Genomic DNA, 57,671 nt, shown 5'->3' with positions numbered 1-57,671 from the left:
GTTAAGGCATAAGAAGAACCAACAAAGAGTAGAACCATGGGGTCAAAGAGGCTATCATATTTCATGGTTTGCAGATTCTTTTGGAAGGTCAAATCATTGACTTCCTGGAAAGATGCCAATTCATCAGACTGATAGCCAAAGGACTTGGTTACCTTGATACCTGATACAGATTCTTGAACCTTATTATTAAGTTCAGAAAAGGCTGCTTGGGATTCGCCAAAAGCCTTATGGGTCTTTCTCCCCAGACGACTAGTCCCATAGGCCATAAATGGCAAGGGCAGAATGGCAACCAAGGTCATCTGCCAAGAAATGCTAAAGAGCATAGTCAAGAGAGTCACCAAGGCTGTGATAGAGGCATCCACTGCCATCATGACACCACCACCTGCTAAACGAGTCAGAGCATTGATATCATTGGTTGCGTGAGCCATCAAATCCCCAGTCCGATAACTCTGATAAAAAGCGGGAGACATCCTTGTAAAATGTTCAAATAGTCTTGAACGCATGATTTGTCCAAGTCGGTAGGAGGTCCCTAGGATATACATACGCCAAACGTAACGCAGATAATACATCCCGAAAGCTGCCAGCAGGAGATAAAAGAGATGGAGCAGGAGGTCATCTTGTGTTAATCGTCCCGAAGTAATGGCATCGATTACGCGCCCCATGACCATAGGTGGGATGAGGTTTAGTACAGAAACCAAAACCAAAGCTACAATTCCAACTAGGTAACGGCGTTTTTCTAATTTAAAAAACCACCAGAGTTTTTGGATGATGGACATAAAATTCCTTTCTAATAACAAATGGAAACCTGAGGCGACTGCCTCAGGTTTTTCCTATTCATAGGTGATGATACTAACTTAAACTTTGTCATATTTAGCGATAAAGATACTCAAAGGAGTAACATTTCATTTATTTTCAATCCTTTACATAAATCATTCTTTATTATAAAGGATTGACCTGGATTTTTCAAACTATACGCTGGGGAATTGCTTCTTTTTCTGGTATAATATTGTCTATAATCTGAATGAAAAGGTACACACTATGAAACTAATCTCATGGAATATTGATTCCCTCAATGCAGCGTTGACGAGTGACTCTGCGCGTGCGAAATTATCACAAGATGTCCTCCAAACCTTGGTAGCCGAAGATGCCGATATTATCGCTATCCAAGAAACCAAGCTTTCAGCTACAGGGCCTACTAAAAAACACCTCGAGGTGTTAGAAGAACTCTTCCCTGGATATGAAAATACTTGGCGTTCCTCTCAAGAACCTGCTCGTAAAGGCTATGCTGGAACTATGTTCCTCTACAAGAAAGAACTAACTCCAAGCATCAGCTTTCCAGAAATCGGTGCACCTTCTACCATGGACTCTGAAGGACGTATCATTACTTTAGAATTTGATACATTTTTCGTGACTCAAGTTTACACACCAAACGCTGGAGATGGGCTCAAACGTTTGGAAGAACGTCAAGTCTGGGATGTCAAATATGCAGAGTACTTGGCTCAACTAGACAAGCAAAAACCTGTCCTAGCAACCGGAGACTACAACGTTGCCCACAAGGAAATTGACCTTGCTAACCCCGCCAGCAACCGCCGTTCACCAGGATTTACAGACGAAGAACGTGAAGGATTTACAAACCTTTTAGCCAAAGGATTTACAGATACCTTCCGCCATATCCATGGCGATGTGCCAGAACGCTATACTTGGTGGGCACAACGCAGCAAGACTTCAAAAATCAACAACACAGGCTGGAGAATCGACTACTGGCTCACAAGTAACCGTGTAGCAGACAAGATTACCAAGTCAGACATGATTGACTCCGGTGCCCGTCAAGACCATACACCGATTGTCATGGAGATTGATTTCTAAGGAGAAAACGAATGGACTATCAAGCTGTCATCCCTGAATTTGTCGTATCGGATATCGAGAAATCGCGTCACTTCTACTGCGACTTATTGGGATTCTCTGTCGAATACGAGCGTCCAGAGGAAAAATTTCTCTTCCTTTCGCTTGAAGACTGCCAACTTATGCTAGAAGAAGGCAACGCAGAAGAATTATCCCAACTGACTTATCCTTTCGGGCGTGGTGTCAATATCTCCTTTGGCATCAAGGATGTCCCTAGACTCCATCAGAAAGTAATCGAGTCTAACTATCCTATTCATCGTCCATTGACCAAAAGAGAATTTCGTGTTGATGAACAATATATCTATCCCCATGAATTTGCAGTTTTAGATCCAGATGGCTATTTTTTAAGATTTAGTGAATAGTATAACACAGCACTAGAGTGGAAAAGTAATAAAAAAAGAGGCATATGCCTCTTTTTTTGTTTCCTATATCCTCACCTGTCTATCTTCAGATCGTTGTCCTGTGACAAACATGGTGAAGGTTGCCTTGCAGACATTTCGGCCATCTTGGTTAATGATGTCAACATCGACGACACAAGTGGTCCGTCCTTGGTGGACACATTCTCCTTTGATAGTGAGAACATCCCCTAGATTTCCAGCTTTCAGATAGTTGATGGAAGACTGGAGTGTCACCCCGTCTAATCCTAGCGAAATCACCACAAGACCACTGATTTGGTCACAAAGGGTAAATAGATAGCCTCCATGGGCATTCCCATAGTAGTTGAGTGAGGAGTCCACTACTTTTGTTGTCACCACCACGTGACCGTCTCTCATTTTTTCAATTTCGTAATTTTCAAAGGCAGATATAGCGTCAAAGTGAAAATCTTTCATACGTTCCTCCTGATATTTCAAACGACACTATGATACTACTTTTCAAGACTCTACGCAAGAGACAAGCACTTATTCGGGCAAAATACCAACCAGCTCCACAAAGCGCATAAAGGCAGCTTGTCCTTCTTCTGTTTGCTTGTAAACTCCTGCATCTTCCAAAACTCGAGCAAAGATTTTTCCAACAGATTCTTGGACGATATTAAGAGCTTGGTCTTTGTCAGTCAATCCAGGATGGGATTCTTTCAACTCATTTGCCCATTCTTGGTGATAATCTGCTACGGAAACATCCTTTCCTACTAGGTAAGCCGCTACCTGCTCCACTTCTTCCTTCAAGCGTGGTGGCAAGATTGCCAAGCCCATAACCTCTATCAAGCCGATATTTTCCTTCTTGATATGTTGAACATCCTTATGGGGATGATAGATACCATCTGGATGCTCTGGAGATGTTTGATTGTCCCGCAAGACCAAATCTAACTCAAACTGCCCATCTCGCTTACGGGCTATCGGTGTGATAGTGTGATGTGGTGTTCTATTACTTTCTGCCAAGACCTGTACACTTGGGTCAGAATATTGACGCCAAGCCAGTAAGATTTTATCCGCTAGTTCTGTCAAATCCTCTTTAGAATCTGAAGTTAGTCGAATGACGGACATAGGCCATTGAACAATCCCTGCTTTAACAGTTTTAAAACCTGCAAAGGTAAAGCTTTTCTGAATAGGAGCCACTTCCATTGGGAAAACATGACGACCACCTTGATAATGATCGTGGGTCAGGATGGAACCACCCACGATTGGTAAATCAGCATTCGAACCAGCAAAGTAGCCTGGAAATTGCTCCACAATTGCTAACAAACGTTCAAAACTTAGGCGACTAATAGCCATAGGACGATGCTTGCTGTCTAGGAAAATACAGTGCTCATTAAAGTAAGCGTAAGGCGAATACTGGAAGCCCCACTCCTGCCCAGAAATATCAAAACGAATAATGCGATGGTTGCTTCTAGCTGGATGGTTGACACGACCATGGTAACCTTCATTTTCCATACAGAGCTGACATTGAGGATAGTTACTCGACTTGACCAACTTAGCTGCCGCTATCTCTTTTGGATCCTTTTCAGGCTTAGAGAGATTGATGGTAATCTCTAATTCACCGTAGTCAGACGGAACACGATAAGCAATATTCTTTGCGATAGCCTTTAGTTTGATGTAGTCATTCTTCTGACTGAGTTGGTAGAAGTTCGCAATCGCCTGCTCTGGTGACTGGGCATAGGTATCCCAAAAGTCACGATTAAGCTGACTTGGACAAGGGGTTACCAAGTCTATGAGGTCAGCGCCTAGTATCTCACGCGCAGCCTGACTATCTTCAATTGTTTCCAATCGAACGGCTTCCTCGACAAGATGGTCTTTGAGATCAATCAAGTTGTCCTGATCAGTCTCAACGTCAAAAATTCCTTCACCAACCAAAGCCAAGACACGATTAGTCAGATAAATCCGATCCAACTCTTCAAAGGTACTTTCTGCAATGACTTTGGTAACAAATGTTTCTACTAAGGTCACTAGAAAACCTCCTTTTGACTAATCAAGAACGCGAGTTCCACCTGCAACTTCAGCGATATAGAAGCTTGGAGCGTATCCAACGACTTCCTCGTAGTGCTTGCCAACAGCTTCCTTAAAGGCCTCAACAGCATCCTTTTGAACCAAGGCAATGGCACAACCACCAAAACCTGCTCCTGTCATACGAGCACCGAGAACACCTTCTTGAGCCCAAGCTGTATGAACAAGGGTATCTAATTCCAAGCCAGTTACTTCGTAGTCATGCTCAAGTGAAACATGAGAAGCATTCATCAAACGACCAAACTTGTCTAAATCTCCTGCTTGAAGAGCCGCTTGCGCTTTAAGCGTACGTTGGTTTTCAAGAACTGCATGACGCGCACGTTTCAAACGATTTTCGTCTTTGATGAGGTAACTATATTCATCAAAAGCCCACTCATCCAATTCACCCAAGGTTTGAATGTCCAAGGCCACTTGGAGTTCTTCTACTGCTTTTTCACATTCAGCACGACGTTCATTGTACTTAGAATCCGCAAGTTCACGTCGTTTGTTAGTGTTCATGATAACAACAACATTGTCCTTCAAATCAAGGGGAACCAAGTCATATTCTAAACTATTTGTATCCAGATAAATGGCACGTTGGTCTGCCCCCATACCGATAGCAAATTGGTCCATGATACCAGAATTAACCCCAATAAAGTTGTTCTCTGTCAATTTTCCGATTTTTACTAAATCTAAACGGTCCAATTTTAGGTCAAAGAGGTATTCTGCCACGACACCAGTCAAAAGCTCCAAAGATGCAGAAGAAGACAAACCTGCACCATTTGGGATATTTCCAAATACATAGAAATCAAAACCTTTATCAATCACATGGCCAGCTTCTTGCAAGAAATGAAGAACACCTTTTGGATAGTTAGTCCAGTTGTGCTCTTTCTCAAATTTAAGGTCAGCTAGAGGAACTTCGATAATTCCTTTATCCTCAAAGTTTGCTGAGTAAAAACGCAACACTTGGTCATCTCGCTTGCGTGCAGCTCCGTAAGTTCCTAATGAAATAGCTGCTGGGAAAACATGCCCACCGTTGTAGTCAGTATGCTCCCCAATCAAGTTGATACGGCCTGGTGAAAAGAAGGTTTGATCAGCTTCTTGACCAAAAACAGCAAGAAAGTCCTTGCGAAGTGCATCAGCAGTAAGATGTTGTGTCATATGAATTCTCCTTTGACGAATTGTTAGGTAAAAAAACTTAACCTGTAATCGTTTTCTTCTATTGTACCCAAGGGTTTTACTTTGGTCAACATTTTTACCTATATTTTACTAAACTATAGGTAAAAAGCAACAAAAATATGCTATAATAACCTAAAAAGGAGGGGAATTATGGCTACACTCAAAGATATCGCTCAGCTAGCCTCTGTCTCGATCGCAACTGTATCCCGCGTTCTCAATCGCGATCAGAGCCTATCTGTTACAGAAGAAACTCGACATCGTATCTTAACCGTCGCAGAAGAACTAGGGTATACAAAACATCTCAAAACATGCGAAAGTCATAAACTCAAACAAAAAATTGCTATCATCCAGTGGGTGAGCGAACAAGGAGAATTAGAGGATCTCTACTACTACCAGATCCGTCTTGGAATTGAAAAAAGAGCTCAAGAATTAGATTACGACATCTTGCGCTATTTTAATGACCAGCCTTTTACGCTTAGCGAAGAAGTCATTGGGATTCTTTGTATCGGGAAATTTAGCCAAGCACAGATTGCCTCGTTTGAAGAATATCACAAACCTCTAGTTTTCCTTGACAGTGATACGATTGCCCTTGGTCATACCTGTGTCATTACGGATTTCTATAATGCGGTTAGACAGGTGGTTGATTACTTTACAGATCATGGGCTTAAAAAGATTGGTATCCTATCCGGTCTTGAAACTACTACTGACCATGAAGAAGTTATCTCAGATAAACGCTTAGATTACTTTAAATCCTATACACAAGAAAAGGGAATTTATAACGAGAAATTCATTTTCCAAGGGCTATTTACTGCCCAATCTGGATACGACTTGATGAAAGAGGCTATCGAAAAATTAGGAGATAACCTTCCACAAGCCTTTTTTGCAGCTAGTGATAGTTTGGCAATCGGTGCTCTTCGCGCTCTTCAAGAAGCCAGCATAAGCATACCAGAGCGCGTCAGCATTATTTCCTTTAACGATACTATTCTAACCAAGCAAGTGTTCCCTCCACTTTCCAGTATTACCGTCTACACCGAAGAAATGGGACGCACAGGAATGGATATTTTGAACAGAGAAGTCCTTCACGGCCGTAAAATTCCAAGTCTGACCATGCTAGGAACCAAACTAACTCTCAGAGAAAGTACCTTGCATTAAGCACAACAACTGAACATAAAAAAAACCTAATAGAGATTCTCAAATCTCTATTAGGTTTTTCTTTTTATACTCAATGAAAATCAAAGAGCAAACTAGGAAGCTAGCCGCAGGTTGCTCAAAGCACTGCTTTGAGGTTGTAGATAAGACTGACGAAGTCAGCTCAAAACACTGTTTTGAGGTTGCAGATAGAGCTGACGTGGTTTGAAGAGATTTTCGAAGAGTATTAATCCATCACAATCATAGACTTAATGGTCTTACGTTCATCCATAGCCTTATATGCTTTGTCAATATCTTTCAGTTTATAGCTTGAAGTAAAGACACGGCCTGGATTGATCTCACCATCAAGGACAGCTTTAAGCAAGAATTGCTTATCGTATGTTGTCGCAGAAGCTGCTCCACCTGCAACAGAGATATTTTGCATAAAGGTTGAACCAAGAGCACGATTCTTATAATGTGGAACTCCTACAAATCCCATGCGACCGCCATTATGAAGGACACCCAGTGCTTGCTCAACAGCCGCTTCAGTACCGACGCACTCAAGAGCGGCGTCTGCTCCACCACCGAGAATTTCTCGCACCTTGGCAATGCCTTCTTCTCCTCGTTCAGCTACAACAGCTGTCGCTCCTGATTCCAAGGCCATTTTTTGACGATCTTCGTGACGACTCATGAGGATAATTTGTGAAGCGCCACGCATTTTAGCTGCGATGACAGCACATTGCCCAACAGCCCCATCGCCAATAACGACAACTTTATCCCCTGGTTTCACATCTGCCACACGCGCTGCATGATAGCCTGTCGGCATGACATCAGCTAGAGTCAAGAGAGATTTAAGCATCCCTTCTGTGTAGTCAGACGGTTGTCCAGGGATTTTAACAAGTGCCCAATTGGCATAGTGGAAGCGGAGGTATTCAGCTTGGAAATTCCCTCCTAGGTTATTTCCGATATGATTGTCACAAGAACCATCAAATCCTGCACGACAGGCATCACACTCCCCACAACCATGAGTAAATGGTACAATCACAAAATCACCGGGCTTGACCGTTGTAATGGCTTCTCCAGTTTCTTCAACGATTCCAATCGCTTCGTGTCCACTATTTTTATGACCCGCTTTGATATCTGGATTACGATAGCTCCAAAGGTCTGAACCACAAACGCAAGCACGAACTACACGGATAATAACATCATCTGATTCTTGAATACTTGGACGCTTGACTTCTTCAATACCAATCTGACCTGCCTTAGTATAAACTGCTGATTTCATAAAATTTCCTCTCTGTATCTAACTACCTTTAGTATACACTTTTTAGCAAACTTTCGCTCATTTATACTACGTCTCATTAATGATGATGATGTTCATGACTTTTATCTACTTCCAACTCTTCGACCTTTCGCTTATGGGCTTGGTGAGTTTCTAGGTCTGCATCAACCTCAATGGTGATATTTTGGAAACCACAATCTTTGAGTAGGGTTCGAATCGATTCCTTGCAAAGCTCCATCTGTTCAATTTCTTTTAGACAAACATGGACAATAGCATTTTTCTCCAAACCATCCATGGTCCAGAGATTGAGCTGATTGATACTAGCTATGTGGTCCAGTTGCTCCAAATCACTCTTTACTTGATGGATATCCACTCCTTCTGGCACAGCATCCAAGAAAATCTTGAGAGTAGACCAAAAACGTGGAATAGCCTTTAACAGAATGAAGAAGGAAATGACAAGAGATAAGAGCGGATCCAGAATATACCAGTCGGTAAATCGCAGAACAATGGCCATTAGGATGACGGCCACCCAACCCAAAGTATCTTCCAGAAAATGAAGACTCAGAATAGACTCATTCTTGGTTTTTCCTTTACGAACTACTAGACTTGCCAGCACATTAATGCTAACAGCAATGATTCCTAACCATAAGATTCCCTCATCGTTGACCGGTTGTGGATTAAAGAGTTTCGTTATATTTTCTAAAATAACGAGAACAGACCCTGTTATTAGAATCACAGCCGTTACCATGGCCCCCAAGAGGCTAAAGCGCTTATAGCCCAAGGTATAGTGGCTGTCTTCTTCACGATTAGAGACTGTTTCTAGAAAGGCTGATACCCCAATTGCGATTGCATCTCCCAAGTCATGAACGGAGTCAGCAAGCACAGCACTAGAACCAAAAATCCCTCCTGCGATAAACTCAATAATGGCATAACTCAAATTTAAGAAAAAAGCTAACCAAACAGCACCTTTCGTTGACATTTTCCCATCCTCCTTTGGTATAATTGTAGTATAATTATTTCCTTTACTAGTATTATCTCTTACTCCGAAAAGAAAGGATAGGGGCAAACTGTTTACTTTGTAAGTTAATGAACAGTTTGTTCAAAGTGTCCATATGACTGCTCAAGATCGTCGCATTACCAAGACTCGAAAAGCTATTTATACTGCTTTTTTACAATTACTAAATCAAAAAAATTTTGAATCCATCACTGTTCAGGAGATTATTGACCTAGCAGATGTCGGTCGTTCCACCTTCTACAGTCACTATGAGAGCAAGGAATTACTCCTAGACGAGCTCTGCCGTTATCTCTTTCATCATCTTTTTGAACGTGAGGAAAATATAACTACAAATGCTTACTTGACACATATCTTTTCACATTTTAAGAAAAATCAGGACCACGTCACCAGTCTTCTTTTCTCTAAAAACGACTACTTCCTCCGTCAATTGCAGAAAGAATTGGAACACCATGTTTATCCTATGGTCGCAGAGGACTTGCAAGTTTCCTATCCTAATATTCCTGCTTCTTATCTCAAACACTATGTTGTAACTAACTTTATCGAAACATTGACCTGGTGGCTGAAAAAGGGGAAATCTTACACGGAGGATCAAGTAGTGAGATTTTACTTAGACGTCATGGGGATGAAGTAGCAAACACAACTATAGATTTCATATCCACTCAAAAGAAAAATACCTGTCAACATTCTATCATTCAAATATTCCATTCACCATGAATATTTTGCCTCTACTTTCTATTTAGTAATCTGATCAAATTATGATTTTTTAAGCAAGTACATTAACTAAAAAAATTCTAAGACAAGGAGCCTTAGAATTTTTTTATCGTAACCAACTTTCGTCTAACTGGCCTTTACTTTTGCTAAAAGCTTTCCCATGTTCATCAATAACAGCATGAATCTCTTGGCATTGTTTGAGAGTGAGTCCTTCCAATACATTACAATAAACAGCATGCATTTCATTATAGGTATCAAAATTTCCAAATCCTAATCGTCGAAAAAGTCTTCTAGCATATTCGTCCGAAATAAAAACTGAACGATCAAAAAGATATAGTAAAAGTGCATCTGCAGTCTCTGGTCCAATCCCTTTTAACTCCAAAAGTTGCTTCCGTAAATCTTCTGTTCCAATCCTAGCAAGAACCTCAAAACCACCATTTTCTCTTAGCCAGATTAGAAGTCCCCTAATCGTTTGAGACTTTTGCTTAAAAAATCCAGCAGGTCGAATACGTTCCTGTAAATCTTCTAGTGATAACCCTAGGATACCCTCTACTGTCATGACATCCATAAGACCAGCTAAAGCCAACTTAGCATTTTTCTCAGATGTTCGCTGGATAAGAATAGTCGATACCAGATCTTCAAGCTTGTTATCCGATTGCCACCAATTTTGTTCTCCATAGTGCTTACAGAGTCGCAAAAGAGTCTCTTGTATTTCTTCTTGCCTCATCATTTCTTCAATAATCCCTGTTCCACCAAGAAATCATGTGCAACAGTATAAGCATCCTTACCATCAATACCAACCTGATAGTTCATCTGACTCATCTGGCTCTCGGTGATTTTACCAGCTAGTTTATTGAGGACTGCTTCCAACTCAGGATGTTTTTCGAGTAATTTAGCTTTCATCAGTGGAGCGCCTTGGTATGGAGGGAAGAGTTGTTTATCATCCTCCAAAACCACTAAATCATAACGAGCAATTTCAGCATCTGTCGAGTAAGCATCTGTAATTTGAATGTCCCCTGACTGGATGGCTTGGTAGCGAAGGGCTGGCTCCATGGTTGCCACATTGAGATTCAATCCATAAACAGACTGCAAGCCCTTGTTTCCATCCTCACGATCGTTAAACTCTAGAGTGAATCCTGCCTTGAGCTGTCCTTCCACTTTTTTCAAGTCTGAAATCGTCTTAAGTCCATATTCTTGCGCAATTTTTTTGGGAACTGCTATAGCATAAGTGTTTTGATAAGCCATGGGTTTAAGAAAGGCTAGTTGATCCTGTTTGGCAATGCCATCACGAGCCACCTCGTAAACCTTTTCTGGGTCATGCCCAATTTGTGGAGATGGTTGGAGGAGACTCTCTGTCACTGTTCCAGAAAATTCTGGATAGATATCGATATCACCCTTTTTCAGCGCTTGATAAAGGAAATCTGTCTTCCCAAAGTTAGGCTTGACCGTCACCGTCATATCCGTATTTTCCTCAATGAGAAGCTTGTACATATTCATGAGAATTTCAGGCTCAGGCCCCAATTTCCCAGCTATGACTAGATTTTCTTTTTCTGTCTGAGGAATCATGCTTGGAGCATAACTAACTCCCAAACCAAGGAGCATCACCGCAAAGGCTGCAACAATCGTACGCAACTTTGCCTTTTCCAACCATTTGAGAATGACATTGAAAAGAATGGCCAAGATAGCCGATGAAATAGCCCCGATTAAAATCAGACTAGCATTCCGACGATCAATTCCCAAAAGGATAAAGGATCCCAATCCTCCAGCTCCAACAAGAGCGGCTAAAGTCGCTGTCCCAATGATCATAACGGTTGCTGTACGAACCCCCGATACAATGACGGGCATGGCCAGTGGAATTTCAAACTTCTTAAGTCGCTCCCACTTGGTCATCCCAAAAGCAATCCCTGCCTCCTCAAGACTAGGATCAATACCATTCAGGGCTGTGATTGTATTTTCTAAAATCGGGAAAATAGCGTAAATGACAAGGGCTGTGAGAGCTGGTAAGGTTCCAATCCCCATGAAAGGAATAAAGAGCCCCAACAAGGCCATTGAAGGAATGGTCTGAAAAATACCCGCAACTTGCAGCACCCAGGTCGCTGCTTTTTTATGACCATTTAGATAAACCGCAAGTGGGATGGTCAGAAAAATAGCAACCAATAAGGTCAAAAGCGATAATTGTAAGTGTTGACCCAGAGCTGTTACCCATTCACTAAATCGCTCCTGAAAGGTTGAAATGAAATTAGACATGAAGGCTACCTCCAAACAAGTTCGCTACAAAGTCTGTCGCAGGCGCTTGTAAAATTGTTTCAGGTTCTGCGACCTGGCGAATTTCTCCATCTTGTAAAACTGCAATTCGATCCCCTAATTTTAAAGCCTCATCCGTATCATGAGTAACGAAGATGGTAGTCATGCCGAATTCTTTGTGCAAATCTTTGGTAAGAGCCTGCAACTGCTTGCGAGAAATGGCATCGAGAGCAGAGAAAGGCTCATCCATCAGCAAGATTTTTGGTTCCCCAATGATAGCCCGCACAATCCCAATCCGCTGTTGCTCCCCACCAGATAACTCACTAGGTATGCGCTTTGCATACTCTGCAGCAGGCAGACCCACCTTGTCCAAGAGTTCTTCTGTTTTAGAGGAGATTTGTTCCTTGCTCCAACCCTTCATCTCAGGAATCAATGCTATATTTTCAGCAACTGTTAAATTTGGAAATAGGGCAATAGCTTGAAGGACATAGCCGGTACTGAGACGTAACTCCCGTTCGTCATAGTCTTTGATGCGTTTCCCATCCATATAGATATTACCATCCGTTGGCTCCAAGAGACGGTTAATCATCTTGATCATGGTGGTCTTACCAGATCCTGAAGGACCCACTAGCACCATGAATTCTCCATTTTCAATGCGGAGATTGACATCTTTTAAAATGTTTTTATCCGTGTAGCGCAAGGCTACATGTTTGTATTCAATCATGTTCTTCCTCAATAAGTTTTCTGTCTCTAATAATATCCAATAGGCTGCTTGCTGGATGCCCTAAGACTTTTTCGATATCTGTTGAAACCCCAGCCTGTTCGCCAGCTTTAATCGCTGTATAGGTGCTGACCCAGGCATCGTACTCCCAAGTTTGTGCTGGCCATTTTTCCCGTGACTCATAGGCTTCTTCTACTGATTCATCTACATACATGATGGCCTTACCGGTCTCCTTTGAGAGAAGCGCTACGATTTTTTTCATAGAAAGATTCTCAGGCCCTGTCAGATTCAAGCTTTGATTTTCCCACTCCTTAGGATTTAAAAGAATCTTTGCTGCAACCCTAGATGTATCCTTACGGGCAACAGCTGACACAAGGCCACTGCTAGCCGGACCACGAATCTCTCCATTTTCAAGCGCCATATCAATCAGAAAGTCCAAGTAAAAATTATCTCTCAAAAAAGTGTAGGTGAACCCTAACTCCTTGATATAGGCTTCCGTCTGGGCATGATCTCGAGACAAGGTAAAAGTTGCCTTCTCATCTGCCCCATAAAAGGAGGTATAAACAATATGCTGCACCCCTGCTAGTTTTGCAGCATCTAAAAACTCCTTGTGCTCCTTGACACGCTCTGGATTTTCCCGAGCAGATACCATCAACAAGGTATCGATACCCTTTAAGGCCTCAACCACCTCTGGAGTATTGGCATACACCATCTTACGAATTTCCGCTGACGCGTAGACTTTTGCACGTTCTGGGCTTCTTGCCAGATGGATAGAAGCAATTCTTTGCTGATCGACAAGATCAGCCACATAAGAGCCTAATTTCCCTGTTACACCTGTTATTCCAATCATAACTGTTACTTCCTTTCCCTACATATCATTTTCTTTAGCTTTTAGATTGGAGATAATTCGCTCTTGATAAGCTTCAAATTCTTGGATTTCTTGATCCGAAAAGCTTTGGTAGAAAATTTCACCCAATTCTTTACTAACACGGTCTCCAATTTCTTTTTGCGCCCAACCGAGGTCTGTCAAAGAGATATATTTTTTCCTTTTATCTTGTGTGCAAGGTTGAATCGTGACCAAGCCTTGTTCTTCCAATTTCTTAACCATACTGGTCAATGTATTATTGGCTAGACCCGTCGCAAGAGCGATATCGGTCGCTGTAGCGCACCCTGACTCTTGCTTCCACAAAATCGTTAAAATTTTTCCCTGTTCACTTCTGTATTGAGCATCTGGTTCATTGCTCAAGAGTTTTTGAAAGATACGCCCGTTTAACAATCGAATCTGTAGAGCTTGGTAGCCTCCTAACATCTTGTCCATTTTGTCTCCTTTTTTGTTCTATATCGAACTTTTTAATTATTGTAACACCCTAAATTACATCTGTCAACTATTTCGATATGGAAATAATAAAAAACTTCCTACCAAAAAGTAGAAAGTCAGCATTTTTATAAAATTAAACATACATCACATATGAAGCATTCCTCTTAAAGAAATTACTATGGACTAGATAAGGATCATACTTAGAATTTTGACTAGAAACCAAACATAAAGGAATGATAAAAATTTTTATAAAATATAGTAAACAAAAGAATAAGAAAAGACTAAAACTAAGAGTTTTTAACTCAGGAAAGTAAAGATAACAGACAATTGATGTATTCAATAGAATATTAAATCCCCTAGCAAAACTAGCTGATAAGATATTCGTCTTGATCTGAGGATTAAAAAGTTTGACAAGAAACAAGGCTAATAAAGAAGTATTATAGATACAAATTGGCTTGTAATCATGACGATAGAGAACTAAAAACAAGAACAAAGAATGCTATAGCGGATTGAACTTAGAGTAATACAATATAGATTCTAAAACATTTTTAGCAGCCTTGGTGTACTGTTCTAGATTCATTCTACTATATTTTCCGTATAAAAGCAGACGAATGTCTACTAGGAATGTTGAGGTTTAGCAGACTATTGGGAATGATGATGCTATAGATTCCTTATCTCAAATACTGCCGTATGAATCCACTCGTTATTCATTTGAAAGTCATTTTCTATGATTTTACTAAAGGTGAAACCATTTTTTAAAAGCACTATCTGAGAGGCCTGATTGTCCCTTGCCGTCCCTGCGATAATCTTATGTAAACCATAAGTAGTAAAGGCCTTTTCTAAAACGAGTTTAACTGCTTCGCTTGCATAACCTAAATTGGTAACATTTTCTCCAATCCTATATCCAAGTTCTGCTATTTTTTATCCTTCCCTAAAACACTTAAATTGATTCTTCCAACCATAATGCCTTGTGCGTCTCTAATAAGATGCATGTAGACATCATGATTCTCTTGTTCCCTTAACAATTCCCTTGTAATTTCTTTAAAACCTTCTAAGTCAAAATAGTGAGCTGGTCTAGGAGGTAAACTTCGCTCAAAATACTCCCGATTTTCTTTTTCAAAAGAATAGATATCTATACTATTGTCTTCAGACATCAGCTCTAAACTTATCATTGTAAACCATCTCCTATCATTCTCTAAACTCAAATTTACTCATGTTCACACAAAGTGACATTTACAAAATTTAAAGAGATATCTTTATTTTTTTCATATCGTATCTACATTGTAACACAAGATACTATGAAGAAAAATAATATCCATCAAGGTCCTCATAAATTCCAACATCTTACTAAACAGGCTGGAAGGCCTATGGAAGCTATTTCGGAGGCACTAACACGCAGCGATTCAAGTACAACTCGAATTTATGTCAATGCTCCTGGCAGAACAAATGCATCGCTTATCCTACCATTTAGTCACCGCTCAAACTTTAACTTGACATCTAGAAATTCCAATCGTGGTTTAGCATATTTCAAAGTAAGATGAAGTTTTCAAGGGTGCGACCAGTTATCTTTGTAAAACCATTTAATAAAAGTCACTCGTCCAGAAGGGCACTGGCTTATAGTCTTTTAAAGACTGAGAAAGTTCTCTATTCCCAAATTCAATCTCAAAATAATCGTATAAGTCTTTGCCATAATAAATAATATCTAAATCCACTACTGATAAAATCGGCATCTCCTGATTCTCATAACTAGGGAGAAAACGATGCCCATATAAGGGGATTAGTCGAGGTGCTGCTTCTAACATTTTCCTGATTTGAATATTTCTGTCCAAGAGTGTAGTTGGCTCGCTCCCCCAAGAGGCATCCCACACCAGTTCATCCAAACTTTCCAAAATTCCATCATAGGGAGCAACTAGGCTCCGTTTTATATGTTCTATATTTTCAGCTGAGAAATTTCTCCAGTTATAAAAACCTTCTGAAATAGGCAACAATTGTTGATAAACTGCCAGCCACTGCTCAGGAAATTCAATTCCATAGATTGTCTCGACTTTTTGTATTTCTTCATCACTTAGACCTGGTTCCAAAGAAATGCCATTCTCGAGCAATAGCGTCTTAATCCTATCGATTTTCAAAAGATCTCCAACCATTTCCTCTCCTCCTATTCACTCCCTATTTTATGGAGATTAGAGCACATGTCACTTCTTAGCTAAACTAAAATGACTTCAAAAAATCAACCAACCCATCATGTAATTGTATATTCTCATTTAAAACTTCCTTGCTCTCTTTATCAGATAGCTCCAAGTTCATATTACGATAGCCATCCAACAATTCCATCGTCAAAACCAAAGTATCATAACTGACATTAAAGAGCAGTTCTTCTTTAGTTAAATCACTTTGATGGAGATTCATATTTACAGCTTGTTCCTGGATGATTTTTAGTTCTTGTAAAAATATTGCTTGCTGATCTGTCATACTTCATCTAGTCTTTCTATTTTTATTAGGGGTATATTGAACTTCCTTATCGCATAAGCTGGAGATTCAAGTTATCAAATTTTTCTCTTTGACAAATGAAGATTGTTTCTTTATAAGATAAATTTCCTGAATAATTCTGGAATTCCACTTACTTGTGTAAATAGAGTCTTTACAGCAAAATTATTATCGTAAAAAACGACTTCTTGAAAGACATTATCCATTCTCCACTCGATATCTGTATAGAGAATATCATTATTTTCGACACTAACTATTTCAAACCAACCTATTGTCACTCCATAAAAAATAATCTCTTCCAATATCTGAGTTGAATATCCTTTATTTTTAATAAAAAACGAAAATAAAGTCGAAATAATAGCATCTTCTTCAGCTATCGAGAGTAAGAATTCTCTTAAATCTTCAAAAGTCATTTTATTTACCTCCAGTCGAAGGAATTCTGCCTTCACTTGCAGATAATCTTGTTTTAAATAAACTCAACTACAAGGTTCATCCTAGCACCAAGTCACTATCGCTCAACTACTAACAATCTCCTTTGAGGATTCAAACAAGGTATTGATTTCAAAACTGAGTCCCTATCTAATCAGATGTACTTACTGGATAAATGAAATAAGGTACGAATTGCTATCGTTTATCATTAGATATTCTAAAATAGCCATTATACTACTCTTCAAAATTCACCTTTAGCCAAAAAGCTTCTATATCACCCTTCTCATTTAACGCTGCAATACAATCTGGATAAAACTCAACATACTCTACTGAATCTGATAATTTTTCCTTACCAAAATAAGTATATCCTTTACTTGGTGAATAATAACTTACCCAACTATCTGATTGCACAAATCGAATACTATCCCCTAAATCTAAATGACATTCATCCAATAATAGAATAATACTCCCTTTATTCGAGTTAGGAATGAGAACATCTCTTTCTTCTGCTTTTAATACCTGAGGAAAAAATCCAAAAATTTGTACGCACGCATTGCTTTCTGAATCAAAGCCAAGTTGGAGTGTGTCAAATAATATGTAGTAATCAGAATTTTTTATAGGTATGGAATCAAAACTATATTCTTCTGGTCTATAAACTAATCGTCTATAGTCCATATCATATTCTTTTGTAATTTTAAACATATATAATCGCCTTCTAAAGTTAAAATGGACAATAGGTTTTGTAGCCATATCAAACACTAACTTAAAATTTCTAGCACTTCATCCAGTATGAGCATCTGAAGTAGCCAACAATCATCCCTTGACCAAGTATTATCTTTTGAATCATCACCAGCGCTCGTAGGTTTAGTTCCCCTAGATTACTATCCTTGATTCCAACTCCTAAAATCCCACTCCGCCTGTAATCTGGGTAATGAGTTCTAAATGTTCTTTTATGCCAACCTTGTCAATATTGGTTAGTTCCCTTTTTCCTCCCAGTACAAGAAGAGGAACAAAACCAAAGCATTGATTGTAATCCAAGTTCCCATACTCCTTAACCGCTTCTTCATAGAGAGGAATATCAAAAAAATCTTCTAAAAAACTATCATCATCTAAAAATTTGATAAAATGATCCATCCGTTGTGTCATCACATCAAAATCATTGTTCGCATAATAAATGATATCAATAAAGCCGTTCTGAGTGTAGATAATTATATCCCCAAAACAAGTAACAAATAATGGAACTCCATTTGTTCCTCTGAAATATGTAGCTTCTACAAATTCTACATATTCTTCTGGATTGATAATTTTTAGATAACCATCAAGTAAAAATCCCAGTCCATATTGTTGCCACAATTCCACTAATTCGTCTGGAACTTTTGAGGCATACTTTTCAATGACTTCTTCTGGCATCGCTGCAAATTTGGTAAATTGTAAGTTCATTTTTTCTCCTAGTATTGTAATTTAACATTTAAGTAAATTTTATTTAAGTCTTCAAAAGGTGTGGTTCTAACGATTTCATCCACAACATTATCTTTAATAGTAATTGCTGTAATATTTTTAGACTATAGCGAAATTATCGTAGAATCTATCCCAAACTCTAGAAAATTTTATTTTTAACCGAAGTAAAAAAATAAATCTTTACAAAAATCAATCTCCTCTTGAGTTAAATCTCCGTTTTTTTCTTTGTCTAAACTATATAGCACACCTCTCACAGTATTAACAGACTTTGCTTGCTCTAACATTTGTAAACGTATTTCAGGATTATCAATGTATTTAATAATAATATTACATAATTTTTCTTTAACATCATCATAATTCATATTAGTCACCTATAAGATCCACTTTTTAAAATTCAATTACCGAATTAGTTTTCAATTGTGGATAGTCTCCTTTCCCATATTCGGGATAATAAGATGTGATTGGCTCCAAAACTTTTCCTGTATCTCCGGCTTCCTTAGGAACATACACATTATCCATTATCTGAAGTATATCGAACTCTCCACGAAGTTTCACATTACTCCAAGCAGGAGATATTTGATAAGCATCTTGCATCTTACTAGCTAAATCAAATTTAGATAAACCGATGTAACTTCTAGGGGCTTCCATGGTCCTCATTGTCTGTTCAGCATACTTAGAATCCATATGATGATAAAACGTTGATGCAAAGTTCTATACATAAAAATCTGATTTAGATGTAATTTTAGACACTGGTAAAGCTAACACAAGTTATCGTACCAGCAAGGCAAGTAGTTTACTAGTCGCCCCAGGCAATTCTAGTTGTTGAACAGGAATCATATCCTTGCGTGGCCTCGTGACTAGTAAATCCCCTGCCATCGGCTTCGTCATAAGCAAATCAACCGTAGAAACTCAAACTATTTGGCTACTTCGGCCTTCAGTCACTGCCTTAATCAACTACCGTCCTGACTATCATAATATCTTTCTCATACATAGTCAAGTCCTCCCCTAAAAAGACACCAAGTGAAAATCCTTAAATATCCGTAAACACTGATCGTATCGTATCGATTAATTTTTTGTTACCACTGACTTCGTCAGTTTGCAGCCACATTTGTAAGCGACTAAAGTCGCAACAACTGCGTCAATTGCGCTAATTTAGTAAGAACGTACAAAAAAGAACACCCCGAAAGGTGCTCTTTGTAAGTATAGTCATTCTTTCGAAGAACGTTTACTAAATTGTGATGCTTTACGAGCTTTTTTCAATCCTGGTTTGAAAAGTCTGGCTTTTAGGAAAGCTCAAAAGCGCTTGATAGGAAACGTCCTAAGAGTTTCTTCTGATTTCAATTTCAATAAATAAGAATTTATATATCTATAATAGTGAAATTTCTTAACGCAAAACTTTCAATCCTATCCTCTTCCTTCTTATCCTAATAAAGTTTGTAATATTGGAATAACAACGATAAATAGAACCGTACTTAGAGTCACCACATTCGTAGAGAACTCCACATCTCCTTTTCCTTGATTAGCAAGGATTGGGAGAACAGCTAGAGCTGGTGTAGCGGACTGAATCATAAAGGTCTTAAATTCTACTGTCGCCATATTTGGAGCAAAGAATTTCAATACAAGAAGCATGATTAGAGGAGCTAGGATAAAGCGTCCAACTAAAGTGACAATTGTATCTTTATCAAAAGTAATAGTTTTCAAACCTGCCTTTGCAAGAACGATACCAATATAAATCAGAGATAGGGGAGTGACGATATTTCCAACATAGGTTAAGGTATTCGTTGCGAAATCTGGAATAGAGATTCGGAGAATCAAAAATAGCAGAGCCACAAGAAAACCTACAAGCGGGGCTGGTAGTAATTTCTTCCAATCAAATTTAGTTTCCTTCTTGCTTTGACCCGATTTACTATCGCTCGTCATCAAATACACGCCCAATGTCCAAGTGGAAATCGTGTTGGTGATATAGTAAATTAAGAAATAAGGAAGAGCCTGATCCCCAAAAAGAGCAACGTTTAAAGGTAAACCAATAAAAATAGTGTTGGCATTCACAAAGGTATTAATCATGGTTCCTCGCCGTCCTGGACGAACCTTGAAAACCATAACTACAATATAAGCTACGATATAGCCCAAGATAAAGGCCACAAATGTATAAAGGAGACCTCCAGAAAGACTGATTAGTTTATCTAGTGTTAGGTATTTCATTACTGACACAAAGATTGACGCTGGCAAAGCTACATTCATGATCAAACGAGATAGGTTAGGTCCAAAGGCATCTCCAAACCATCCCTTCACCTGAAGAATATACCCCAAAACAATGATAGCGATAATCGGAATGATACTCGTAATCGAGGTTAAAAAGAGTGACATAGGTATCCTTTCTAAATTACTTAAGTCCACAGCCCATACAAATCTGTCGCTAGCGAAGGATAGACAGCAGCAGTGAATTATTTATACTCTGGATACCACTTCAAATCACGAACTGCTTTGGCCATATCTGTTTCCTTAGCACGCGCAAGACCTTGCTCTTGTGCTTTTTTAGCGACTGCTTCTGCTACTTTAATAGAAACATCTGCTACATACTTGAACGGTGGCAAGACAGGAGCTCCTGGTTGGCCTGGATTGACAATACCACTCAATGAATGAGCTGCTGCTCCAATCATTTCATCAGTCAAAAGACTTGCTTCAGAAGCCAGCATACCTAGACCAAGACCTGGGTAAATCAAGGCATTATTGGCTTGACCAATCACATAGTCGACACCTTTATAAGAAACTGTATCAGCAGGAATTCCTGTTGCGACAAAAGCTTTGCCATCTGACCATTCAATCAAATCTTTGGCACTAGCTTCTGCTAGTTTGGTTGGATTTGACAAAGGGAAGATCATCGGACGTTCTGTATTTTCACACATAGCTTCTACTATTTCTTTAGTGAAGGTATTAGGTTGAGTTGAAGTTCCTACAAGAATGGTTGGCTTCACAGTCTTCACTACTTCAAGCAGGTCAGTCAACTTGTCTGCGTTACTAAAGTCGGCACGTTTCTTAGCAAACGGTTTTTGTTCAGGGGTCAGGTCATCCATGTCATCAAAGAGAAGACCTTGTTTATCAACCATAAAGAAATGTTTATAGGCTTCTTCTTCAGAAAGACCTTCACTCACCATTTCACGAAGAACACGAGCGGCAATTCCTGCGCCCGCAGTACCACCACCATAGCAGAGATAAACTTGATCTGTTAATTTTTCACCACTAATATCTAGTGAACCAAAGATACCACCCAAGGTAACGATTCCTGTACCTTGAATATCATCATTAAAAGTTGGAATTTGTTTCCGGTATTTTTCAAGAATATTGGCAGCATTCGAGCGGCCGAAGTCTTCCCAGTGAAGGTAGAGTTTAGGAAAGAGACGTTCTGCTGTTTGAACAAATTGGTCAATGAAGTCGTAGTAACGATCTCCGCGAACCCGTTCGTGACGATTTCCTAAGTAATTAGGGTTGTTACGAAGTTCTTCACGGTTAGTCCCTGCATCAATAACTAAAGGAAGGACCATAGAAGGATCGATTCCAGCAGCACCCGTGTAGACCATCAATTTCCCAACAGAAATATCGACACCATTTGTTCCCCAGTCACCGATTCCAAGGATTCCTTCTGCATCTGTTACAACAATGAGACGAATCTCGCGATCCCCAGCAGCATTTTTCAAAGTGGCTTCAATATTTTCAGGATGATTGATATCAAGATATCCCGCATATTGGGGATCTACAAAGAGGTCACTATAGCCTTCAATGGTATCTGCAATGGTTGGATCGTATACAATTGGATTGAATTCCTCCAAATGTTGAGAAAAGAGGTAATAGAAAAGAGTCCGGTTGGTATTAAAAATTTCCATTAGGAAAAGACGTTTTTCCAAATCATTGGCTTTTGTTTGCATTTGTGCATAAGTTTGCGCCGCTTGCTCTTCAATCGTTTGAACATACGGTGGCAGTAAACCAATAAGACCTAGTTCCTTTCGCTCCTCTAAGGTAAAGGCAGTACCTTTATTGAGGAAAGGGTTGTTTAAAATATCATGTGCAGTCATAGTGCAACCTCCTTTTTACTTCTATTATACCACTTAAAATGAATTGTTTGGAAAACTTTGTTGTTTTAAAAATACTATTGTGTACGCATATGTTATAATGAGTCTACGAAGGCAATTTTCTAATAAGCTCTTTATACTTAAAACACTATTGTTAATGGCACTTTAAGTTGTTATATTTTATAAAGTTCTGAACTCATAAAACTCTCGATGATCACTCTTTACTAAAAGTTTCGAGTAAAAGAAACTAATCATACAAATTGGCAATCCGAATTAAAATAAATATTATATAAGTTTGTTATACAATACTTTGTATTTTTTAAGATGTTTTTTTGTCATGCAAAACTTGTATTCTATTTATATGACGAATAAAAACTATTTACAACAATATATTTCCCAAAAAGTGAAATATTTTCGAACACAGAAAAAAATGAGCCAGGAAGAACTTTCGGAACAAGCAGGACTCGGGCTTAAGTATATCAATCAACTTGAAAACCAAAATGTGAATCTGACCATTCACAGTCTTGAAAAAGTGATTGTCGCCCTAAAGATGACCCCAGAGGAATTTTTCAATTTTGATAGCCTTGAATCAACCTCTGATAAGACTGACAATCTTTCACTCAAAAGAATCAACATGAAGGTTAAACAGCTCCCTATTGATAAACGAGAAAAGATGTTGGTCATTTTTGAAAGTATCTTAGATAACCTTTGATATCCCTGACTCACTTACATTTTAACCGGTGAATACTCGTATAGTCAAATTGTAGGATACGGATAAAATTTATTTATCTGGTGATTTCCACTTATTTTCCTTCTCCAACTAATGAAAGTGAGCCCCTATGAATTTAAAAGATCTACAATATTTTTATGACCTCTGCCAGCTTCAATCCTATACGGAAGTTGCAAAACAACACAAAGTCAGCCAACCATCTATTTCTTATGCCATCAAGCGCTTAGAAGAATCTTTTAATTGCAAATTGATTCACCACGATCCCTCGCATCGTTCCTTCAAACTCACTCCTCAAGGACAAATCCTTCTAAAGCATACAGAAAAGATCTTACCTGAGGTCATTTCTACTCGCAAAGAAATCAATCGTTCCTTGGCCCAATACTCTACTGTAGGATTCCCTCCTATTATCATTCAGTATCTCTTTGCTGCCTTAAGCGAAAAAGATCAATTCGATTTTTTAAAAAAGGTACGCCCGATCCGCGGTGGCTCCGTAGAATTATTAAATCTTCTCCTCAAAGGAGACCTTGATGCAAGTCTACTCGGCTTGATTGAACCACTCAATCATCCTTCAATAGAGACACATGAACTCTTTCATAAAGAACTGTATGTCGTTTTGTCTAAGAACCATCCTCTTGCTACCGCTCCTTCCCTCACTTTTGAAGATTTAGTAGATCAATCCTTTATACTTTTAGACGAACACTTTGTTCACTTGAAAGCTTTTGAACTGCTTAATCAAAAGTATCAAAACAAGGCAGAAATATTCTTTAAGAGTGACGACATTGTCATCATTAAAGAACTTTTAAAGAAAGGGATTGGCCTTAGTTTACTGGCTGATATCGCACTTTCTGATGAAGATGATGATTTAATAAAAATTCCTCTAGTACCGGAGGACCAGATAACATTTACAGTTTATTACGCTTATCTCAAATCAGCTACACTGTCATCAGAAGTAGAAGCCTTATTTAATCTCATTAAATCATATGAATAGAAAAAACTCTAACTATCAACTACCTGATAGCTAGAGTTTTTTACATTATAGGTATTAGACTAAAGTACGAAGAAATAGGATATGATCGCCAAATTTTTCATTTACCTGATACCCTTCAAGGAGATTTCTAATTATAAATCCACAAGGTGTCAATAAAAAAAGAACACCCCGAAGTCTGACCTGACATCCAGCAGTTTAGTTAAATGGGTTAATATTAGCGAGCCAAGTTGTTTGGCTCGCTTTTTTCGTTGTTTAGTTTTCCGATGAAATTATAGTAAATATCAATCTGAATAATACGATTGCGTTTCGTGCCAGTTGGCTTGTGAATCACAATCTTGTCAATCAGTTCATTCACTATCTCAACGGTTAGTTCTGGTAGCTCTGTATATTTGGAAATTCTCGCCATAAACTTGGAGATATTAAGGCTGTCTTCTTGTTGTTTGGTGAGTTTTTCGGTTAAGTCAGAAATGGAAGTTTGAAGTTGTTTCTGTTCTTCTTCATAGCTCTGACTTAGTTTCACAAAGCGTTCATCTGAAATTTTACCAAGTAGATTATATTCATAAAGCTTCTGAATAATATTGTCAATCTCTTTAGAGCGGTATTCGTCCTTTTGAAGTTGCAGTTGCTGGCGTTTGCTATCCTTGCAGAATTGCGCTTGGCTTTGCTGTTCTATCTTCTTCAAAAAGGTTTCTTGGTCTAATTGGCACTCGTGGATAGTTTGACGAAGTTTGCCACTTATAATCTCAATCAGGGCGGATTTTTGAATGTAGTGGGGATTTTCACAACCATCAATCGGCTTACGGTAGGCAGAACATTTATAGTGGTCGTGATTAAGTCCGTTTTTCTCTTGTGGGCAAAAATAATGCTTTCGCCCACAAGTTCCACAAAAAACTAATCCTGCAAACAAATTCTCGTGACCAGCCCGATTTTTATACCGTTTATTAGACCGCTTATGACTCCTCATCTTCTGAACAATGTCGAATGTTTCTTGGTTGATTATTGCTTCATGGGTATTCTTGAAAACCAACCAACCTTCCTTTGGATTATCCACCTTACGCTTATCTTTGTAAGATTTTGTCCGTGTTCGAAGATTGACAGTGTGCCCAAGATACTCTTCACGCCCTAAGATAGCGCTTAGGGTTTCCCGCGTCCAAAAATAAGGCAAAGTTTCCACATTTGGACTGGAAGAAATAGGTTTCAAACCAATTTCGATTCGGTGGCGATCTGGTTTAAAAATTTTGTCATTTTCTAACCCTTTTGCAATCTCCGAAAGGCTTTTCCCGCTTTTTGCTTCTTGAAAAATCCGTTTCACAACTTCACTGGCAACTGAGTCAATAATCCAATTTTTAGGGTTATTTGAATCTTTGAGATAGCCGTAAGGTGGGTTAGTAGTCACTCGCTCACCAGCTTTGGCTTTAGCTTGAACCACCGCCCGAATCTTCTTGCTGGTATCTGCCGCATACATTTCGTCCATTAAACTCTTGATTGGCAAGAAAATAGAATTAGTTTCATTAGGTTTATTCGAATCTACGCCATCGTTTAAAGCAATAAAGCGGACATCAAAGCTAGGGAAAGTAATTTCCGTTAGTTGACCAACCTTGATATAAGAGCGCCCCAAACGGCTTAAATCCTTTACAAGAAAGTTTGAAACTTGCCGATTTTCCACCAATCGCAAGGCTTCCGAAATAGCTGGACGGTCAAAATTTGTGCCACTGAAACCATCATCAACGAAAAGAACTGGATTTGGCAGTTTTTCTCTCGCTACTACATCAAGAAGAATATTCTTCTGATTGGTAATTGAGTTACTATCTCCGTCCAGTCCATCATCTTGACTTAAGCGACAATAAACCACCGTAATATCTGAAAGTTTTGAAGTGTCTACTTGTCTATAATCTGAAATTGTCAAAGTTCTGTTCATGTGTTTTTCTCCTTTTGGAGTTCACACACCTTATACTTCTATTATACCATTTTTACTACTGTTAAAGTAGTGATTTATCGCTTAAAATCAACCTTTCTAGGACATTTTCAAGATTGTGATTCCCAGTAAAATGGTGACGGATTAAGTAAGTCGTTCGACCAATTCGACAAATTTCATCAGCGGTGTGTGAGGGCTGGTTTGAGTCTCTATCTTGATTCTTCTGGTTCATTCAAAATTCCTCCTTTGATGTAATCTGAATATTCGTCCAAAGTAATCACGGTGAACAGTTCCCAAAAGTTGTATAATTCTTTTTGAATCGCTTTCGAAATCGCCAGCTTACGCTTGTCATCTGGCACAACCCACAAAACATAAGGGAAAACTTGCTTTTGGCGCTGTTCAATACCTGAGCGATAATATTCAATATATTTCTTACAAGTATTCACAATGCGCGCAAGACTTTCCGTGCTTCGGTCTATTTCCAGAAAATAATGGTCTTCGTAATCGTGATTGACTAGCTCCAAATAAGCGTCTGGTTTCAAAGTCATTCCAACACCAGAAAGTTTTTGGTAGCTCCGCCAAGAGTTCGGCTCAAAGGAAAAGGTTTCAAGCGATAGCTTTTCTGAATTTCGAACGGTCTCCAATGTCTCAACAAAAATTTCTGTAATGGCTAAAGTATGTTCAACGTGGTGCTGAGTTGGCTCATATTGATTTTTATAGCGCAAAACAACAGTTTCATCTTGGTTTTTAAGAAATTTTAGTCCCTGAAAAGTAATTTGCCAAACATAAGAAGCAGAGCCACGGCGTGCGCCACCAATTCGCCGTTTTAAGTGTGAAACCAATCCAGCTTTCTTCAGACTTTGCAGTGCAAAATTAGCACGGCGAATGGCGGTTTCAAATCGAGCGCTATCCGCGAAAAAGAGTCTGGCTAGTTGGTTGGTGGTGGCACATCTAGCCTGATTTAAAAAGTATAGAATTTGTGTATCTTCATTTGTTAATTGATTCCATTTCATCTGTTTTGTTCTCCATTAAAATTTAAAGGGTGTGCTTTCCGCAAAATGTGCTTAGTTACGGAGTAAGTCGTGTGAGTGAAAATCCTGAAAACCTTTATTTGTCAGGGGTGGACGGATTTTCTTCATCAACACGATTCGAAGAGCGATTGGAACGCTTTTTACGCCCTAAATCTGTTAATTTTGGGTTAGAATTTTTATTTTTCGAAGCAGATTTTTCAAAAATGTAGTTTTCGAATTGACTTTCAATTTCTGAAATATCTTGTCCGTATCGGCTCAAGCTATTCAAAAATGGCACACGACTATCTCTAATTTTTGGTTTAGGTGGGTAGGTTTTACCGATAATCCAACGGTAGGTGTTAGGAGAGATTTCTGTTCTAATATATGCCCAAAATGGCGGTAAGCTGCAAAAATCTTCCTTGCTAATTTCAAGAGTGGATTTTGCCATGTCGCGGGCTTCATTTAGGTTTAAGCCAAAGACAATTTTATTCGCAACATTGGATTCAATACCAGCTTTTAGCTGAGGTGACATTTGGGCAAGATGTTGAAAGCCAATATTCCAGCCAACATTAAATTGGCGAGATTGCGAAAGTGCTTCGTCTAAGTTAGAATTGGGGATTCCTAGGAAACTTGGTGTCTCATCAATATAGATAAAGACTGATTGGCGTTTGCTTGGCTCAACTGACGACTGGCGCAAAATTAACATCCAGAGCATAGAAGTAATAAGACTACCAATTAGCTTCGTAGACTCTGAACCAATTACCGCTTTATTTAGTGGAATCAATACGATTTTTCGGCTTTTAAAGATTTCTGCAAGACTGAAATTTGGATTAGTTTGTCCCAACATTGCCCGAAGTTGCGGGCGAAGCAAAAACTGTCGGAATTTATTCAAAATGGGGTTTAACATCTGGTGACGTTGGGCTTCACTGAGCAGTTCAAACCAGTTCCAAAAACTTTCCAAGCCGATAGGGTCTTTGAGTTCTTTCAGCAGTTTATTGCGAAACTGCTTGTTAGTGAGTAGGCTCGGTAGCATCACCAAAGAACTGTTTGGGATCCTAGCAAGAGTTAAAAAACTATGTGATAGAATATCCAGTGAGTAAATTCCAAAATGTTCAGGATAAAGTCCTTTAAATAGTTCCAGTAGATAATCTGCAATAACTTCTGGCTCAATACCATATCTAGTTAGCTCAAAAGGGTTTATACCAACAACTCGTTTGGCAGTTGGCGAGATGACTACTATATCTTCATCGTGTTCAGCTGATGTGCGCTCTAATAGTTCATGAGTGAGTTGACCTTTGGCATCCACCACAACAACGCTATGATTTTTCGACTGTATATCTGATAAAATCAAGTGACTCATAGTGGTGGTTTTTCCGCAACCAGTTGAGCCGAGAAAAACAGTGTGCTTTTTGCCAGCTTGTGCTGAAATTTGGATTGGTCTGGATTGACTTTCAACCGTTTGCGCCAAACTTCGCTGATTTTTTCGGTTAATATTGTAGCCTAAAGGTGGCACTACTAATTTAGGGTGAACATTTGGCACACCTGCAATATTTTCTTCCCCAATAGGTAAAAGCATGAAACAAGCTAAGTCTGAGACAGATAAACTATATGGGAAAGCCCAAGAAGGTTGCGCTTGATTGAGTTTTTGGATAGCTAGTGGTTTTAATTCAATGGTTGCATTTGATTCCATCATGCGAAAACTACTAAGTAGGCTAGTAAGAAATTCCTTTGTTCGCAAAATACTGCGAGATTGGATACCAAGACGAATTTCACACTTAAAAGTAGATTGGTTCAACTTTTGGCGCATAAGCTTCTTGGAGCTTTCGGATAGTTCAGGAATATTGTTGGTGATTACTTGATACCACTTAGCAGATAAATTAGTTAGGTCTTTTGGTTGAGGGCGAGGTGGTGAGCCTGCACCAATGACCAACTGAACAACTACTGTTTCATTTGGCTGAAGTATTTTTGAAATTGTAAGGCTTGAACGTATCATGTTTTCTACAGAGTCCGTTTTTAAAGCATAGTGAGATTCTTTGATATTCACTAACCGCGCAACCGAAAGTTTTTCACGTTTAGGAGCTCTTGAAAACTGCATTTTGCGGTATGATTGAATTAGTTGGCTGATATGACGTTTATCTTGTTCTTCCGTTCCTAGTAGATAGCGCACGCGATTCTTAGATAATCGAATTTCAAAAATAACCGCTTTGCGCCGACTTAACCCCACCAGTTGACCCAACATAGCTTTCACATCATCTATTTCAAACGGACGCATCCAGTTGAGTTCACTCCAAGATAGTGCTTCGAATTTTCTTTTCATCTCTACCTCCATTCTTTAGATTTAATAATCCGAAAGGCAAGCCAGCCGATGAAAACAACCACAGTCGTCAAAACCAAGAACCACCAAACTTCCAGAATTAGTTTCACCGCCCAGTTAATAAGCCAAGCACAAGCAACAAATCCAAGAATATATGCCATTAGTTTTCTCATAGCTGGTCTCCTTTCTGTCTCCATTTATACAAGAAAGTTGGTGAAAAGTTAAATTTAGCTGCCTTCAGTTTTAAGAGCGATTGGAATGAAATTCAAGCAATGAAACAGTAGTATATTTCAACATATTTTGACCATTTGTCTAGTCTAAACAATCCGTCTATTTTCTTGAAATTTTTCGCATTTCTGCTTTAGCAACCAAGAAAAGTTGATTGATTTCTTGCCGTTTTTCCAGAAATTCTGCCAGGGCGATTTCTTCTTCACTACAGTGCTTTTTGTCTTCTTGTTCTGGTTTTTCGAACCACTCCCAAAGAAATACGGCAATAACGATAATCATAAAAGCTATAAAGTAATCCATCATAAAGCTACCTCATTTCATCTTTTCAGTAGCGTAATAAGTGAACGCTTTTAGAATATAATCTGTATATGCTTTAGCTTCTGGTGTATTTTTGAGTATTTCAGTCTGAGTAAGCACCAGATTGCCCACTTTATATAAAATATCGCTAGCGAGAAGCTCCAAGGCTTGATTATCTGCCATCGCTTCACTCAGTGTTTTAGCCACTTCTAACTGATAGGGGCTAATAAGTTGAGAAAGTTCCACTTTTGGGGTCGATTTTTGAATATGATTCATGAGATTTCTCCTTTGATTTTGGTATAATTATTTTAAGTTAGCTAACTTATGGCTTTATTATAGAAAAGTCCAAGCGTGATTTGTTGCCAATAATTGTGCTAAAATCTTTCCAGTTTCGGAGGTGCTTGATGTTTGATATTCCTAGTTTGTTTTCTATTATTTTAAAACACGCCAATAAAACGACTTGGTCTGACAGAAAGAAAGTTAGCGTGGGCTTATCGCTCGTCTTACATGAAGACTCTTTGGCTTATCTAGCGGACACAAGTTTCAATAAATTATTCACAGGGCAAAATAAAGGACGAACCCTTTACGGGATCGTCCAAGACGAGATAACAGAAAAAGGCTTTTCCAGCTACATCTTTCAAGCCGAGAAGCGATTAAGCGATACCAACTACAAAGAAAATAAGTTCTTGTTGGCTGATGTTTTAGAGGATTTTTTTGAACTAATAGAAGAATCGCAAAATCTGCAAAAGTCCGTTTTATTAGGTTTAAAGCAGTCTTACAAGCTTAATCACCAAGACCGACCTTATCTTTTTCTGGCTGAGTGTTTATTTTATGCGTTAGCTTGCCAGCACAACAAACAACAACAGTATATTGAGTCAGACTTTAGCCAAGAAACAGAAGTTGTATCAAGACCACTAGAAGAACTTGTGTCACGAGCTAACGGTTATTCGAAGCGTATTTCTCAAGACTTAAACCGTTTTTCAGAAGAAGAACTTCAACTGTTCAGAAAAATAGCACCATTTACTTTTTATGATAATTCTTTTGATGAGTTTTCGGGCGAAACTGTTTTAGATCACTACTTAATCTCACACGCTGATTTTTTAGATTTGTTTACTAAATACGGCGTTAAAGGCAATGAAGTTTCACGCCTGATTGAATATGGTTTAATTTCTGGTGGTGGTAGACATGAGATAATTGTGGAAAAGGGTGAGCTATCTGGTTTCCAAAATGATAACCTAGTTCTAACTTTCACCACTGAATCCGATGAAAGAATAACATTCGAATATAGCGCCTTTCACCTAACAGATACCGCCAAAGCCTTGATTGAGATTTTGGAGATTGAAACTAATGATGAGTTTTTTAGGGAGTTGGGGCAATACTTTCGAAAAGAGCTGAAGGAAATACCTATACAAGTTAATCTCATATTATGTGAGACGGATCTAGATGCTGGCTAGTTTGAAGGAATTGGTGAAGATTTGAAATTTTGTTAGGTTGGAAATTACAAAAATATAATGGTGTCAATATTGTTTAGATATGAAGACGGTATAATTTGGTTGATTTTTTGTTAGGAGGGTATCATGTCGAATATTAATAGTAAAGATAAGCTTTTATCAGTTTTAAAATTAGAGTATGAATATGCTAAAAAAGAACTTTTTTATTATATGGAAAAATTTGATAAAAATGATAATATGAGTAGTATTTCAGTCTCTATTTTAGGGTTACTATTAACTATATCTGAAGCTATAAAAAGTGATAAAATACCAATTGACAATAACATAAAGATAATAGGTGTATTCTTTTTATCGATTATTAGCACCTATACTTTTGCTATGACAATTGGTTCACTGTATTATTTAATTTTAAATAGCGCACGACTCAGGTATTTAGAGAATAAGATTAATGAAATTTTAGGAAAAGATGTGTTAAATTGGGAAAATTATTTAATGATAAAAATTCATAAAGTTGATAATTTGTTCTTGGACGGCGGAAGAATGATAAATGTTAATCATATTAAAGCAGCATTTTTCATGTTTATTCATATATTAGCTCAAGTTGTTTTTGGATATTTAATTTTCTCCTATTCTAAAAGTTGGTTTGTTGCATATATTATATTTCAAATCCTAACTTTAATATTTATGTTTTCGCAGTGGTTCTTTTATTTGAAGTGGCTACAAGAGTTTTTCTATGATATAATGAAAAACAAGGAGAAGATTACGAAAAACAACAAATTAGCAAACGGCGTTGGCCTATATATATCACTGGCAATTTTTATTTCAATGGTTTTACCTATGATTATTTTTGCTGGAATTGACAATGCATTAATAGGAAGTAAATATGATTTGCCCTTAATTAAGTACACAAGCATATGGTTTGGCGATGTCTTTATTTTAACAACTTTTAATGTTGTATTTTTTAGCCTTGTATATAAGATCTCTGATTATATAAAAGATAATATTATTTCAATTATGATAGCTTCAATAGTGTCATCATTCATCAATTTTTATACACACTTTATTCTGTGGACAGGCGATTCGGTGACAGGTTTTATGGATAACATAAGCGGGCTAACTATTTCTGGTTGGATTCATTTTATTTACAGTACAGTTCAAATGTTCTTTATTTTGTTGTTTTTATTTACTCTTCCAAAAATATCTAAAAATCCTATTTATTTGAAAAGTATAAAAATATTAAATTTGCTACTCTTATTCTTTACGCTTCTTCAAATTCCAGATTTTATTATTAGGAATTTTTCTAAATTCCATAGTAAAGGGATTATAAATCTGGTGCTGTTAGATGGTTCATCTATGCTAACAATTGTATGTGTCGGAATGTATTTTTTGATAGTTTATAGAAGTAGGATATTCAATCTTCTAAAAAAGAAAAAATAGAATCTATTTTCAGAACAGAGACAAACCCTATCAGCAATTAAAAAATTGTCCTTTTGGAGGTTGGTTACCATATAGTAAGAACTCTTAGAAATGCTGATGTAATGCTATTTTTAAGAGTTTTTTTTACTTTCTCTAGTAAAAGAAAAAGATTGAAGAAAATTGTCCAAAATAGACTTTTTCTTTAATCTGAAAATAAATTCTATTTTTTTAAAATTCATAGCAACATCGTGAATTGAATAATCTAAGATACAATGTTGTGCACTACTAATACTTACAATACAGAATTCATTAGACTAGCAAAAATTGTGGGTCTTTTCTTTTATTTCAAAGGTCTTCTAAAATATAGTTACCCTGCTACAATAGTAAAGTAAGGAGGAAAATGTGAAGAAAAATATTGAACAATACAAAGATAAAACTTCGATCACTATCGGATATGCTCGCGTTAGCTCAACAGATAACCGCCAAGAGTTGGGCTTATCCGTTCAAAAAGAAGCACTCGGTTTTTGCGACAAACTCTATATCGAAAAAGACTCAGGCGGAAATCAAGAGCGACCGAAGCTTGATAAGGCGTTAAAATTAGCCAAAAATTATGCTAAACAAGGGGTTAAAACAAATTTTGTCGTATATAAATTGGATAGACTTACCAGAAAAATGCTTCACCTCTCTACCATTATTGAAGATTTAACCAAACATGGTATTCATCTTCAATCTATTCATGAAAATATTGAGACAGATTCCTTAACTGGAAAGTTCTTTTGTTTGATGTTGGGTTATGTGGCAGAATGGGAGCTTCAAGCGATTTCTGAGCGTACTAAAGACGGACTCCGCAAAGCGAAAGAAAAGGGTGTGAAACTTGGCAATAAAGGGTTGCCTAAAGATACCGAAAAACAAATAATCGAGCAATACCTACGAAAAGAATTGTCTGTGCGCAATATTGCGAATCAGCTGAACATTTCCACCGCAACTATATATAATGTGCTAAGGCGCAATAGTATTCAAATAAATAGAAAAAATCACCTATAATTGATTGACAAATCCTTAGAAAAATAGTACATTAAACCTATCAACAGTTTTAGCAAACGGTCGTTTGTTAAAACAATCAAAGTTATCAATAAAAATATTTAAAATGCTGATTTAATAAGGTTTTAGTTGCCTTGTTGAATTGGCATTTTTATTTTTTCATTGTTTTAGTTGACGACCGTTAACTAAAACAAGCTCAACCCCTATTGTAGCAGGGATTTTTTGAGTGAAAAATAAAAAATGGAGGTTCTTTATGGGACTTAACGACTTAAAAGCCGACTCAGTTGAGGTAACAACCAAACTTTCGGTTTCTGATATTGGCGTGATTCTTCAAGAAATTTGCGCCGAGTGGAAAACAACTCCAGAAGCTATTCAGAGTAGTTCGGGTGCATTAGCTAATTTTGACGATAGAGCTGATATAGAAATCGTCATTAAAGGTAAAGCTGGCTTACTCTCTCCGCAATTTTATGCAGTTCAGGTTTATGTTTACCAACTTGAGAATGAATGCGGGCTTCAACTCATTGCTTTAGGTGATTCTGGCTTTTCGAAGATGTGGTATGGTCTTAATGGTGCGATAAAAATGTCTGAAAGCATTAAACGCCGTGACGCCATTATAGAACGAATTATGCAATATAGTTCGAGATAGAATAGAAAGAGGTTTAAAATGAATACTCGTTTAAATCAAAAAGTAGTTCGTGGTGAATTGGTTGAGGTTATTGAAAGCTCAGGTGGTTTTCTTGGCGGAATTGAATATCAATTAGTCGTTGGTGGGAAGATTAAAGAACAATCCACAGACCTTAGCTATATTCTTAGTGCCTTTGATAGATATTGGTAATTTATTAGAAAGAGTATCGATGAAGGGAAGATTATTTTTCTCATTTATAATTTTACTTTCATGTTTTACGCTTTTAGGTTGTAGTTCCCCTAAAAACTTTACAGGTAAATGGAAAACCGATATCTTCGACCAAGGAAGTGTTAGAGAAGATGGAGCGAAAATTGCAGGAAAAGCAACTGGACAAGCCGACCTTGCTTCAATTATCTCTAAATATATTCACTGGAATGCTACTATGGAGATAAAAAAAGACGGAACTTTAACAATGGACAACGGTGAAATTTTCTCCGCTAAATGGCATCAAGAAGGCGACAAAATTGTAATTGAAGGAAAAAATATTTCCGGAATTGCAACCCTGTCCGATGACCAAAAGACTTTATATTTCGAAAACAAGCCATTGAATGATAATTCTGATGACCAGAATGGTTTTATGATTGGAGAAAATTCATTAAAGTTTGAATTTAAAAAGGTAGAATAATGATGAAAAAAATAGGAATGGTGATTACATGTTTAGTGATGATTCTGTTACTTGTTTCTTGCGCAAATAAGAGAAAGGATTTAGTTTTATCGAATTTTCCAAGTATTCAGAATGAGCTAACCGAAAAAGACTTGATTAAGGCAGTTGGAGCACCACACGAGAAGTCCTCTTCTCTTAGCGATGTTACCCAGCTATATGAAAAATTACTAAAAATGGACTTATCCAGTAGTGAATCAATCCTGTCTCAGAAATCAAATTGGACTGTGGGGATAAATGGTATCATTACAGACTACTACGTTTACAAATTAAAAGACGGTAAGTCAGTGATTGTTTTTCTTAGTAAAGGAAAGGTCGTTGCGATAACGAGAAAAGGTATCGATTATAAGTAACATAAAAGGTAAAGTAATATGAAAAATAGCATTAAAATTCGATTAGCAATTATAACAATAGCCATCATTGGGTTTCTATTTTATGGATTTAGAGATAATGGTTCGGTACTTTATTACGGGCAAAGCTATACAGCAGGTTCTGTATTTAACCCTGATTCGTATCTCTCGGCTGGGCTATTTAAATCCGCAGGCAAAGAGATAAACAAACTGGTTTCAAAAAAGCGTGGAAGTAGCCTTACAGGTGTGATGGTCTCTGTTGTGGTTGGCGGAATTACTTTTTTCACACTTTGGCAAGATGACGATTTTAAAGATATTTTAGTAGAGGCAAGAAAACAAGGAGAAAATAATTAAAATGGCTGATTTGGATAATTACTTGATTTTGGTTTTTATTGTAGTAACTGGAATTCTTATCGCTATTCAATTCGCAGGAGAGCGTTTTGCGGATTGGCTAACGGATTTAACCGAGCAATTCTTTTCGAAAAGCTTGGATAAGCACGAAGAAAAGCGTAAGGCGGAAAGAGAAGAAAAATAAGTTAAGGAGTTACGGTCTAGTTATATTGCCAGATAAAACTAAGATTATCTTCTCTTATTTAAATCTAAGGTATCTAACCAAAAAAACAATATTTATATTTGACGAATAATAGAAAAAAGACGGCTCATTTTTTAAACCGTCTTTTAATTTACTCATAAGATGTGTGAACTCAGATTACTTTTAGACTGCTGAGCGTCAGACAGCCTAAAGGTGCTCTTTGTAAGTACAGTCATTCTTTCGAAGAACGTTTACTAAATTGTGATGCTTTACGAGCTTTCTTAAGACCTGGTTGGGGCACCACTTATTTCATCTAATTTCAAAGTACTTTAAAATTACCGTTTTCATAAGTTTTCAAAAAATAAAATTTTTACTAATTTCAATCAGTTTCATTAAAATAAGGTAAACTTTCATCAAAAATAAGCAAAAATCGAACCAGAATATCAAAAGTTTCCCTTATATAAAATTTTTACATATCAGAACAACATCATAGAAAAGAGAGCATAGCGCTCTCTTTTAATTTATCACTATACATGTTTGATGAACAACTTTTTCCTATTCCAACAATGTATACTCTCCACTTTCCAACAAATCTATTACTTTTTGTACAAATTGTTTTGAAAGTAAATCCACAATATCTGCTCCACGAGTTTGAAAGTCTTCATCTATCTCTTTGATTTCTAATTGAGAATTTTTTACTCTTTTTTCATCAATTGGAGAATGAAAACTATATTCACCTATTTCATAGTACAAAAAATAAAGATATTCTTTCTTACCTAAACTATAATCAAAAAATTCAATTTCCTTGTTAGTGTCATAGTCATAGTAACTATTTTCCCAAACTATGGCATTTCTTTTTTCGTTATATAGCTTTTCATAATTTTTTTCATAACTATAGACTCGTTGTTTTTTCTCTCCTATATATTGTTTATGAATCATTGTTGGTTTATATTTACTCAATAGTTTTTCTTTCATATCATAGTATTTTTCCATATTTTCTTCAGCATCTTCAATGTTATTTTGTTGATGCAAATAATATCTTGCGTTTTTATATTCTTTTATCTTGTCGCGATAGTTTTTAGCTCGCTTATTTACAGAGTATATACATTCTGCAATAATAGCATTAGTGAGTTCTTTTCGTTTAAGTAAATCTGAGTATTTTTTAGGAGTTCTCATATCGTAGATCCTTTCATTTATTAAAAAGAGGGGACACCCCCTCTTTCTTGCTATCTAAATTTTCGTTTTCCAGCAAAAGCAAGTAGTCCAACACTTGCTCCAAGCATTGCTAAAAGTCCTGACTCCTTCGATCCTGTATTTGGAAGTTGTTTCTTAGGTTCTGCTTTTGCATTTGTAGCTTGTGCAGGAGCTTGATAAGTTTTATCGTCTTTAGTTCCTACCGTTACTTTCTCTACTGTGTAATCAACCACATTACCTTTGTTATCTACAACTGGTACTGGTTGGTAGCCTGCTTTTTCAAGTTCTTTACGTTTAGCGTCTGCAAGTTCAACCAAGCGTTTTGCTTCTGCTTCTTCAAACTTCGCTTTGGCAGTTTCGTAAGCAGTCTTAGCTCGGTCTGCTGCAAGGCTCTTCACTTCGTAGTCTACTTTAGCTTCGTTTTGTGCTTTGTAAACTTCTTTAAGCTCAGTTTCAGCTTTTTCAAGCTCTGCTTTCGTTTCTTTCAAACGAGTGTGCGCACCTTTAAGGTCTGCAAGTTCTTTCTCTGCGTTAACAACGTTTGCTTTAGCTGTTTCAAGAGCTTTCTCAGCAGTTGATACCGCTTGAGCTTTACTTATAGCAATCGCTTCAAGCTCTTTCATCTTATCTTCTTCTGCTTTAAGCGCGTCTTGTGCAGTTTTAAGAACTTGCTCAGCGTCTTTCAATTTTGCTTGTGCATCTTTAAGAGCTTCTTCTTTAACAGACTGTGTAACAGTCAAATTATTAACAAGAGCGTTAGCATTAGAAAGAGTTACAACTGCTTTATCATGACGGTCTTTTGCTTCATCAAAAGCCTTTTGTGCATTGGCAAGTGGACTTTCACCATTCTTCAAAGCAGTCAAGTTAGCTTCAGCATTTGTAAGAGCAAGTTTAGCATCGGACTCTGCTTTTTCTTTCGCTTCAAACGTAGCTTGTGTATTATCACGAGCAGTCATAGCATCAGCAAGAGCTTGACGAGCTTCGCTCAATTTATGCTCAATCACTTCATCACTTAGTGGGTTTGCAATAGGTGTTTTATCCCATTTAGAACCATCTACCAAAGAATCATGAACACTAGTCAAGAAGTGAGTAGTGTACAAATCATCAGTTTTACTTTGCGCGACCCCACCAAAGTAAACAGTTTCATTAGCGTAATCAAAGTTAAGGATACCCTGTGTATGTGCATAGTCACCCTTAGTAGAAACCAACATAACAAGATCGTTATACAACTTCTCTTTCATTTCGCCAAGAGTTTTACGATAAACTCCGTCAGCATCGTCAAAATCATGGAAAACATAAGTAGTTACAGTGTTTTCATAGTATTGTCCTCCTTTGTTTTCTTCCTCTGCATCAGTTGTAGGCAAGCCGTAATCTTTAGCAACCTTGTTAATACCGATAGCGTAGTGCCCGACACCACCTTTAGCACGGTAGTCATCTTTCATTGCTTTAGAGAAGTTTGCTTTCAAATACTCTTTTGCAACCTTATCTGCAAATTCAAGAGAAGTTTTTGAAAGAACTACATCTGGAAGTCCAAGTTGACGACGCATTTGGTTGATAAGGTCAACCACATAGTAGTTCAACTCATCTTTAATCTCTTGTGGAAGATTGTTAATGTCATAGCGAGTAGTATCTGCTTGGTCGGCTTTACTTGGAACATACTTATTGAGTTTCTTGTGTTCTACTTGTGCATTTACGATTTTATCATAAAGCTCCAAAGTACGTTTATTACGTTCCTCAGAAGTCCAAGAACTTGTATCTTGGTCATTATAAGCCATATTTTCTTTCACAGCTTGAATGAAAGCTGGGGAAAGGGTAATCGTTTGTTTCTTAGAGCTATCTTGAAGAGCATCAAGAGTAGATACCGCTTTGTTATAAGTAGCAAGAGCGTTATCACGGTTAGTTTTCGCAGTTTTAACTTCGTTTTCAGTACGCTCTACATCTTGTGTAGCAGTTTTAACAGTTGTTTCTGCTTCCTTGAGTTGATCAGCAAGCTGACCATCCAATTTCTTAGCTTCATCAAGAGCTACATGTGCATCTTCTTGTGCTTGTTTGCTTGTAGCTTCTTCTTTAATCGCTGCGTCTTGTTTCTCTTTAGCGTCAGCAAGACCAACACCCTTCAAAGCGTCCTCTGCATTTTGAACGGTAGTTTTCGCATCAGTAACTCCAGTTTGCGCTTGAGTCACTTCTGCTTGTTTAGTCCCAACAGTTTTGCCTTGAATAGCAACGTTACGGTCTGCATCATCTTGTTCAGTTTGCGCAGAAGATACCCCTTGTTCAGCAGTTGGAACTTTTGCTTTAGCAGTTTCCACTTTCTTTTCTGCGTTTTGAATCGCTTCTGGTGTTGCTTTGTCAGCAACTTTTTGAGCATCGTCTTTAGCTTGTTTCAAGCTTTCAACTTTCTTTTCTGCTTTGTCAGAAGATTCATTAGCACGATCCAAAACTTCTTTTGCCTTATCGGCATCTTCTTGAGTTTGTTTAGCAGTAGCACCAAGTTCAGCGACTTCTTCCTTAGTAGGAGTTTTCACTTCCACTTTCTTAGGCGCTTCTTTCTCTACCAAAGCTGGTTCATTTTTAGCAGTTGTAGGCAATGGAACCTCTACTGTATCTGCATGAGCAGTTCCGATTGTGCCGACAAGACCAGTTGCTGCGATGGCAGAAATAACTGTACCCGTATACAATTTTTTAGCAGTACCATGACTATTTTTCGTAGTTTTTGACATCTATAAACTCCTTTGTACAATGCCCTATGCATTTTATTCAGTATAGTACTATTCTACCATACTTTTCTCGTTTTTGGATAGTTTATTATACTTATTTTTAAAGAAAACAGATAGTAAAATGGTAGATAACATGGAATACAATAAATTACAAAAGCATATCGCATTTCGCATACGTGAGTGCAGAAAAGCACAGGGATTAAGTCAAGAAAAATTATCTGAAATCGCTGGGCTAGGTGTCAAAGCGATTCAAAATATAGAAAACATGAAGTATGATTTTAAGATAAAAACTCTTGAATCCGTAATCAAAGCCCTAAATCTAACGGTCGAGGAGTTCTTCAACCTACCATCATTTGAATCAGATCGAGAAGATTCTCCAGAAATACTTTTTGAAAACTTAACAAAATTACCCAAAGATAAGCAAGGAAAAATTATATCTTCATTTAATGAGATTGTAAAGAATATCAAATAAACCCAGCCAAAATAAATTTTGGTTGGGTTTTATTTTACAGTCTTGCTTATTTTAATAAATTTCTCTTTTTTAGTTACTCACTAATAGCTACTTGAATTAATGGATAAAGTTCAATTTGAGTCTGAACTAGCTAAATAGTATTTTTTTGATTTATACTTATCTAATTGTTTTTCACTACGATTCTTTTGAGAAGTATCAAGTTTGATACTACCACTTTTTCTATTAAAAATATAATCATCTCGTTCAATGATGGTCTCAGAAATAAAACATGGTTCAAGTAAATCATCAATCTCTTTTTGGCTTTTCTCATTCATCAAAGATTGTTTATTGACCTCTTCCTTAAATTGTTCTATAAAAGCTTCCGCATTTATTTGTAGCTCCTCGCTATTTAAATAATTTGAGTTGACATGACCTTTGGCTTTATGTACTTCATCAATTAATTCTGAAAAATTTGTGATAACTTTTGAATTATCTTTAAAAAGTCGTTCAAGTGTGTTTAATACAGTATCAAACAAACCTAATTTATCTAGTAACAGAGCAATTTTTCTAACATTGTCTTCCTTATTCTCAAAGAATTTCTTTAAATAATCTTCAATTGAAGCATCATTTTGTTCACTTAACTGAATTATTCTAAATACTTTTTCAAATACATCACTATCAAAGCGTTTTAATATAACATCAGCTAAATTTTTGCCATATTTTGTTTGATGAAGCTTAGGGATTTTTAATTTTGAGTATGCAGAAACAAGTCCAATATATGATAAATCATCTCGATAGATAGTTTTAATTTGAGATAAATACCGTTTATATGAAGCTAAAGATACAAGTCTTTTCCCGTTCAGTTCAGTTCTTTCATCGTTCTTTATCATAAGATACTCATTTAAAAATTTAGTTGCAGAAAGTTTATTCTTCTGTTGTTGACTTTTAAAAATCAGTGGATAATATTTTAAAATGAAATCTATTTGAGCTTCTTTGTTTAAATCATTAAAAGATAACATGATATCACTCCTTCTAAATAGGCTCAAAAATAATATAACACATCTAATAATAAATTACAACAAACAACAATTAAATAGGCTCAAAAAAATAAATAAAACCCATTAAAACATTAAAACAAAGGATTTACCAGGCTCAAAAAATAAACTAAATTATGATACCTGTATTTGATGGAAATCGTAAAAATTTGCTTGAGTTAGTCTCAAAAATGCTGTATCATAAAAAATGTAAACAAAACATGTTTTAAACTCGTCAGCGTTCTAGAAAGTCTGACCACGCACTTTTTGTCAGAAAGGATAAACTATGGCAAAAACAACTAAATCAACATTAGGAAACTACGATAGCGCAAGAGCATTCTTAGATGCTTTATCAACTTCTGTTGATATTCCATCAGCTATTAAAGTCGTTGATACAAACAATGGCATCATAAACGAAGGTCAAGAAAATCAACGACCTTGGGCATCTCTAACATGCGTAGATAAAAAACTCTACGATCAGTTCGCTAGTATTGCTCAAGAAGCTTACTGTCCAACTTTCAAAGTCAAGTTGAAAAACTATCAAAACGAGAATTTAGATAGTTTAATCAACGTTGACATCGTAGTCAACAAGTATGACTTGTCATTTGTACTTGATAAACTCAAACAACCAGTCGGCCTGGCTCTAGTTACTGAGCTTGGTGACATTTCATTGAAATAAGTGATAAGCATAGTGAGTTATCATCTACATCATTTAGATGATAACTACTCACTATGTATGAGGTAAACATATGTTATTTAAATTATTCTTCTATCTTATTCTTACGTTGCTTATCTGGCAAGGTTTGAATGTTACGTACATTTATCTAAAAAGACAGTTTCTTCTACTATCAAATGAGGTTGTTGATAACAACGGATCTATATGGGAACAATGTCTCTTATTATCGGGAAATCAAGTTGGTATTTTAAAAAATTTGATTCAGGAGTTAATTTTTTGGCAATTAAACAAGACAATTGAAAAGCAATTACAAGCTCGAAAGTCTACTGTCTTACAAAACGTTGTTAATCATCTCAATCAAAACTTATATCAGGATTTACAGTTAAAAACTGTAAACCCTGCCACTACTGGTGGTGTAGATATTTGGGTTTATCTAGCAAACAACTTAAATGATGATGAACAATTATCATTAGAAAACTACTTTGTAGGTGTTATTACTCTATACACTAATGAGTTTGCATTAGATGTACTAACTGTTGAACTGACCGCAGGTTCTGGCTGGGTTGCTAAATTCGATGTCAAAACGATTCAAGAAGCTACATACAATCGAATGACAAGACAGACGAAAGTCAGCTACGAGGAGGACTTTTAATATGATCAAAAACGTTTTTGACGTCAACAGCAGAGGTCATCCAATCTCTGCATCTGTTGACATAAACCGATTTTTCGCATGGATTATTGCAGGCCCGTCTGGTTCGGGAAAATCTACTTTTTTGAGAAGACTTTTAGGACTCATTTCATTTTATGATACAGATGCTGAAGCTTACTTTTTTGATTTTAAAGCAGATGAAGAAATGTTTCCAATGATTGGCGACCATGTCGCAAGAGGTTTTTACTGTCTAGAACTTTTCGAAACAGTCTGCCAACGTTTTGAAGCTAGACTTAATAAACAAGAAGAAAACTCTCATAATCTTTACTTGATTTTCGATGAGTGGCAGGCTTTCCTTGCTTATCTAGAACAAACAGATAAAAAGAAACATAAAGATGTTTTATCGAAAATGTTGATGATGAATAGCATGGGTAGAAGTCTAGGTTTACGAATTATTTTGTCCAGCCAACGTTTCTTGATGTCTGATTTGCCAGGTCGGTATAACTTCAACTGTATAATTTCATTGTCTACTAGTTTTCTCATGTCTACAAACAACAGACAACTACTATTCCCAGACATGGAAAAATCCGAAGTCATCGTAAAACCTAGAGGATATGGATATTTTCAGTTAGAGGGAGAATCTATCAAGATGTTTCGCACTATTCAAGTAAGAGACGAAGAACGGTTAAATCAGCGGATACAAGAGCTATTTTCAAGATATAGCTAGCGCTTTTTCTGCTACACTTGTTAGGTACGACAGTAAGCTTATTTTGAAGTTTCATCATCGGTTTAGTGTCGGCACGACATTTCCGGCAGAAAAATGACTGCTTGCAAGGGCTAGAGGGTGGAGATTTTTCAAGCGTAACGATGCCGAAGGCGAGGAGTGAAGCGAAGAAAAATACTACCCGTCCCTTGTTAGCTGGCAAGCGTTCTCGGATCGATGATTTATCATCGGGCAGGAGAGGCTGGGGTTTGGGGCAACGCCCCAAGAGTTACTACAATTTAATTTTAAATTATTCTACGCATGTGTTAGACTGGGCTTGTCAACGGTCTAACACTAGAATAATTAAAAGAATAATTAAAGAATAGTTAATAACGAAAGGTTAATTATACATGGCAACAAAGAGAAAAGAAGCACTTTTAACTTCTATATCAATTACACAATACTTTGATCCGAAATATTGGAAAAACGGTTGGGATGAAGAACTCATTAAGTCCACAAACATTGAAAAAATTCTTGAGGAGATAGTCAGAAGAGTTAGTGAAGTCGCAACAGTTTCTGATGCATATGCAATTAAGCATGATAAAGACACATCTGTAGTATTCGACAAAGAACTTCAAGAAACAACTACTAAGCTTACCGAACCACACATTCATGCTTTACTCAAGTTTGAGAAAGGTGCTACACTTACCGAATTAGCAGTAAAAATCGGATTAGAACCTCAGTATCTTGAAAAAGCTAAATCCGGTAGATATGGCTACGATAACTTGTTAGCTTATTTAATTCATGCAAAAGATAAAGACAAATATCAATACACTCCTGACGAAGTATTCACCTTAGTAGGAAAAAAATATTTGGAAGTATATCACGAAAGGCAAGAGAGCTGGCTTAAAGGAAAAGCTAAAAAAGAGGTACAGAAAAGTTTTGAAGACATTGATTTCCTAATCGATAATATTTTGAACGAGAATATCACTAAAAATGACATACTTCTAGACAAGAAATATCACACGCCATATACAGTACATAAAACTAGAATAAACGATGCTATTAAAACTGTTGGAGAAATTAAAGGTGCCAGAACAAAAGATGAACTGGAAAACGGAGAGTTCAAAAAGACTATCTTATTCATCTATGGTAATTCTGGACTTGGAAAGTCAAGGTTCGCAAAAGAATTAGCTAAAGATATCATTCAGTTGGCAAAACTAAACAACAAAAAATGGCAATCAATCACGACCGCAGGCACTAACATGTTTGATGAAGTAAACGGAGAAGAAATCCTACTACTTGATGATGTTCGAGGAGATAGCTTAACTGCTTCGGACTGGTTAAAAGTTCTGGATCCATATAATATTAGCCCAGTATCTGCACGTTATCAAAATAAAATAGGTGCTGCTAAGGTCATTATTATCACAAGTTCTAAACATCCTTTAGCTTTCTTCTACTATACCAAAGGAAATGCTTATGAAGATTTATCTCAATACGTTAGGAGAATTGAACATCTAGCAACGTTAAAGGGTACGAGTGAGAAGCCTATTTTTTACGAATCTCATCCTGTAAGAACTATGAACTATAAAAGAAGAATACCAGAGATCGGATATGATGTTTACTTGTCTTATGATTTCACACCTGGGAACGAAATGAAAAGCAAAGAAGAGCTTCTATCCATGTTAGTTTCAAAAGTTGGCCTCAACAATCAATGGGACATATGGGCATATGACAAAATAAAAACCCCATCCGAAACTTTGGCGAGCGAGGACGAGGTTGCAGATAATCAAGAAAAATAAGTAGAGTATCTCTTGATACCTCTATTATACCATACATTGGAGGAACAGATGCAAGTAATTCTACCAGACGAACAAGTTCAACAAATTCAGCTCCTACTTGCTGAACTTATCAAGAAAGAAATTGAAAATAGATTGAACAATAGTAACCTTGAAAGTCCGTTTTTAAACAAACAACAGGCTTGCCACTACTTGGGTATCTCAAACAATACTCTAGATAGTTGGATTCAACGAGGACTGCCTGCAATAAAAATAGGCAAGACTATACGATTTAATAAAGAAGCCATTAACTCATGGCTCTACTCACAAAACTAGAAATATCTATATTTTTGTTTTATAATAGTCATGATATTTTCTGGTTCGATATACAAGGAGAATATCATGACTATCAGTAAGACAAAAAACGGAACTTATCGCTTAAAAGTCTATATCCCAATTGAAGCACGAATGCCACTTGGTATTGTTAATAGCAATTATTACGATAAGAGATTCAAAACAAGAAAGGAGGCAAGACAAGCTGAGATAGACTTGCTTACCAAGTTAAATCAAATAGAAGATAATGAATTTACAGGACTTGCAAAAGGAGATATTCTTTTCTCAGACTTCTATAACAATATCTGGTGGGATTCTTATAAGGCAGGACAAACTACATCTACTTCTAAGCCACCAAGCAGATCGACAGTTGCAAATACCAAAACCTGTTTTGAAAAACATATACTACCACTTCTTGGAAACTATACGATACAGTTTCTAAACCAAAATAAGCAAGTTATCCTAAATCTAATGACATCTAAGGCTAATGAATATGCGAACTTCAAATCTTTACGTAGCTATGTGATTTCCATTTTTGATTGGGCAGAAGAACTTGAATATATAGAAGCTAATAAAGTTGCAAAAATATTAAGAAGAATAAAAGCCACTAAAAAGATTCAACTTGCAGAGTCAAAGAGAGAGGAAGATTTATATCTAAGTCATGAACAACTCCAAGAATGGTTCTCAGCATTTCAAGAGGATTTAAAGAATGATAAAATAACCCTTAAAGATTATGTCCTATTTTATCTTACTTTTTTCTTAGGCGATAGAAAATCTGAAACCTATGCTCTTCAATGGAAACATATCGATTTTTCAAAATCACAGATTCAGCTAATTCAAGCTTTAGATAGATATGGACAAGTAAAATCTACTAAGGGAAATAAGAAAACTATTTTCTCTATTTCTAATGACTTACTTCAGCTTCTTACTTCTTGGAAAGAGAAACAAAAATATGAACTAGCAAAGTTTGGTATCATCAGTAACCCAGAACAATTTGTTTTTACATATATCGACACAAGAGGAAACATCAACAAGCCTTTACATTCTGACTATCTAAACAATAAAATGAAAAGCATTAGAAAGCGACATAAAGAGCTGGCACATGCTACACCTCATAAACTGCGACATACAGGAGCGACACTTGCCAAACAAGCAGGAATGAGCTTAGAAGCTATTTCTGAAGCTCTAACACACAGTGACACAGGAACAACACAAATTTATGTCAATACTTCTAATGTAGTCCCTATGGCAGTCGGTGAATTTGCCTTAAAGTCTCTAAAACAATAAGGTGAAAATAAGGTAAACTTTGAGGTGAACTTTTTCAAAAAACACGAAAAAAGCACCCATAAGGTAAACTTTTGAGTGCTTTGAAACGTTGATATAATCGTATTGATTAACGTTTTGAGAATTGTGATGCTTTACGAGCTTTCTTAAGACCTGGTTTCTTACGTTCAACTTTACGTGAGTCACGTGTAAGAAGTCCTGCGCGTTTCAATGAATCGCGGAAGTCTGGGTCTACTTGAAGAAGGGCACGAGCGATACCGTGACGGATAGCTCCAGCTTGACCAGCATACCCACCACCTACAACGTTAACGAAAACGTCGTATGAACCTACAGTTGAAGTAACTGCGAATGGTTGGTTGATGACAAGACGAAGGTCAGCGTGTGGGATGTACTCTTCAACATCTTTTTTGTTAACAGTGATTTTACCAGTTCCTGGAACAAGGCGAACGCGTGCAACAGCGTTTTTACGACGTCCAGTACCTGCATATTGTGCTTGTGACATACTTTATTGTTCCTTTCCTTAGATAAGTCCTGAAATATCAAGAACTTCTGGTTGTTGTGCAGCGTGAGTGTGCTCAGCTCCAACGAATACTTTCAATTTCATACCTTGAGCGCGGCCAAGAGTATTGTGTGGAAGCATACCTTTAACTGATTTCTCGATCAAACGTACTGCATTTTTAGAACGAAGTTCACCAGCAGAGATTGATTTCAATCCACCTGGGTGGTTTGAGTGAGTGTAGTAGATCTTATCAGATGCTTTTTTACCAGTCAATTTAACTTTTTCAGCATTGATAACGATTACGAAGTCACCTGTATCAGTGTGTGGTGTGAATGTTGGTTTGTTTTTTCCGCGAAGTACGCTAGCAACAACTGCTGAAAGGCGTCCAAGAGGTACATCAGTTGCGTCAACAACGTACCATTTGCGTTCTACTTGGCCTGGTTTAGCCATGAATGTAGTTTTGTTCATGATTTCTCCTATATGAATATCGTTTTTGTTTACAGGGCGGATGTTCCGGTCCGCAAGTTATTTGAAAGGTTCCGGGGCCTTACAAATGGGGTAAACAATACCGTCTACTATTGTATCAAAATTCTCAGATAAAAGTCAAGAGATTGGGAAAATATTTTTTTATTTCTGCCAGATTCTCAACCTTTTTTCTGCCTGCTCCTGAAGGATTGTCTGAAAAATTTTAGAGACTAAGTAAATAGCGCAAGTCAAGAATAGCGTTACCACTAGATAATTGATCAAACGACCGTGGTCTCCAACCAATGGTGGTCTTGTCAAAAATCCATAATCTCCACCTGTTACTAAATTAACCACGAAAATCAAGGCATTGAGCGAAGACGTGATCATTAGGATTCGTTTGAAATCCAGTAAACTAGCATCGTAGTCCTTCAGGAGATAAATCAAGGAATTTCCAAGGAGAGCTAAGTGTCCGAAAATAAAGGACAGGATGGCAATGTGGGGGAAGGGATAGGGATCTGGCACTGGATAAATAAAAGCTGCCAAAGTTCCAAAGGTTCCCAATACAGCAAAATACTGTTTGACTCTAGAGACACCCGGGATCAAAAGCACTACAAACATAGCCAAACGGCAATGATAAAAGGGAAGACTTTCTGTTAAAGGCATCTGATTAACCAAGTACCATCCGTAGAGCAGGATTAGCTGTACCGCCTGTAAAATCTGGAAAAATCGTTGACAGACTTTTTTCTCACCATAACGGTAGGCAAGAAATACAGTCAATGCTAATAAGGTAAATAGACTTCCATACCAAAGAAGGTCAAACTGGGGTGGCTCCGTCGGCTGCGTACTAAATAAAGCTTCCCAAAAATTCATGTAACTTTCCTCATTTTCATATAAGCCAATCTCTTACTGATTTTTATAGAGCCTAGCTTATATTTATTTCTAATATTTTTGTGTTCCAAAGAAGCTAATCCTTCAAGACAAATTTACTCTTGAAAAATTTTTCTTATCGAAGAACATTAGTCTTCTTCTTGCAAATTTTCTACTAACTTGGCTAGATTCATAGAGTTGGAACCTTTAAGCAAGATTTGGTCATGTGCTCCAAGACTTTCCTTGACCTGCTTGACCATAGCTTCAAACTGGTCTTCATCAGCTGTTTTCTTGAAATAATAAACATGGCCGATTGGGAACATTTGACTGGCTAGTTGAGCCAAATCAGCAATGTCTTCGCCGTAGAAAATAACGGTATCAAGGATATCGGGTGTAATGCTCAAAATCATCTGATTGTGGAGTTGAACAGACTGATCACCAAGTTCTTTCATATCCGCCAGAACTGCGAGTTTCTTACCACCTTCATTAGCTGGAATAGCAGAGAAAGTTTCTAAAATCAACTTCATAGCAGTTGGATTGGCATTGTAGACATCTGATAAGATATCTGCTCCATTGGCAGCTTTTTTCCACTCGGTACGATTGCGGGTCAATTCTAGATCCTGGAAGGCTTGATCAATCTGCTCCTCCGTCACTCCTTCTTGCAGGGCAACGTAAGAAGCTATCATAGCATTAGTCGCATTGTACTTACCTGTTACTGGCAAGTCAAGAGCCTGCTCCAAGAAATTAGCCTTGAAGGTTAAGCTATCCTTACGCTCAGTTAATTCTGTAATTTCTAGTTCTGCACCTGGGCCAAAGCGAACTACTTTTTGATCAGCAGGTAGATAATCCTCTACAATAGGATCAGCTGGCGCCAAAAGTAAGGAACCCTTTTCCATCCCATCAGCGATTTGTAATTTCCCTTTGGCAATTTCAGAACGGTCCTTAAAGAAAGCCAGATGAGCTTCTCCAATCAAGGTCACGATAGCTGTCTTTGGATGAGCTAGTTCAGATAGGAGATGGATGTCTCCTAGGTGATCCTGTCCCATTTCCAAGACCAGCTTTTCAGTATCATCTAGCATATGAAGAACAGTGTAAGGGAGGCCAATCTCGTTATTGTAGTTCCCTTGCGTTTTGTAGGTTTTGTAGCTTGTAGAAAGCAAATGAGCCAACATATCCTTGGTAGTAGTCTTCCCATTCGAACCTGTAACAGCAAAGACATCTACTCCCGTCTTTTGAAGGTAATAGGCTGCAAGAGTTTGAAAGGCAGTCAAGACATCTTCTACCAAAACATAAGGATGGTTTGCTACTTCCTTTTCTGATAAGGTTAGAGTAGCGCCGTTTTCAAAAGCCGTCTCGATAAAGTCATGACCATCACGCGCCCCCTTGAGTGGCACAAATAAATCTCCAGGTCCAATCAAACGGCTATCAAATTCTGCCTTAACTAGCGGACTATCCGGATAGACTGATACGTCATTTTTAGCACCAACAAGACGCGCAACTTCGTGAATCGTAAGTTTCATGTTTACTCCTTTAAAAAGGGGCAAGGAGTCCTTCCCCGCCCTTATGTCTGTCTTTACAATAGGTGCGCTTCACGCTTGTCAAAACTCTCTTTAGCAAGATCAACTAAACGTTCAATTAATTCTGGATAAGAAATTCCCATATTGTCCCAAAGCAATGGATACATAGACCATTGGGTAAATCCTGGCATAGTGTTAAGCTCATTTAGGAAAACTTCTCCCTTATCTGTATAGAAGAAGTCGCAACGTGATAAGCCAAGTCCACCAATAGCACGGAAGGCTACTTCTGCATTTTTTCGCATGACTGCTACCACATCATCGCTAATCTTGGCTGGAATATCCATAGTAATCTTATTGTCGATATATTTGGCATCGTAGTCATAGAAGGCTACGTCCTTGATAACTTCACCAGGTAGAGTGCTCTTGACATCATAGTTTCCTAAAAGTCCAACTTCGATTTCACGCGCATTGACTCCCTGTTCTACCAAGACACGGCTATCGTACTTGAAGGCAAGCTCTAAAGCTTGGCGAAGTTCCTCTTTATTTTCAGACTTAGAAATACCAACACTAGAGCCCATATTGGATGGTTTGGTAAAGACTGGGTAACTTAATTTTTCTTCTACTTCTGCAATCTTAGAAGCCAAATTATCCCCTTCAACGATAGCTACGTAAGGAACTTGGTCAATCCCAGCAGACTCCAAGACACGCTTGGTAGTAATCTTATCCATAGCAAGACTCGAAGACAAGATGTTGCAACCAACATAAGGCATTTTCAAGACTTCTAGAAAACCTTGGACAGAGCCGTCCTCTCCCATCGGTCCATGAAGGACTGGAAAGACTACTGCTCCTTCTTCGTAGATAGCACTTGGAGCAATTTTCTTGTCCCAATCGATTGTTTCATTGGTCATGAGACGGTCTTCCTGCCCAGGAGTTTGGGTAAATTCTTGGGTTTTGATAAAGTCTCCAGACTGGCTGATAAAGAAGGTTTTTACTGTGAAACGATCATAGTTAACCGCACGCATGACACTCTCAGCTGACAAGACAGACACTTCACGCTCTGCACTGCGTCCACCATATAATAGAATAATTGTTTGTTTCATATGATTGTCCTATTTCTACTAGAATACTCGCCTTTTAGTATATCACATTTGTCTATTTTTTTAAACTTGAATAGCATAAAACAAGAAAAGAGACTGGAAGAAAAATGGTCCAGTCTCTGTGTTCTTAAAATTTTATACCTGCTAGCTAATTATTTAGCGATTGAACCTCATAGACTAGAGTTCGGTACGATTTTCGATGGCTCTTAAGAGTGTTACTTCATCCGCATACTCGATATCAGCTCCCACTGCTAGACCTCGTGCTAGACGAGTAACCTTGATCCCTGCAGGTTTAAGAAGTCGAGAGATATACATAGAAGTCGCCTCACCATCAGCAGTTGCATTGGTGGCTACAATGACCTCTGAAACCTCGCTATCCATGAGACGTGTCATGAGACTTTTAAGATTGATATCGTCAGGGCTAATCCCATTCATTGGTGAAATGAGGCCGTGCAAGACATGGTAAAGTCCGTGATATTCTTGGATATTTTCCATAGCCGCCACGTCTCGACTATCCTCTAATACTAGGATAGTTGATTGGTCACGGCTAGGATCAGTACAGATGGAACAAGGATCATCATCCGTCAGACGTCCACAAACAGAGCAATAGGTCAATTCTCGTTTAGCTGCTAGAAGATTTTTAGCAAATTCATTGACATCGTCATCAGACATCCCAATGGTATAAAAGGCCAGTCGGGTCGCTGTCTTAATCCCGATACCTGGAAGTTTAGAATAGCTGTCAATCAACTTAGCAATAGGTGTTGGGTAAAGCATGGCTTCCTTTCTAGTTCATTGGATGGTGTTGGTTGTAAAGATTGATAATATCGCGCGCAATCGAAGGTCCGACACCGTTGGTTAGGTTGGTATTGTGAGGGAAGACAACTGCAACTGCAATCTGAGGATTATCGGTTGGGGCATAGGCTACTGCGTTGGTATTATTAGCCTTCTGACCACCATTGACATAACTTTCGGCTGTACCCGTCTTACCACTGATAGAGACTGTTGCCCCATTTGAAAAGGCACGGCCTGTAGTAAGGGCACTGGTTCCGTGTGATACTTGGTAAAAACCTTGTTGTAGGATGGACATGTCAGATTCGGAAATATTGATTTTATTCATTTCGGTACTAGCTGTTTGCTGAATCAAACTTCCTAAACCGCCTTGCTCATTATTATCATAGACTCCCTCTACTATACGAGGAGCCAAGCGAACACCATTATTGGCAATAGTTGCTACATACTGAGCTAGCTGCATCGGGGTATAGTTATCGAACTGTCCAAAGGCGTTATTTAGATAATTCGCCAAATCATAATCTTTAGGGATAAATCCTGTTGACTCTTCGGGTAGATCAATTCCTGTAGAAGCTCCCAGGCCATATTCACCAAAGGTTGAACGTAATTTCGCCATAGCAGACTCAAGATTGCTGGTTCCTACTGTCATATTAGGCTGATAGGTTTGCCCCATGATTCCAAGAGCTGTCTGGACCATGTAGGTATTTGATGAATATTCCAAAGCCTCAACAGCTGTAATCGGGAAGGAACCGTAAGAAAGGGTATACCAAGAATTAATTGGTGCAGAACCTTGAAAGACGATTGGTTGATCTGTTAGCGTTTGATTGCCTGATAAGACTCCATTTTCCCAACCTGAACTGATGGTTGCCGCCTTAACAACAGATCCTGGAACAAAGACATTGGTGACAGTTCCGAGTGAATCTGGAGTCAATTCACCAGATTCTAGATTGTGCTTGATCCCTGACATGGCTAGAACAGCTCCTGTCTTAGGATTGAGGGCAACCGCATAGACACCTTCCGAATATTGGGCACCTCCATTAGCAAGCTCAGAATTAAAATAGCTTTTCAAGAGGCTATCCACACTATCTTGGAAGGCCAAATCAATGGTCAGTTTAATGTTTTTACCCTTGCTACCTTCCTCAATGTTTTCTACGCTCTCCATATCACCATGTTTGTCGAGATGGATTTCTTTAACAGTACGTTTCCCTTGTAGGACTTCCTCATATTGTTTCTCAAGGTAAGAGGTTCCAACACGGTCATTGAGGGAATAACCTTTTTTAAGATAGGCACCTACTTCCTCAGCTGGAAGGCCTGATTCTTCACTTGAAACACTTCCTACGATAGAGGCCAGAGAGGTTTCAAGAACCTTGCGATCCCACGAAGTCGAGATGCTAATCCCAGGTAACTCTTTAGAGGCAGAAGCAATTTGAGCGACCTGAGTATCGCTTAAGGGATCCGTTTGGATATTGCCTGTTGCAAAATTTCCAACTGCATTGAGCTGACTAAAGAGATAAATTACCTTCTTTTCATCCTCTGTATAATTAGTTTGGCTAGAGGTAACACTCTCAACAGCATTGTTATAAAGATCCGATTCAGAAAGTTGATTACCATCTGAGTCAAAACGCTTATCTTTTGGAAGAGCCTCTACCGTTTTTTTATAGACAGCTGGGTCCGCTAGATAATAATCAGCCATCTGACGTTCTGTCAAATTTGGAGAGGAAACTGTTACATACGTTAAAAGTTTAGTAGAAATATCCTTTAAATCTGTAGCCGTCATCTTATTACTTCGTGTGAAAGCCACGACTTGTTTGACGGTATTTTCTACCAAGGGTTTTCCAGCCGCGTCATAGATTTCTCCACGAGCAGAACCCGTTGTTACCCTAGTTTGGCTAGCAGACGCTAACTTGGCTTCATAGAAATCCTTATTTACGAATTGCATATAGAGTAAGCGACCAATGATGGTCATGAAGAGCAAAATAACGATTGCAAACAATAAATTAAGCCGAGTCGGTATCGAATGGCTATTAAATTTTCTCATACAAAGTAGTCTCATTTCTAATCAAAATCTTACTCTTCATTGTACCATAATTTAAAGAGAAAATTATGGAAAAAGAAAAGACTTTTCCTTTTTATCCAAAAAACAAAGCAACTGTGGTATAATTAAAGTAAGCGCTATTTTATAGATTTCATTGATAAAAATTTTAACCAATAACTACAAGGGAGGCCCATGAACAAGCAAGATATCTCTACGATTATTGATCTTCACTTTGAAGAAATGACCGATTTAGAGCAAGAGATTGCCCGCTATTTTTTGCAGGCAGATACCATTCACGATGACTTGTCTTCTCAGCAGGTCACTCAAAAACTTCATATTTCTCAGGCGGCTCTCACTCGTTTTGCCAAAAAATGTGGCTTTACGGGTTATCGAGAGTTCATTTTCAAATACCTACAACAAATTGACAACCTTTCAGTCCCTCAGCAGGATATGAACCCCTTGACTCAACGAGTCTTGAGAAGTTATACAAATATCCGTGAAATGTCTCAAGAATTGATTGATGATGACCAACTGGAGCGCATTGCCCAAATGATTGATCAATCAGAACGCGTCTATTTTTTTGGGACTGGAAGTTCTGGCCTCGTTGCACGTGAGATGAAATTGCGTTTCATGAGACTTGGAGTCGTTTGTGAGGCTTTGACAGATCCAGATGGTTTCGCCTGGACAACCAGTATCATCGATGAAAAATGTTTGGTCTTTGGCTTTTCCCTTTCAGGAACAACTCCATCCATCATTGACAGTCTACTAGACGCTCAAGATATGGGGGCTAAAACTGTTCTTTTTACTAGTACGCCTAGCAAGGAAACTCAGGAATTTACAGAAACTGTACTGGTAGCAAGCCAGAGTCAGGCTTCCTATATCCAACGCATTTCTGCCCAACTTCCTATGTTGATCTTAATTGATCTACTCTATGCTTATTTCCTAGAAATTGACCGTGAGAGTAAAGAAAAAATCTTTAACAGTTATTGGGAAAATAAAAAACTAAATGGCTATCGTAGAAATAGAAGATCTAGATAAGCCTTCATCCCTTTCAAGCGAATAATCATATGAGTAACCAGCGATTAAAGTCGCTGGTTTTTATACTTTCAAACCACGTCAGCTTTATCTGCAACCTCAAAGCTGTGCTTTGAGCAACCTGCAGCTAGCTGCCTAGTTTGTTCTTTGATTTTCATTGAGTATTAGTTTGCTCAAATCCTATAACTAATGACTTATGAACATAAAATTCTACACCTAATTCTTGATATAAAAAAGCGAACAAGACGGAATTCTGACTCTCAGAAAACTCGTTTTGCTCGCTTTTTATAATTGAGATTAGTTATTGGTTTCAATCTCTAAAGTTTGGACAGTTATTACAGCAGTTTCTTTAAACAATGCTACTATTCTGCAATAACTTCCCACGAAATCTATACTTTCTCAAAAGTGTTTCTTGAGTTTGACAGATTCTATTCGTCTTCTTTTTTCTTTCCCATTGCTGCTAAGCCAAGAAGTGCTCCTACAGCTCCCAAGCTTGCAAGGGTAGCAGTTTCTTTTGCTCCTGTTTCAGGGAGAATGTCTTGACGATTTGCAGGTGCTTGATAAGTCTTTTCTTGTGACATAGCCTGAGCTACATGTGACTGCTCATCCTTGTATTCTGGGAGCTCATGGACAGTTGCCTCTGCTCCATTGACACCACCTGTGAACTCTGGAACATCATGGATAGCTGCTTCTGTTCCATTGACATTACCAGTAAACTCTGGAACATCATGGATAGCTGCTTCTGCTCCATTGACATTACCAGTAAATTCTGGAAGTTCATGACTAGCTGCTTCTGTTCCATTGACATTACCAGTAAACTCTGGAAGTTCATGACTAGCCGCTTCTGTTCCATTGACATTACCAGTAAACTCTGGAAGTTCATGACTAGCCGCTTCTGCTCCATTGACACCACCAGTAAACTCTGAAAGTTCATGACTAGCCGCTTCTGCTCCATTGACACCACCAGTAAACTCTGAAAGTTCATGACTAGCCGCTTCTGCTCCATTGACACCACCAGTAAACTCTGGAAGTTCATGACTAGCCACTTCTGAACCATTTACTCCACCTGTGAACTCTGGATCTTCTCCACGAATAACTGCTTCAGAGCCATTTACTCCACCAGTAAATTCTGGAAGTTCATGACTAGCTGCTTCTGTTCCATTGACACCACCTGTGAACTCTGGATCTTCTCCACGAACAACTGCTTCAGAGCCATTTACTCCACCAGTAAATTCTGGAAGTTCATGACTAGCTGCTTCTGTTCCATTGACACCACCTGTGAACTCTGCTACTTCATGGATCGCTGGATCTGTTTTACCTGATTCAACTTTCTTAGTTCCGACTAGCACAATCTCATCTCGCGGTGCTTCCACAACTTCGCGAAGTTTTTCAGTACGACTTCCATCCAATGCTACTTCTATGCTGACGCGTTCTTTACCTTTACGACCAGCCTGAACTACTCGAGTTTCACCTTCTGGAAGTGTTGAATCATCTTGCTTCACTGTCTTAAATCCGAGAGCTTCTTCAACAACTTCAAGGCTTGGCTGACTAAAGCTCAATTCTTTAACGCCATCACCTGGCACAGATGTTCCTTCAAAAGTACCAACTTCGATGACACGATCTTGAGCTTCTTCACGTTCAACCTTAACTGTCTTACGTGTGTCTCCATCTACTTCTATATAAGTCGTTACTTGACCTGCTTTGCCCTCTGAAACAACTTGTTCCTTGCCTTTGGCTAAGAAGGCATTCTCACGACGAACAGTATTAAAGGCGATTGATTCTGTCGTTACTTCAAGGCTTGGTTGCGTTTGAACTAAGACCTTATCTCCTTCAGTCGGAAGATTTGAATGTTTTACTTCCTCTTTCGGAGTTGCTTGAAGCTGATTGATAGAAGTTAGAGCTGCTTGCAAGGTTTTGTCTACTGCATCCTGTGTCTTAGCATCTCTGATGGCAGTAAGGGCTTGCTCTCCAAGTTCAACCAGTTTTTCCTGTGCAGCTACATCATCGACAAGTTCAGAAGCTTTTTTCTCGACTGCTGCAGCCAATTCTGCAATCGCCTTATGGCGGTCAACTTTAGACTCTTCTGGTTTGCTTGGTTCTTCTGGTTTTGGTTCCTCTTTCGGAGTCGCTTGAAGCTGATTGATAGAAGTTAGAGCTGCTTGCAAGGCTTTGTCTACTGCATCCTGTGTCTTAGCTGCTTCGATCGCTGCGATGGCTTGTTCTGATAACTCGACTAGTTTCTTCTTAGCTTCTTTATCGTTGCCTAGTTCCTTGCTCTTGTTTTGAATGGCTTCTGCCAAGCTTGCCATAGCCTTATCGTAGTCAATCTTAGGATCTTCCGGCTGTGCTGGTGGCTCTGGTTTCGGATCCTCTTTCGGAGTTGCTTGAAGTTGATTGATGGAAGTTAGAGATTCTTGTAAGGCTTTGTCTACCGCATCCTGTGTCTTGGCTGCTTCGATCGCTGCGATGGCTTGTTCTGATAACTCGACTAGTTTCTTCTTAGCTTCTTTATCGTTGCCTAGTTCCTTGCTCTTGTTTTGAATGGCTTCTGCCAAGCTTGCCATAGCCTTATCGT

At 38.0% G+C, this 57,671-nt stretch carries 60 protein-coding genes and 1 pseudogene (1 of these 61 running past the window's edge); 23 read left to right on the top strand and 38 right to left on the bottom strand.

The annotated features are described in order from the left end of the window. Positions 1–776 carry the 5' portion of an ABC transporter ATP-binding protein gene (locus QM406_RS04680; RefSeq protein ID WP_414273547.1) on the bottom strand. The gene continues 970 nt to the left of window position 1, outside the view, so the window shows 776 of its 1,746 coding nt (coding positions 1–776); it begins with the start codon at positions 774–776; its stop codon lies beyond the left edge, outside the window. Between the two features lie 262 nt (positions 777–1,038). Here QM406_RS04680 and QM406_RS04675 point away from each other — a divergent pair, with 262 nt between their 5' ends. Both QM406_RS04675 and QM406_RS04670 read left to right on the top strand, forming a co-directional pair. Further along, positions 1,039–1,866 (top strand): exodeoxyribonuclease III, encoded by an 828-nt coding sequence (locus QM406_RS04675; protein WP_414273546.1) that lies wholly within the window; start codon positions 1,039–1,041, stop codon positions 1,864–1,866. A gap of 11 nt (positions 1,867–1,877) precedes the next feature. Next, complete coding sequence (locus QM406_RS04670) at positions 1,878–2,264, top strand: bleomycin resistance protein (protein ID WP_049548163.1); 387 nt, start codon at positions 1,878–1,880, stop codon at positions 2,262–2,264. A gap of 63 nt (positions 2,265–2,327) precedes the next feature. On the opposite strand, the gene QM406_RS04665 is transcribed toward QM406_RS04670, so the two are convergent. The 3 genes from QM406_RS04665 to QM406_RS04655 form a co-directional block, all read right to left on the bottom strand. After that, entirely contained in the window at positions 2,328–2,732 is a 405-nt protein-coding gene (locus QM406_RS04665) for a PaaI family thioesterase (protein ID WP_006152721.1), read from the bottom strand. A gap of 69 nt (positions 2,733–2,801) precedes the next feature. After that, positions 2,802–4,283, bottom strand: a complete 1,482-nt coding sequence (locus QM406_RS04660; protein WP_414273545.1) for a UDP-glucose--hexose-1-phosphate uridylyltransferase — start codon at positions 4,281–4,283, stop codon at positions 2,802–2,804. 18 nt (positions 4,284–4,301) lie between these two features. Further along, positions 4,302–5,480: a galactokinase gene (locus QM406_RS04655; RefSeq protein ID WP_281335686.1), complete on the bottom strand. Its 1,179-nt coding sequence runs from the start codon at positions 5,478–5,480 to the stop codon at positions 4,302–4,304. A gap of 168 nt (positions 5,481–5,648) precedes the next feature. Between QM406_RS04655 and QM406_RS04650 the strand changes: the two genes are divergently transcribed. Beyond that, entirely contained in the window at positions 5,649–6,650 is a 1,002-nt protein-coding gene (locus QM406_RS04650) for a LacI family DNA-binding transcriptional regulator (RefSeq protein ID WP_414273544.1), read from the top strand. A 223-nt stretch (positions 6,651–6,873) separates the two neighbouring features. Here QM406_RS04650 and QM406_RS04645 read toward each other — a convergent pair whose 3' ends face one another. Further along, positions 6,874–7,911, bottom strand: coding sequence for a zinc-binding dehydrogenase (locus QM406_RS04645; RefSeq protein WP_315639821.1), 1,038 nt, complete (start codon positions 7,909–7,911; stop codon positions 6,874–6,876). A gap of 76 nt (positions 7,912–7,987) precedes the next feature. Beyond that, positions 7,988–8,887 carry a cation diffusion facilitator family transporter gene (locus QM406_RS04640; protein WP_315639822.1) on the bottom strand — a complete coding sequence of 300 codons (900 nt, stop codon included), beginning with the start codon at positions 8,885–8,887 and terminating at the stop codon, positions 7,988–7,990. A 133-nt stretch (positions 8,888–9,020) separates the two neighbouring features. On the opposite strand from QM406_RS04640, the gene QM406_RS04635 reads away from it, so the two are divergent. Beyond that, positions 9,021–9,554 (top strand): TetR/AcrR family transcriptional regulator, encoded by a 534-nt coding sequence (locus QM406_RS04635; RefSeq protein ID WP_075231491.1) that lies wholly within the window; start codon positions 9,021–9,023, stop codon positions 9,552–9,554. Between the two features lie 186 nt (positions 9,555–9,740). On the opposite strand, the gene QM406_RS04630 is transcribed toward QM406_RS04635, so the two are convergent. From QM406_RS04630 to QM406_RS04560, 15 genes and pseudogenes are all read right to left on the bottom strand, one after another. Beyond that, positions 9,741–10,364 (bottom strand): endonuclease III domain-containing protein, encoded by a 624-nt coding sequence (locus tag QM406_RS04630; protein WP_075231492.1) that lies wholly within the window; start codon positions 10,362–10,364, stop codon positions 9,741–9,743. Continuing rightward, positions 10,361–11,881, bottom strand: coding sequence for an ABC transporter permease/substrate-binding protein (locus QM406_RS04625; protein ID WP_075231493.1), 1,521 nt, complete (start codon positions 11,879–11,881; stop codon positions 10,361–10,363). Before QM406_RS04625 ends, QM406_RS04630 begins: the two co-directional genes overlap by 4 nt. After that, a complete protein-coding gene (locus tag QM406_RS04620; RefSeq protein ID WP_075231494.1) occupies positions 11,874–12,602 on the bottom strand; it encodes an ABC transporter ATP-binding protein in 729 nt (242 codons plus the stop codon). The genes QM406_RS04625 and QM406_RS04620 overlap by 8 nt, the downstream gene beginning before the upstream one ends. After that, complete coding sequence (locus QM406_RS04615; RefSeq protein ID WP_414273543.1) at positions 12,595–13,449, bottom strand: SDR family oxidoreductase; 855 nt, start codon at positions 13,447–13,449, stop codon at positions 12,595–12,597. Before QM406_RS04615 ends, QM406_RS04620 begins: the two co-directional genes overlap by 8 nt. 18 nt (positions 13,450–13,467) lie before the next feature. Next, positions 13,468–13,917 carry a MarR family winged helix-turn-helix transcriptional regulator gene (locus tag QM406_RS04610; protein ID WP_414273542.1) on the bottom strand — a complete coding sequence of 150 codons (450 nt, stop codon included), beginning with the start codon at positions 13,915–13,917 and terminating at the stop codon, positions 13,468–13,470. Between the two features lie 660 nt (positions 13,918–14,577). Beyond that, a pseudogene (locus QM406_RS04605) lies at positions 14,578–15,089 on the bottom strand (GNAT family N-acetyltransferase). Positions 15,090–15,497: 408 nt separating this feature from the next. Then, positions 15,498–16,061 (bottom strand): hypothetical protein, encoded by a 564-nt coding sequence (locus QM406_RS04600; protein ID WP_075231498.1) that lies wholly within the window; start codon positions 16,059–16,061, stop codon positions 15,498–15,500. 64 nt (positions 16,062–16,125) lie between these two features. Continuing rightward, entirely contained in the window at positions 16,126–16,386 is a 261-nt protein-coding gene (locus QM406_RS04595) for a hypothetical protein (RefSeq protein ID WP_281335698.1), read from the bottom strand. Between the two features lie 110 nt (positions 16,387–16,496). Beyond that, on the bottom strand, positions 16,497–16,814 hold the full coding sequence (locus QM406_RS04590) for a hypothetical protein (RefSeq protein WP_414273541.1): 318 nt from the start codon (positions 16,812–16,814) through the stop codon (positions 16,497–16,499). 250 nt (positions 16,815–17,064) lie between these two features. Beyond that, positions 17,065–17,532, bottom strand: coding sequence for a hypothetical protein (locus tag QM406_RS04585; protein ID WP_414273540.1), 468 nt, complete (start codon positions 17,530–17,532; stop codon positions 17,065–17,067). A gap of 198 nt (positions 17,533–17,730) precedes the next feature. Next, on the bottom strand, positions 17,731–18,270 hold the full coding sequence (locus tag QM406_RS04580) for a T6SS immunity protein Tdi1 domain-containing protein (protein ID WP_414273539.1): 540 nt from the start codon (positions 18,268–18,270) through the stop codon (positions 17,731–17,733). Positions 18,271–18,443: 173 nt separating this feature from the next. Beyond that, positions 18,444–18,650 carry a hypothetical protein gene (locus QM406_RS04575; RefSeq protein WP_414273538.1) on the bottom strand — a complete coding sequence of 69 codons (207 nt, stop codon included), beginning with the start codon at positions 18,648–18,650 and terminating at the stop codon, positions 18,444–18,446. A gap of 25 nt (positions 18,651–18,675) precedes the next feature. Next, entirely contained in the window at positions 18,676–18,936 is a 261-nt protein-coding gene (locus QM406_RS04570) for a hypothetical protein (protein ID WP_414273537.1), read from the bottom strand. A 771-nt stretch (positions 18,937–19,707) separates the two neighbouring features. Then, on the bottom strand, positions 19,708–20,655 hold the full coding sequence (locus QM406_RS04565) for an AEC family transporter (protein ID WP_153225462.1): 948 nt from the start codon (positions 20,653–20,655) through the stop codon (positions 19,708–19,710). 77 nt (positions 20,656–20,732) lie between these two features. Next, positions 20,733–22,358 carry a malolactic enzyme gene (locus QM406_RS04560; RefSeq protein WP_153225461.1) on the bottom strand — a complete coding sequence of 542 codons (1,626 nt, stop codon included), beginning with the start codon at positions 22,356–22,358 and terminating at the stop codon, positions 20,733–20,735. A 358-nt stretch (positions 22,359–22,716) separates the two neighbouring features. Between QM406_RS04560 and QM406_RS04555 the strand changes: the two genes are divergently transcribed. Both QM406_RS04555 and QM406_RS04550 read left to right on the top strand, forming a co-directional pair. Next, positions 22,717–23,067: a helix-turn-helix transcriptional regulator gene (locus tag QM406_RS04555; protein WP_311522560.1), complete on the top strand. Its 351-nt coding sequence runs from the start codon at positions 22,717–22,719 to the stop codon at positions 23,065–23,067. 127 nt (positions 23,068–23,194) lie between these two features. Beyond that, on the top strand, positions 23,195–24,073 hold the full coding sequence (locus tag QM406_RS04550; RefSeq protein ID WP_153225459.1) for a LysR family transcriptional regulator: 879 nt from the start codon (positions 23,195–23,197) through the stop codon (positions 24,071–24,073). A gap of 214 nt (positions 24,074–24,287) precedes the next feature. Here QM406_RS04550 and QM406_RS04545 read toward each other — a convergent pair whose 3' ends face one another. The 6 genes from QM406_RS04545 to QM406_RS04520 form a co-directional block, all read right to left on the bottom strand. Beyond that, the gene (locus QM406_RS04545; RefSeq protein ID WP_414273536.1) at positions 24,288–25,991 is read right to left on the bottom strand and encodes a recombinase family protein; all 1,704 of its coding nucleotides are present in this window, start codon (positions 25,989–25,991) and stop codon (positions 24,288–24,290) included. 206 nt (positions 25,992–26,197) lie between these two features. Next, positions 26,198–27,001 (bottom strand): replication-relaxation family protein, encoded by an 804-nt coding sequence (locus tag QM406_RS04540; RefSeq protein WP_414273535.1) that lies wholly within the window; start codon positions 26,999–27,001, stop codon positions 26,198–26,200. Between the two features lie 94 nt (positions 27,002–27,095). Beyond that, complete coding sequence (locus QM406_RS04535) at positions 27,096–29,315, bottom strand: type IV secretory system conjugative DNA transfer family protein (protein ID WP_414273534.1); 2,220 nt, start codon at positions 29,313–29,315, stop codon at positions 27,096–27,098. A 2-nt stretch (positions 29,316–29,317) separates the two neighbouring features. Beyond that, the gene (locus QM406_RS04530) at positions 29,318–29,485 is read right to left on the bottom strand and encodes a hypothetical protein (protein ID WP_414273533.1); all 168 of its coding nucleotides are present in this window, start codon (positions 29,483–29,485) and stop codon (positions 29,318–29,320) included. A gap of 157 nt (positions 29,486–29,642) precedes the next feature. Continuing rightward, positions 29,643–29,843 carry a hypothetical protein gene (locus tag QM406_RS04525; protein ID WP_414273532.1) on the bottom strand — a complete coding sequence of 67 codons (201 nt, stop codon included), beginning with the start codon at positions 29,841–29,843 and terminating at the stop codon, positions 29,643–29,645. Positions 29,844–29,852: 9 nt separating this feature from the next. Further along, complete coding sequence (locus QM406_RS04520) at positions 29,853–30,113, bottom strand: hypothetical protein (RefSeq protein ID WP_414273531.1); 261 nt, start codon at positions 30,111–30,113, stop codon at positions 29,853–29,855. 128 nt (positions 30,114–30,241) lie between these two features. Here QM406_RS04520 and QM406_RS04515 point away from each other — a divergent pair, with 128 nt between their 5' ends. The 9 genes from QM406_RS04515 to QM406_RS04475 all read left to right on the top strand — a co-directional run bounded on the left by QM406_RS04515 (position 30,242) and on the right by QM406_RS04475 (position 35,976). Further along, entirely contained in the window at positions 30,242–31,291 is a 1,050-nt protein-coding gene (locus QM406_RS04515) for a hypothetical protein (protein WP_414273530.1), read from the top strand. A gap of 123 nt (positions 31,292–31,414) precedes the next feature. Then, positions 31,415–32,725: a hypothetical protein gene (locus QM406_RS04510; RefSeq protein ID WP_414273529.1), complete on the top strand. Its 1,311-nt coding sequence runs from the start codon at positions 31,415–31,417 to the stop codon at positions 32,723–32,725. A 381-nt stretch (positions 32,726–33,106) separates the two neighbouring features. After that, entirely contained in the window at positions 33,107–33,748 is a 642-nt protein-coding gene (locus tag QM406_RS04505) for a recombinase family protein (RefSeq protein WP_414273528.1), read from the top strand. A gap of 250 nt (positions 33,749–33,998) precedes the next feature. Then, a complete protein-coding gene (locus tag QM406_RS04500; protein ID WP_414273527.1) occupies positions 33,999–34,391 on the top strand; it encodes a hypothetical protein in 393 nt (130 codons plus the stop codon). 18 nt (positions 34,392–34,409) lie between these two features. Then, positions 34,410–34,580, top strand: a complete 171-nt coding sequence (locus tag QM406_RS04495) for a hypothetical protein (protein ID WP_414273526.1) — start codon at positions 34,410–34,412, stop codon at positions 34,578–34,580. A 19-nt stretch (positions 34,581–34,599) separates the two neighbouring features. Further along, a complete protein-coding gene (locus QM406_RS04490) occupies positions 34,600–35,055 on the top strand; it encodes a hypothetical protein (RefSeq protein WP_414273525.1) in 456 nt (151 codons plus the stop codon). Further along, positions 35,055–35,444 carry a hypothetical protein gene (locus QM406_RS04485; protein ID WP_414273524.1) on the top strand — a complete coding sequence of 130 codons (390 nt, stop codon included), beginning with the start codon at positions 35,055–35,057 and terminating at the stop codon, positions 35,442–35,444. Before QM406_RS04490 ends, QM406_RS04485 begins: the two co-directional genes overlap by 1 nt. 18 nt (positions 35,445–35,462) lie before the next feature. Next, positions 35,463–35,795 (top strand): hypothetical protein, encoded by a 333-nt coding sequence (locus tag QM406_RS04480; protein ID WP_414273523.1) that lies wholly within the window; start codon positions 35,463–35,465, stop codon positions 35,793–35,795. A 1-nt stretch (position 35,796) separates the two neighbouring features. Continuing rightward, positions 35,797–35,976 (top strand): hypothetical protein, encoded by a 180-nt coding sequence (locus tag QM406_RS04475; RefSeq protein WP_414273522.1) that lies wholly within the window; start codon positions 35,797–35,799, stop codon positions 35,974–35,976. A gap of 552 nt (positions 35,977–36,528) precedes the next feature. Here QM406_RS04475 and QM406_RS04470 read toward each other — a convergent pair. Both QM406_RS04470 and QM406_RS04465 read right to left on the bottom strand, forming a co-directional pair. Further along, positions 36,529–37,149 (bottom strand): hypothetical protein, encoded by a 621-nt coding sequence (locus QM406_RS04470; protein WP_049548122.1) that lies wholly within the window; start codon positions 37,147–37,149, stop codon positions 36,529–36,531. Positions 37,150–37,199: 50 nt separating this feature from the next. Next, positions 37,200–39,887, bottom strand: coding sequence for an SEC10/PgrA surface exclusion domain-containing protein (locus tag QM406_RS04465; protein WP_414273521.1), 2,688 nt, complete (start codon positions 39,885–39,887; stop codon positions 37,200–37,202). A gap of 130 nt (positions 39,888–40,017) precedes the next feature. On the opposite strand from QM406_RS04465, the gene QM406_RS04460 reads away from it, so the two are divergent. Then, the gene (locus tag QM406_RS04460) at positions 40,018–40,356 is read left to right on the top strand and encodes a helix-turn-helix domain-containing protein (RefSeq protein WP_084911783.1); all 339 of its coding nucleotides are present in this window, start codon (positions 40,018–40,020) and stop codon (positions 40,354–40,356) included. A 110-nt stretch (positions 40,357–40,466) separates the two neighbouring features. Here the strand turns inward: QM406_RS04460 and QM406_RS04455 are convergent, their stop codons facing one another. Next, entirely contained in the window at positions 40,467–41,354 is an 888-nt protein-coding gene (locus tag QM406_RS04455; protein WP_414273520.1) for a hypothetical protein, read from the bottom strand. A gap of 301 nt (positions 41,355–41,655) precedes the next feature. Here QM406_RS04455 and QM406_RS04450 point away from each other — a divergent pair, with 301 nt between their 5' ends. From QM406_RS04450 to xerC, 6 genes are all read left to right on the top strand, one after another. Further along, positions 41,656–42,048 (top strand): hypothetical protein, encoded by a 393-nt coding sequence (locus QM406_RS04450; protein WP_311522572.1) that lies wholly within the window; start codon positions 41,656–41,658, stop codon positions 42,046–42,048. 70 nt (positions 42,049–42,118) lie between these two features. Beyond that, positions 42,119–42,697, top strand: coding sequence for a hypothetical protein (locus tag QM406_RS04445; RefSeq protein ID WP_414273519.1), 579 nt, complete (start codon positions 42,119–42,121; stop codon positions 42,695–42,697). A 1-nt stretch (position 42,698) separates the two neighbouring features. Continuing rightward, complete coding sequence (locus QM406_RS04440; protein WP_414273518.1) at positions 42,699–43,421, top strand: hypothetical protein; 723 nt, start codon at positions 42,699–42,701, stop codon at positions 43,419–43,421. A 386-nt stretch (positions 43,422–43,807) separates the two neighbouring features. Further along, positions 43,808–45,199, top strand: a complete 1,392-nt coding sequence (locus QM406_RS04435) for a Rep family protein (protein WP_414273517.1) — start codon at positions 43,808–43,810, stop codon at positions 45,197–45,199. A gap of 48 nt (positions 45,200–45,247) precedes the next feature. Next, on the top strand, positions 45,248–45,511 hold the full coding sequence (locus QM406_RS04430) for a helix-turn-helix domain-containing protein (RefSeq protein WP_268726867.1): 264 nt from the start codon (positions 45,248–45,250) through the stop codon (positions 45,509–45,511). A 66-nt stretch (positions 45,512–45,577) separates the two neighbouring features. Next, positions 45,578–46,795: a site-specific integrase gene (gene xerC / locus QM406_RS04425; RefSeq protein ID WP_414273516.1), complete on the top strand. Its 1,218-nt coding sequence runs from the start codon at positions 45,578–45,580 to the stop codon at positions 46,793–46,795. Between the two features lie 106 nt (positions 46,796–46,901). Here xerC and rpsI read toward each other — a convergent pair whose 3' ends face one another. The 7 genes from rpsI to pbp2b all read right to left on the bottom strand — a co-directional run bounded on the left by rpsI (position 46,902) and on the right by pbp2b (position 54,079). Continuing rightward, complete coding sequence (gene rpsI / locus QM406_RS04420) at positions 46,902–47,294, bottom strand: 30S ribosomal protein S9 (RefSeq protein WP_000075969.1); 393 nt, start codon at positions 47,292–47,294, stop codon at positions 46,902–46,904. An 18-nt stretch (positions 47,295–47,312) separates the two neighbouring features. Beyond that, positions 47,313–47,759, bottom strand: a complete 447-nt coding sequence (rplM, locus tag QM406_RS04415) for a 50S ribosomal protein L13 (RefSeq protein WP_001044622.1) — start codon at positions 47,757–47,759, stop codon at positions 47,313–47,315. A gap of 159 nt (positions 47,760–47,918) precedes the next feature. Continuing rightward, the gene (locus QM406_RS04410; RefSeq protein WP_414273515.1) at positions 47,919–48,626 is read right to left on the bottom strand and encodes a TIGR02206 family membrane protein; all 708 of its coding nucleotides are present in this window, start codon (positions 48,624–48,626) and stop codon (positions 47,919–47,921) included. Between the two features lie 146 nt (positions 48,627–48,772). Beyond that, entirely contained in the window at positions 48,773–50,143 is a 1,371-nt protein-coding gene (locus QM406_RS04405; RefSeq protein WP_414273514.1) for a UDP-N-acetylmuramoyl-tripeptide--D-alanyl-D-alanine ligase, read from the bottom strand. Between the two features lie 53 nt (positions 50,144–50,196). Further along, positions 50,197–51,240 (bottom strand): D-alanine--D-alanine ligase, encoded by a 1,044-nt coding sequence (locus QM406_RS04400; protein ID WP_414273513.1) that lies wholly within the window; start codon positions 51,238–51,240, stop codon positions 50,197–50,199. Positions 51,241–51,414: 174 nt separating this feature from the next. Next, positions 51,415–52,011, bottom strand: coding sequence for a recombination mediator RecR (gene recR / locus QM406_RS04395; protein ID WP_315639846.1), 597 nt, complete (start codon positions 52,009–52,011; stop codon positions 51,415–51,417). A 10-nt stretch (positions 52,012–52,021) separates the two neighbouring features. Continuing rightward, positions 52,022–54,079, bottom strand: a complete 2,058-nt coding sequence (pbp2b, locus tag QM406_RS04390; RefSeq protein ID WP_414273512.1) for a penicillin-binding protein PBP2B — start codon at positions 54,077–54,079, stop codon at positions 52,022–52,024. A 174-nt stretch (positions 54,080–54,253) separates the two neighbouring features. Here pbp2b and QM406_RS04385 point away from each other — a divergent pair, with 174 nt between their 5' ends. Beyond that, positions 54,254–55,099 carry a MurR/RpiR family transcriptional regulator gene (locus tag QM406_RS04385; RefSeq protein ID WP_075231529.1) on the top strand — a complete coding sequence of 282 codons (846 nt, stop codon included), beginning with the start codon at positions 54,254–54,256 and terminating at the stop codon, positions 55,097–55,099. A gap of 425 nt (positions 55,100–55,524) precedes the next feature. Here the strand turns inward: QM406_RS04385 and QM406_RS04380 are convergent. Further along, a partial coding sequence (locus QM406_RS04380; protein ID WP_414273511.1) for an SIALI-17 repeat-containing surface protein occupies positions 55,525–57,671 on the bottom strand: 2,147 nt, incomplete at its 5' end.

The organism is Streptococcus infantis (genome assembly GCF_047465035.1).
Classification (GTDB): Bacteria; Bacillota; Bacilli; order Lactobacillales; family Streptococcaceae; genus Streptococcus; species Streptococcus infantis_T.
This window is presented reverse-complemented; position numbering and strand designations above follow the sequence as displayed.

What these genes read in the sequence shown, in the direction of transcription:
- QM406_RS04530 (WP_414273533.1), bottom strand. Translation starts at nt 29,485, where the DNA reads ATGAGAAAACTAATGGCATATATTCTTGGATTTGTTGCTTGTGCTTGG.
- QM406_RS04580 (WP_414273539.1), bottom strand. Translation starts at nt 18,270, where the DNA reads ATGAACTTACAATTTACCAAATTTGCAGCGATGCCAGAAGAAGTCATT.
- QM406_RS04570 (WP_414273537.1), bottom strand. Translation starts at nt 18,936, where the DNA reads ATGGAAGCCCCTAGAAGTTACATCGGTTTATCTAAATTTGATTTAGCT.
- QM406_RS04435 (WP_414273517.1), top strand. Translation starts at nt 43,808, where the DNA reads ATGGCAACAAAGAGAAAAGAAGCACTTTTAACTTCTATATCAATTACA.
- QM406_RS04585 (WP_414273540.1), bottom strand. Translation starts at nt 17,532, where the DNA reads ATGTTTAAAATTACAAAAGAATATGATATGGACTATAGACGATTAGTT.
- rpsI (WP_000075969.1), bottom strand. Translation starts at nt 47,294, where the DNA reads ATGTCACAAGCACAATATGCAGGTACTGGACGTCGTAAAAACGCTGTT.
- recR (WP_315639846.1), bottom strand. Translation starts at nt 52,011, where the DNA reads ATGCTTTACCCAACACCTATTGCTAAGTTGATTGACAGCTATTCTAAA.
- QM406_RS04555 (WP_311522560.1), top strand. Translation starts at nt 22,717, where the DNA reads ATGACGAATAAAAACTATTTACAACAATATATTTCCCAAAAAGTGAAA.
- QM406_RS04670 (WP_049548163.1), top strand. Translation starts at nt 1,878, where the DNA reads ATGGACTATCAAGCTGTCATCCCTGAATTTGTCGTATCGGATATCGAG.
- QM406_RS04540 (WP_414273535.1), bottom strand. Translation starts at nt 27,001, where the DNA reads ATGAAATGGAATCAATTAACAAATGAAGATACACAAATTCTATACTTT.
- QM406_RS04485 (WP_414273524.1), top strand. Translation starts at nt 35,055, where the DNA reads ATGATGAAAAAAATAGGAATGGTGATTACATGTTTAGTGATGATTCTG.
- QM406_RS04520 (WP_414273531.1), bottom strand. Translation starts at nt 30,113, where the DNA reads ATGAATCATATTCAAAAATCGACCCCAAAAGTGGAACTTTCTCAACTT.
- QM406_RS04565 (WP_153225462.1), bottom strand. Translation starts at nt 20,655, where the DNA reads ATGTCACTCTTTTTAACCTCGATTACGAGTATCATTCCGATTATCGCT.
- QM406_RS04445 (WP_414273519.1), top strand. Translation starts at nt 42,119, where the DNA reads ATGTTATTTAAATTATTCTTCTATCTTATTCTTACGTTGCTTATCTGG.
- QM406_RS04440 (WP_414273518.1), top strand. Translation starts at nt 42,699, where the DNA reads ATGATCAAAAACGTTTTTGACGTCAACAGCAGAGGTCATCCAATCTCT.
- QM406_RS04515 (WP_414273530.1), top strand. Translation starts at nt 30,242, where the DNA reads ATGTTTGATATTCCTAGTTTGTTTTCTATTATTTTAAAACACGCCAAT.
- QM406_RS04560 (WP_153225461.1), bottom strand. Translation starts at nt 22,358, where the DNA reads ATGACTGCACATGATATTTTAAACAACCCTTTCCTCAATAAAGGTACT.
- QM406_RS04635 (WP_075231491.1), top strand. Translation starts at nt 9,021, where the DNA reads ATGACTGCTCAAGATCGTCGCATTACCAAGACTCGAAAAGCTATTTAT.
- QM406_RS04575 (WP_414273538.1), bottom strand. Translation starts at nt 18,650, where the DNA reads ATGAATTATGATGATGTTAAAGAAAAATTATGTAATATTATTATTAAA.
- rplM (WP_001044622.1), bottom strand. Translation starts at nt 47,759, where the DNA reads ATGAACAAAACTACATTCATGGCTAAACCAGGCCAAGTAGAACGCAAA.
- QM406_RS04610 (WP_414273542.1), bottom strand. Translation starts at nt 13,917, where the DNA reads ATGGACAAGATGTTAGGAGGCTACCAAGCTCTACAGATTCGATTGTTA.
- QM406_RS04655 (WP_281335686.1), bottom strand. Translation starts at nt 5,480, where the DNA reads ATGACACAACATCTTACTGCTGATGCACTTCGCAAGGACTTTCTTGCT.
- QM406_RS04620 (WP_075231494.1), bottom strand. Translation starts at nt 12,602, where the DNA reads ATGATTGAATACAAACATGTAGCCTTGCGCTACACGGATAAAAACATT.
- QM406_RS04535 (WP_414273534.1), bottom strand. Translation starts at nt 29,315, where the DNA reads ATGAAAAGAAAATTCGAAGCACTATCTTGGAGTGAACTCAACTGGATG.
- pbp2b (WP_414273512.1), bottom strand. Translation starts at nt 54,079, where the DNA reads ATGAGACTACTTTGTATGAGAAAATTTAATAGCCATTCGATACCGACT.
- QM406_RS04525 (WP_414273532.1), bottom strand. Translation starts at nt 29,843, where the DNA reads ATGATGGATTACTTTATAGCTTTTATGATTATCGTTATTGCCGTATTT.
- QM406_RS04400 (WP_414273513.1), bottom strand. Translation starts at nt 51,240, where the DNA reads ATGAAACAAACAATTATTCTATTATATGGTGGACGCAGTGCAGAGCGT.
- QM406_RS04460 (WP_084911783.1), top strand. Translation starts at nt 40,018, where the DNA reads ATGGAATACAATAAATTACAAAAGCATATCGCATTTCGCATACGTGAG.
- QM406_RS04490 (WP_414273525.1), top strand. Translation starts at nt 34,600, where the DNA reads ATGAAGGGAAGATTATTTTTCTCATTTATAATTTTACTTTCATGTTTT.
- QM406_RS04615 (WP_414273543.1), bottom strand. Translation starts at nt 13,449, where the DNA reads ATGATTGGAATAACAGGTGTAACAGGGAAATTAGGCTCTTATGTGGCT.
- QM406_RS04665 (WP_006152721.1), bottom strand. Translation starts at nt 2,732, where the DNA reads ATGAAAGATTTTCACTTTGACGCTATATCTGCCTTTGAAAATTACGAA.
- QM406_RS04410 (WP_414273515.1), bottom strand. Translation starts at nt 48,626, where the DNA reads ATGAATTTTTGGGAAGCTTTATTTAGTACGCAGCCGACGGAGCCACCC.
- QM406_RS04455 (WP_414273520.1), bottom strand. Translation starts at nt 41,354, where the DNA reads ATGTTATCTTTTAATGATTTAAACAAAGAAGCTCAAATAGATTTCATT.
- QM406_RS04500 (WP_414273527.1), top strand. Translation starts at nt 33,999, where the DNA reads ATGGGACTTAACGACTTAAAAGCCGACTCAGTTGAGGTAACAACCAAA.
- QM406_RS04550 (WP_153225459.1), top strand. Translation starts at nt 23,195, where the DNA reads ATGAATTTAAAAGATCTACAATATTTTTATGACCTCTGCCAGCTTCAA.
- QM406_RS04675 (WP_414273546.1), top strand. Translation starts at nt 1,039, where the DNA reads ATGAAACTAATCTCATGGAATATTGATTCCCTCAATGCAGCGTTGACG.
- QM406_RS04465 (WP_414273521.1), bottom strand. Translation starts at nt 39,887, where the DNA reads ATGTCAAAAACTACGAAAAATAGTCATGGTACTGCTAAAAAATTGTAT.
- QM406_RS04480 (WP_414273523.1), top strand. Translation starts at nt 35,463, where the DNA reads ATGAAAAATAGCATTAAAATTCGATTAGCAATTATAACAATAGCCATC.
- QM406_RS04405 (WP_414273514.1), bottom strand. Translation starts at nt 50,143, where the DNA reads ATGAAACTTACGATTCACGAAGTTGCGCGTCTTGTTGGTGCTAAAAAT.
- QM406_RS04510 (WP_414273529.1), top strand. Translation starts at nt 31,415, where the DNA reads ATGTCGAATATTAATAGTAAAGATAAGCTTTTATCAGTTTTAAAATTA.
- QM406_RS04645 (WP_315639821.1), bottom strand. Translation starts at nt 7,911, where the DNA reads ATGAAATCAGCAGTTTATACTAAGGCAGGTCAGATTGGTATTGAAGAA.
- QM406_RS04600 (WP_075231498.1), bottom strand. Translation starts at nt 16,061, where the DNA reads ATGGTTGGAGATCTTTTGAAAATCGATAGGATTAAGACGCTATTGCTC.
- QM406_RS04625 (WP_075231493.1), bottom strand. Translation starts at nt 11,881, where the DNA reads ATGTCTAATTTCATTTCAACCTTTCAGGAGCGATTTAGTGAATGGGTA.
- QM406_RS04545 (WP_414273536.1), bottom strand. Translation starts at nt 25,991, where the DNA reads ATGAACAGAACTTTGACAATTTCAGATTATAGACAAGTAGACACTTCA.
- QM406_RS04630 (WP_075231492.1), bottom strand. Translation starts at nt 10,364, where the DNA reads ATGATGAGGCAAGAAGAAATACAAGAGACTCTTTTGCGACTCTGTAAG.
- QM406_RS04475 (WP_414273522.1), top strand. Translation starts at nt 35,797, where the DNA reads ATGGCTGATTTGGATAATTACTTGATTTTGGTTTTTATTGTAGTAACT.
- QM406_RS04470 (WP_049548122.1), bottom strand. Translation starts at nt 37,149, where the DNA reads ATGAGAACTCCTAAAAAATACTCAGATTTACTTAAACGAAAAGAACTC.
- QM406_RS04590 (WP_414273541.1), bottom strand. Translation starts at nt 16,814, where the DNA reads ATGACTTTTGAAGATTTAAGAGAATTCTTACTCTCGATAGCTGAAGAA.
- QM406_RS04495 (WP_414273526.1), top strand. Translation starts at nt 34,410, where the DNA reads ATGAATACTCGTTTAAATCAAAAAGTAGTTCGTGGTGAATTGGTTGAG.
- QM406_RS04385 (WP_075231529.1), top strand. Translation starts at nt 54,254, where the DNA reads ATGAACAAGCAAGATATCTCTACGATTATTGATCTTCACTTTGAAGAA.
- QM406_RS04650 (WP_414273544.1), top strand. Translation starts at nt 5,649, where the DNA reads ATGGCTACACTCAAAGATATCGCTCAGCTAGCCTCTGTCTCGATCGCA.
- QM406_RS04595 (WP_281335698.1), bottom strand. Translation starts at nt 16,386, where the DNA reads ATGACAGATCAGCAAGCAATATTTTTACAAGAACTAAAAATCATCCAG.
- QM406_RS04430 (WP_268726867.1), top strand. Translation starts at nt 45,248, where the DNA reads ATGCAAGTAATTCTACCAGACGAACAAGTTCAACAAATTCAGCTCCTA.
- QM406_RS04640 (WP_315639822.1), bottom strand. Translation starts at nt 8,887, where the DNA reads ATGTCAACGAAAGGTGCTGTTTGGTTAGCTTTTTTCTTAAATTTGAGT.
- QM406_RS04450 (WP_311522572.1), top strand. Translation starts at nt 41,656, where the DNA reads ATGGCAAAAACAACTAAATCAACATTAGGAAACTACGATAGCGCAAGA.
- xerC (WP_414273516.1), top strand. Translation starts at nt 45,578, where the DNA reads ATGACTATCAGTAAGACAAAAAACGGAACTTATCGCTTAAAAGTCTAT.